Source organism: Haladaptatus sp. SPP-AMP-3, from assembly GCF_049568665.1.
Classification (GTDB): domain Archaea; phylum Halobacteriota; class Halobacteria; order Halobacteriales; family Haladaptataceae; genus Haladaptatus; species Haladaptatus paucihalophilus.
On sequence record NZ_CP145898.1, the window covers coordinates 1 to 56,863 of the forward strand.

Annotated in this window: 51 protein-coding genes and 1 pseudogene; 28 read left to right on the forward strand and 24 right to left on the reverse strand. The window is 62.1% G+C overall.

The window, feature by feature from the left end; genetic code table 11:
• The 4 genes from V5735_RS16635 (at position 1) to V5735_RS16650 (ending at position 2,484) form a co-directional block, all read left to right on the forward strand.
• A complete protein-coding gene (locus V5735_RS16635; protein ID WP_007978104.1) occupies positions 1-837 on the forward strand; it encodes a ParA family protein in 837 nt (278 codons plus the stop codon).
• Entirely contained in the window at positions 834-1,250 is a 417-nt protein-coding gene (locus tag V5735_RS16640; protein WP_423746231.1) for a hypothetical protein, read from the forward strand. The genes V5735_RS16635 and V5735_RS16640 overlap by 4 nt, the downstream gene beginning before the upstream one ends.
• Positions 1,251-1,478: 228 nt before the next feature.
• Positions 1,479-1,877: a thioredoxin gene (gene trxA / locus V5735_RS16645; protein WP_423746232.1), complete on the forward strand. Its 399-nt coding sequence runs from the start codon at positions 1,479-1,481 to the stop codon at positions 1,875-1,877.
• 40 nt (positions 1,878-1,917) lie between these two features.
• Positions 1,918-2,484, forward strand: coding sequence for a class I SAM-dependent methyltransferase (locus V5735_RS16650; protein ID WP_423746233.1), 567 nt, complete (start codon positions 1,918-1,920; stop codon positions 2,482-2,484).
• A gap of 33 nt (positions 2,485-2,517) precedes the next feature.
• Here V5735_RS16650 and V5735_RS16655 read toward each other — a convergent pair whose 3' ends face one another.
• The gene (locus tag V5735_RS16655; RefSeq protein ID WP_423746234.1) at positions 2,518-2,646 is read right to left on the reverse strand and encodes a hypothetical protein; all 129 of its coding nucleotides are present in this window, start codon (positions 2,644-2,646) and stop codon (positions 2,518-2,520) included.
• Between the two features lie 42 nt (positions 2,647-2,688).
• Between V5735_RS16655 and V5735_RS16660 the strand changes: the two genes are divergently transcribed.
• The 4 genes from V5735_RS16660 to V5735_RS16675 all read left to right on the forward strand — a co-directional run bounded on the left by V5735_RS16660 (position 2,689) and on the right by V5735_RS16675 (position 7,182).
• Positions 2,689-3,480, forward strand: coding sequence for a nucleoside phosphorylase (locus V5735_RS16660; RefSeq protein ID WP_423746235.1), 792 nt, complete (start codon positions 2,689-2,691; stop codon positions 3,478-3,480).
• Positions 3,481-3,618: 138 nt separating this feature from the next.
• Entirely contained in the window at positions 3,619-5,754 is a 2,136-nt protein-coding gene (locus V5735_RS16665) for a molybdopterin oxidoreductase family protein (protein WP_423746236.1), read from the forward strand.
• A gap of 167 nt (positions 5,755-5,921) precedes the next feature.
• Positions 5,922-6,995: a S1C family serine protease gene (locus tag V5735_RS16670; RefSeq protein ID WP_423746237.1), complete on the forward strand. Its 1,074-nt coding sequence runs from the start codon at positions 5,922-5,924 to the stop codon at positions 6,993-6,995.
• A 49-nt stretch (positions 6,996-7,044) separates the two neighbouring features.
• Positions 7,045-7,182 (forward strand): hypothetical protein, encoded by a 138-nt coding sequence (locus V5735_RS16675; protein ID WP_423746238.1) that lies wholly within the window; start codon positions 7,045-7,047, stop codon positions 7,180-7,182.
• A gap of 171 nt (positions 7,183-7,353) precedes the next feature.
• On the opposite strand, the gene V5735_RS16680 is transcribed toward V5735_RS16675, so the two are convergent.
• The 4 genes from V5735_RS16680 to V5735_RS16695 all read right to left on the reverse strand — a co-directional run bounded on the left by V5735_RS16680 (position 7,354) and on the right by V5735_RS16695 (position 14,273).
• Positions 7,354-8,595 (reverse strand): orc1/cdc6 family replication initiation protein, encoded by a 1,242-nt coding sequence (locus V5735_RS16680; protein WP_423746239.1) that lies wholly within the window; start codon positions 8,593-8,595, stop codon positions 7,354-7,356.
• A 2,003-nt stretch (positions 8,596-10,598) separates the two neighbouring features.
• Positions 10,599-11,405 (reverse strand): hypothetical protein, encoded by an 807-nt coding sequence (locus V5735_RS16685; protein WP_423746240.1) that lies wholly within the window; start codon positions 11,403-11,405, stop codon positions 10,599-10,601.
• 370 nt (positions 11,406-11,775) lie between these two features.
• On the reverse strand, positions 11,776-13,374 hold the full coding sequence (locus tag V5735_RS16690; RefSeq protein ID WP_423746241.1) for a response regulator: 1,599 nt from the start codon (positions 13,372-13,374) through the stop codon (positions 11,776-11,778).
• Between the two features lie 176 nt (positions 13,375-13,550).
• Entirely contained in the window at positions 13,551-14,273 is a 723-nt protein-coding gene (locus tag V5735_RS16695; protein WP_423746242.1) for a ThuA domain-containing protein, read from the reverse strand.
• 129 nt (positions 14,274-14,402) lie between these two features.
• On the opposite strand from V5735_RS16695, the gene V5735_RS16700 reads away from it, so the two are divergent.
• Positions 14,403-14,810 (forward strand): VOC family protein, encoded by a 408-nt coding sequence (locus V5735_RS16700; RefSeq protein WP_423746243.1) that lies wholly within the window; start codon positions 14,403-14,405, stop codon positions 14,808-14,810.
• Between the two features lie 21 nt (positions 14,811-14,831).
• Here V5735_RS16700 and V5735_RS16705 read toward each other — a convergent pair whose 3' ends face one another.
• The gene (locus V5735_RS16705; RefSeq protein WP_423746244.1) at positions 14,832-15,560 is read right to left on the reverse strand and encodes a ferredoxin--NADP reductase; all 729 of its coding nucleotides are present in this window, start codon (positions 15,558-15,560) and stop codon (positions 14,832-14,834) included.
• A 119-nt stretch (positions 15,561-15,679) separates the two neighbouring features.
• On the opposite strand from V5735_RS16705, the gene V5735_RS16710 reads away from it, so the two are divergent.
• Positions 15,680-16,051 (forward strand): DUF4112 domain-containing protein, encoded by a 372-nt coding sequence (locus V5735_RS16710; protein WP_423746245.1) that lies wholly within the window; start codon positions 15,680-15,682, stop codon positions 16,049-16,051.
• Here the strand turns inward: V5735_RS16710 and V5735_RS16715 are convergent.
• Together V5735_RS16715 and V5735_RS16720 are read right to left on the reverse strand one after the other, a co-directional pair.
• Positions 16,045-17,103, reverse strand: coding sequence for a TrmB family transcriptional regulator (locus V5735_RS16715; RefSeq protein WP_423746397.1), 1,059 nt, complete (start codon positions 17,101-17,103; stop codon positions 16,045-16,047). The two genes, V5735_RS16710 and V5735_RS16715, sit on opposite strands and share 7 nt — an antisense overlap.
• 26 nt (positions 17,104-17,129) lie before the next feature.
• The gene (locus V5735_RS16720; RefSeq protein WP_423746246.1) at positions 17,130-19,241 is read right to left on the reverse strand and encodes an alpha-amylase family glycosyl hydrolase; all 2,112 of its coding nucleotides are present in this window, start codon (positions 19,239-19,241) and stop codon (positions 17,130-17,132) included.
• Positions 19,242-19,346: 105 nt separating this feature from the next.
• On the opposite strand from V5735_RS16720, the gene V5735_RS16725 reads away from it, so the two are divergent.
• Entirely contained in the window at positions 19,347-21,392 is a 2,046-nt protein-coding gene (locus V5735_RS16725; RefSeq protein WP_423746247.1) for a glycoside hydrolase family 15 protein, read from the forward strand.
• A 149-nt stretch (positions 21,393-21,541) separates the two neighbouring features.
• Here V5735_RS16725 and V5735_RS16730 read toward each other — a convergent pair whose 3' ends face one another.
• Positions 21,542-21,856 carry a hypothetical protein gene (locus V5735_RS16730; protein WP_423746248.1) on the reverse strand — a complete coding sequence of 105 codons (315 nt, stop codon included), beginning with the start codon at positions 21,854-21,856 and terminating at the stop codon, positions 21,542-21,544.
• Positions 21,857-22,019: 163 nt separating this feature from the next.
• A complete protein-coding gene (locus V5735_RS16735) occupies positions 22,020-23,147 on the reverse strand; it encodes an ABC transporter ATP-binding protein (RefSeq protein WP_423746249.1) in 1,128 nt (375 codons plus the stop codon).
• A 190-nt stretch (positions 23,148-23,337) separates the two neighbouring features.
• Between V5735_RS16735 and V5735_RS16740 the strand changes: the two genes are divergently transcribed.
• From V5735_RS16740 to V5735_RS16750, 3 genes are read left to right on the forward strand one after another with little or no spacing between them, the layout of a single operon-like run.
• The gene (locus tag V5735_RS16740) at positions 23,338-24,621 is read left to right on the forward strand and encodes an extracellular solute-binding protein (RefSeq protein WP_423746250.1); all 1,284 of its coding nucleotides are present in this window, start codon (positions 23,338-23,340) and stop codon (positions 24,619-24,621) included.
• 9 nt (positions 24,622-24,630) lie between these two features.
• Complete coding sequence (locus V5735_RS16745) at positions 24,631-25,623, forward strand: carbohydrate ABC transporter permease (RefSeq protein ID WP_423746251.1); 993 nt, start codon at positions 24,631-24,633, stop codon at positions 25,621-25,623.
• The gene (locus tag V5735_RS16750) at positions 25,620-26,687 is read left to right on the forward strand and encodes a sugar ABC transporter permease (RefSeq protein ID WP_423746252.1); all 1,068 of its coding nucleotides are present in this window, start codon (positions 25,620-25,622) and stop codon (positions 26,685-26,687) included. The genes V5735_RS16745 and V5735_RS16750 overlap by 4 nt, the downstream gene beginning before the upstream one ends.
• Before the next feature lie 61 nt (positions 26,688-26,748).
• Here the strand turns inward: V5735_RS16750 and V5735_RS16755 are convergent, their stop codons facing one another.
• Positions 26,749-26,970 (reverse strand): hypothetical protein, encoded by a 222-nt coding sequence (locus V5735_RS16755; RefSeq protein WP_423746253.1) that lies wholly within the window; start codon positions 26,968-26,970, stop codon positions 26,749-26,751.
• A 40-nt stretch (positions 26,971-27,010) separates the two neighbouring features.
• Positions 27,011-27,667 (reverse strand): cyclase family protein, encoded by a 657-nt coding sequence (locus V5735_RS16760; RefSeq protein WP_423746254.1) that lies wholly within the window; start codon positions 27,665-27,667, stop codon positions 27,011-27,013.
• A gap of 150 nt (positions 27,668-27,817) precedes the next feature.
• On the opposite strand from V5735_RS16760, the gene V5735_RS16765 reads away from it, so the two are divergent.
• Together V5735_RS16765 and V5735_RS16770 are read left to right on the forward strand one after the other, a co-directional pair.
• Positions 27,818-29,293 carry an ATPase domain-containing protein gene (locus V5735_RS16765; RefSeq protein ID WP_423746255.1) on the forward strand — a complete coding sequence of 492 codons (1,476 nt, stop codon included), beginning with the start codon at positions 27,818-27,820 and terminating at the stop codon, positions 29,291-29,293.
• Complete coding sequence (locus V5735_RS16770) at positions 29,286-29,666, forward strand: response regulator (protein WP_007978150.1); 381 nt, start codon at positions 29,286-29,288, stop codon at positions 29,664-29,666. The genes V5735_RS16765 and V5735_RS16770 overlap by 8 nt, the downstream gene beginning before the upstream one ends.
• Before the next feature lie 478 nt (positions 29,667-30,144).
• Here the strand turns inward: V5735_RS16770 and V5735_RS16775 are convergent, their stop codons facing one another.
• Positions 30,145-30,879 (reverse strand): DUF6293 family protein, encoded by a 735-nt coding sequence (locus tag V5735_RS16775; RefSeq protein ID WP_423746256.1) that lies wholly within the window; start codon positions 30,877-30,879, stop codon positions 30,145-30,147.
• A 152-nt stretch (positions 30,880-31,031) separates the two neighbouring features.
• Between V5735_RS16775 and V5735_RS16780 the strand changes: the two genes are divergently transcribed.
• Positions 31,032-31,166, forward strand: a complete 135-nt coding sequence (locus V5735_RS16780; RefSeq protein WP_007978153.1) for a DUF7503 family protein — start codon at positions 31,032-31,034, stop codon at positions 31,164-31,166.
• A 10-nt stretch (positions 31,167-31,176) separates the two neighbouring features.
• On the opposite strand, the gene V5735_RS16785 is transcribed toward V5735_RS16780, so the two are convergent.
• From V5735_RS16785 to V5735_RS16810, 6 genes are read right to left on the reverse strand one after another with little or no spacing between them, the layout of a single operon-like run.
• Positions 31,177-33,216: a hypothetical protein gene (locus tag V5735_RS16785; RefSeq protein ID WP_423746257.1), complete on the reverse strand. Its 2,040-nt coding sequence runs from the start codon at positions 33,214-33,216 to the stop codon at positions 31,177-31,179.
• A 15-nt stretch (positions 33,217-33,231) separates the two neighbouring features.
• Positions 33,232-33,885, reverse strand: a complete 654-nt coding sequence (locus tag V5735_RS16790; protein WP_423746258.1) for a DUF7504 family protein — start codon at positions 33,883-33,885, stop codon at positions 33,232-33,234.
• Positions 33,886-33,925: 40 nt separating this feature from the next.
• Positions 33,926-35,410 carry a DUF7519 family protein gene (locus V5735_RS16795; RefSeq protein WP_423746259.1) on the reverse strand — a complete coding sequence of 495 codons (1,485 nt, stop codon included), beginning with the start codon at positions 35,408-35,410 and terminating at the stop codon, positions 33,926-33,928.
• Positions 35,407-36,681 carry a DUF58 domain-containing protein gene (locus V5735_RS16800; RefSeq protein WP_423746260.1) on the reverse strand — a complete coding sequence of 425 codons (1,275 nt, stop codon included), beginning with the start codon at positions 36,679-36,681 and terminating at the stop codon, positions 35,407-35,409. The genes V5735_RS16795 and V5735_RS16800 overlap by 4 nt, the downstream gene beginning before the upstream one ends.
• Complete coding sequence (locus tag V5735_RS16805; RefSeq protein WP_423746261.1) at positions 36,678-37,352, reverse strand: DUF7269 family protein; 675 nt, start codon at positions 37,350-37,352, stop codon at positions 36,678-36,680. The genes V5735_RS16800 and V5735_RS16805 overlap by 4 nt, the downstream gene beginning before the upstream one ends.
• A complete protein-coding gene (locus V5735_RS16810) occupies positions 37,349-38,404 on the reverse strand; it encodes a DUF4129 domain-containing protein (protein ID WP_423746262.1) in 1,056 nt (351 codons plus the stop codon). Before V5735_RS16810 ends, V5735_RS16805 begins: the two co-directional genes overlap by 4 nt.
• Before the next feature lie 103 nt (positions 38,405-38,507).
• Here V5735_RS16810 and V5735_RS16815 point away from each other — a divergent pair, with 103 nt between their 5' ends.
• Positions 38,508-39,539, forward strand: coding sequence for a M48 family metalloprotease (locus tag V5735_RS16815; RefSeq protein ID WP_423746263.1), 1,032 nt, complete (start codon positions 38,508-38,510; stop codon positions 39,537-39,539).
• Between the two features lie 137 nt (positions 39,540-39,676).
• On the opposite strand, the gene V5735_RS16820 is transcribed toward V5735_RS16815, so the two are convergent.
• Complete coding sequence (locus V5735_RS16820; protein WP_423746264.1) at positions 39,677-41,122, reverse strand: arylsulfotransferase family protein; 1,446 nt, start codon at positions 41,120-41,122, stop codon at positions 39,677-39,679.
• Positions 41,123-41,339: 217 nt separating this feature from the next.
• Here V5735_RS16820 and V5735_RS16825 point away from each other — a divergent pair, with 217 nt between their 5' ends.
• The 3 genes from V5735_RS16825 (at position 41,340) to V5735_RS16835 (ending at position 45,441) form a co-directional block, all read left to right on the forward strand.
• Positions 41,340-42,080 (forward strand): lysostaphin resistance A-like protein, encoded by a 741-nt coding sequence (locus V5735_RS16825; RefSeq protein ID WP_423746265.1) that lies wholly within the window; start codon positions 41,340-41,342, stop codon positions 42,078-42,080.
• Between the two features lie 102 nt (positions 42,081-42,182).
• Complete coding sequence (locus V5735_RS16830) at positions 42,183-44,873, forward strand: heavy metal translocating P-type ATPase (RefSeq protein ID WP_423746266.1); 2,691 nt, start codon at positions 42,183-42,185, stop codon at positions 44,871-44,873.
• Positions 44,874-45,033: 160 nt separating this feature from the next.
• The gene (locus tag V5735_RS16835) at positions 45,034-45,441 is read left to right on the forward strand and encodes a hypothetical protein (RefSeq protein ID WP_423746267.1); all 408 of its coding nucleotides are present in this window, start codon (positions 45,034-45,036) and stop codon (positions 45,439-45,441) included.
• A 44-nt stretch (positions 45,442-45,485) separates the two neighbouring features.
• On the opposite strand, the gene V5735_RS16840 is transcribed toward V5735_RS16835, so the two are convergent.
• The gene (locus tag V5735_RS16840; RefSeq protein ID WP_423746268.1) at positions 45,486-47,114 is read right to left on the reverse strand and encodes a hypothetical protein; all 1,629 of its coding nucleotides are present in this window, start codon (positions 47,112-47,114) and stop codon (positions 45,486-45,488) included.
• On the opposite strand from V5735_RS16840, the gene V5735_RS16845 reads away from it, so the two are divergent.
• Positions 47,113-48,072, forward strand: coding sequence for a hypothetical protein (locus V5735_RS16845; RefSeq protein ID WP_423746269.1), 960 nt, complete (start codon positions 47,113-47,115; stop codon positions 48,070-48,072). The two genes, V5735_RS16840 and V5735_RS16845, sit on opposite strands and share 2 nt — an antisense overlap.
• 42 nt (positions 48,073-48,114) lie before the next feature.
• Here the strand turns inward: V5735_RS16845 and V5735_RS16850 are convergent, their stop codons facing one another.
• Positions 48,115-49,368 (reverse strand): FG-GAP-like repeat-containing protein, encoded by a 1,254-nt coding sequence (locus V5735_RS16850; protein ID WP_423746270.1) that lies wholly within the window; start codon positions 49,366-49,368, stop codon positions 48,115-48,117.
• Between the two features lie 139 nt (positions 49,369-49,507).
• Positions 49,508-50,086 (reverse strand): annotated as a pseudogene (locus tag V5735_RS16855) (histidine phosphatase family protein).
• A gap of 206 nt (positions 50,087-50,292) precedes the next feature.
• Here V5735_RS16855 and V5735_RS16860 point away from each other — a divergent pair.
• A complete protein-coding gene (locus V5735_RS16860; protein ID WP_423746271.1) occupies positions 50,293-51,072 on the forward strand; it encodes a PHP domain-containing protein in 780 nt (259 codons plus the stop codon).
• Here V5735_RS16860 and V5735_RS16865 read toward each other — a convergent pair.
• Complete coding sequence (locus V5735_RS16865) at positions 51,063-52,259, reverse strand: AI-2E family transporter (protein WP_423746272.1); 1,197 nt, start codon at positions 52,257-52,259, stop codon at positions 51,063-51,065. The two genes, V5735_RS16860 and V5735_RS16865, sit on opposite strands and share 10 nt — an antisense overlap.
• A 259-nt stretch (positions 52,260-52,518) precedes the next feature.
• Here V5735_RS16865 and V5735_RS16870 point away from each other — a divergent pair, with 259 nt between their 5' ends.
• The 5 genes from V5735_RS16870 (at position 52,519) to V5735_RS16890 (ending at position 56,665) form a co-directional block, all read left to right on the forward strand.
• A complete protein-coding gene (locus V5735_RS16870; RefSeq protein WP_423746273.1) occupies positions 52,519-53,136 on the forward strand; it encodes a GAP family protein in 618 nt (205 codons plus the stop codon).
• Between the two features lie 92 nt (positions 53,137-53,228).
• A complete protein-coding gene (locus tag V5735_RS16875; RefSeq protein WP_423746274.1) occupies positions 53,229-53,921 on the forward strand; it encodes a cupin domain-containing protein in 693 nt (230 codons plus the stop codon).
• A gap of 382 nt (positions 53,922-54,303) precedes the next feature.
• Positions 54,304-55,029, forward strand: coding sequence for a helix-turn-helix domain-containing protein (locus tag V5735_RS16880; RefSeq protein ID WP_423746275.1), 726 nt, complete (start codon positions 54,304-54,306; stop codon positions 55,027-55,029).
• 118 nt (positions 55,030-55,147) lie between these two features.
• On the forward strand, positions 55,148-56,287 hold the full coding sequence (locus V5735_RS16885) for an acyl-CoA dehydrogenase family protein (protein WP_423746276.1): 1,140 nt from the start codon (positions 55,148-55,150) through the stop codon (positions 56,285-56,287).
• Positions 56,288-56,293: 6 nt separating this feature from the next.
• Positions 56,294-56,665: a tautomerase family protein gene (locus V5735_RS16890; protein ID WP_423746277.1), complete on the forward strand. Its 372-nt coding sequence runs from the start codon at positions 56,294-56,296 to the stop codon at positions 56,663-56,665.
• Positions 56,666-56,863: the final 198 nt, after the last annotated feature.

Below are 56,863 nucleotides of genomic sequence, written 5' to 3' on the forward strand. Positions count from 1 at the left end.
ATGAAACGGGCCATCACACTGTGGAGCGAGTCCGGCGGGGTCGGCAAGACGACCATGGCGACCAACGTCTCCGCCGCGCTGGGCCGACAGGACGAGCGGGTTCTCGTCATCGACCTGGACCCCCAACTGGGAAGTCTGACCGACCACGTGGGCTATCAAGAGTTGAAAACCGGAGACCGCGACCATCTCGGGCACGTCCTGCTGGACGACGAAAAGGACATCCGCTCGCTCATCGTCGAAACGGAGGATTTCGACCTCGTGCCGTCCCACGAGGGACTCGCGAACATCGAGAGCGAGATGGCCGCGCGGAACACGTCGCTTCGGGAGTTCCAACTGCGGTCCGCGCTCAAATCCGTCGCCGGGGAGTACGATTACTTCATCATCGACCCGCCAGCGACGCTGAACGTCCTCGTGGACAACGCGCTCGTCGCGGCGCGAAACGTCCTCATTCCCATCGAACTCACCCGAAAAGGGAGTATCTCCATCGAAGGACTGGAGGACACCCTCGACAGCATGGAACGCGGGTTCAAGAAGTTCGACGATAGCTTCGAATTGGGAATCCTCGCCGTCGTCCCCAACGAAGTCGGCGATTCGAACATCTACCGCGATACGCGCGAGGAACTCGAAACGGACGGGAAACCGGTGACGCCGTTCGGTGTTCGAAAGCGCGACGTGCTGAAGGAAGCGTGGAAGAACCAGATGAACCTGTTCGAGTTCGCGGAAAGCGACGAAACCCGTGACCTCCGCGAGTACGAAGGCGATCTGCTCGCGAACTTCGAACAGTTGGCGCGAATCGTCCAACAGGGAACGGTCGACGCGGTGGAGGTCGAGGCATGACCAAGGACGACAGGTACGGCGCGACGGACGACGATTACAGCGACGACCTCGACGGCTACGGCACGGAAACCGTTACGACCGCGGATTCGAGCGGGGAGACCGAGACCTCGAAACCGAACGCCGCCGAGGCGGATGGCGCCGATTCGGCCGCGGATTCGACGAGCGCGAGTTCCGACCCGTTACCGTTCATTTTCGCGCGGCGAACCGTGAAAGCCGACCGGGACGCTGTTCCGGTGTACGTACAAGACCAAACGGCGACCGAAATCGACGAACTGGAACGGGACCTGAGTCAAACGTTCGATGGGGACAAGGTGATGGCCCTCGACGTGCGCGAAGCGCTCATCCGCGCGGGATTGGAGAACGTCGACGACGTGCGCCGAGTGATGGAAGAGTGGGGATACGGTCGGCGGTAACGGCGCTTTCTGCTTGCGGATATCTCGATATAAATCTGCTGAGATAGGCAGGAAGAATTCCGGATAGATTTCTGGGAAGATATTCGGGGAGAGCCCCAGACAAATAGCCAATTGGATAGTTGCGATAGCCAGACGGTAGTCGTGACAGAGTACCGAGCAACGATGGCGGATTGAATTGTGCAATTAGTGCAAAACCGTTAAGTCGGAGGGGTCCCTATCGTGGGATAGATGACGGACGAAATCAGCGAAATTAGGAAACAGAAACGTGAAGAGTTGATGAACGGACCGACGGAAGAAGACGAGGAGACCCCGAGAGAGCCGGTTCACGTCGAGAGCGAGTCGCACCTCGATGAGCTTACGAAGGCGAACGACGTCGTGTTGGTGGACTTCTACGCGGACTGGTGTGGTCCGTGCAAGATGCTTGAACCGGTGGTCAAAGCCGTGGCGAAGGAGACCGAAGCCGTCGTCGCCAAGGTGGACATCGACCAACACCAACTGCTCGCACAACAGAACGGCGTGCGCGGCGTTCCGACGCTCCAGTTGTACGCCGACGGTGAGATCGCAAAGCGGATGGTCGGGATGCAGGACCAGGCGACGTTGATGAACCTCGTCAACCAGTTCGCCTAAACGGGGTTCTTTATCCGACCGGTCACAACAGGAGAACGAGATGGGTTTTCACACGTTCGACCCCGAGAAGGCGGCAAAGCTCGAAGACGCAGGGCGGTATCGGTACGTCTCGCGCGAGGAGTTACTGGCGCGGCTCGACCTCGGTGCCGACGAAACCGTCGCCGACCTCGGGAGCGGGACCGGATTTTACACGGACGACGTCGCCGACTTCGGCGAGGCGGCGAACGTCGGCGTGTACGCGGTCGACATGCAGGACGCGATGCACGACTACTATCGAGAGAAGGGCGTCCCGGAGAACGTCGCGCTCGTGACGGCGACCATCGATGACCTTCCGTTCGACGACGACGAACTCGACGCCGCGTTCTCGACGATGACGTTCCACGAGTTCGCGAGCGAGGACGCGCTCGCGGAGGTCGGACGCATTCTTCGACCCGGCGGTCGATTGGTCGTCGCCGACTGGAGCGCCGACGGCCGCGGTGAAAGCGGACCCCCGGTCAACGAGCGCTACGACCTCGAAACGGCGCGCGAACTCCTCACCGCCGCCGGGTTCGAGGTGGAATCGGGACGCTCGCGTCCCGAGACGTTCGTGCTGGTCGCGCGGCGATAGGGCAACGGTAGGACGGCGAGCCGGTCCGATTTTTCACGCCATTAGTTCGATGGAACGCCGAACGGTCGCACCGATTTCGACGAAGTGACACAGCGGATTGCAGGGATGGACTACGGGATTTTCGAGAACGCTGACGAGCAATACAATAAGTCGTGTTACCATGTATCAATACATTATTTGAAAAACCTGCTAAAAATATACCACATGCCGATTCCGAACTACGGCGACAAGTACGATTCCCCGACGCTGTTCTCCGCTGCGGACGCCATCGGGGGACAGGGCGGCGACGCCGAGGTGGAGGTTCCGAAGGCCGTCATCATCACCTACCAACGCGATTTCTTCGAGGAGATACTCGCGGAGCGAACGGGCGACCCGATACCAATCGTTCGGGATTTCGAGGTGCATCCCATCGACGAAACGGTCGGCGTCGTCGGCGGGTTCAGTATCGGTGCGCCAGCGACGGGTACTGTCGCCGAGAACCTCATCGCGGCGGGCGCGGAAGCGCTCTGTATCGTCGGCGGGAGCGGGACGCTCCAGCGCTCGATAGAACCCACGGACGCGATAATCGCCGACGAGGCGATCCGGGACGAGGGCGTCTCGTATCACTATCTCCCGCCGGAATCCGAGGCCGAACCCTCGCCGGAACTCACCGACCGCCTCGAAGCGCGGTTCGAGGAGAGCGAGGTACCGACGCACCGCGGAACCACGTGGACGACGAGCGCGTTCTACCGCGAGACGGTGGCCGAAATCGAGGAGTACGCGGACGCGGGGGTCGTCAGCGTCGAGATGGAAGCGGCGGCCCTGTTCGCGGTCGCGGAGTACCGCGGCGTGGATGCGGCCGCAGTCTTCGACATCGGCGACCTGCTGACCGAGGAGGAGTGGGACCCCGGCACCGAGTACGAGAACGTACAGCCGAAACTCCTCGACCCGGCGATAGCGGCACTTCACGACCACCTCGATGCGGACGGTCGTGACGGCAACGGAGGTTCCCGATGACCGACGGTCACGGCCATGGCGGCCGGTGGTGGTAACGACAGGTCACGACGACGGGGGGCCGTGAGTACTCCGTGACTCGACTCGCTCGGCGTTCGATTCCCCGACAGGCATTAACACCGCCCGGTTGCATGGACGTGCATGGGAGATAACTCGGGAGAGCGAACCGGTGGCGGAGGCGAGCGGACCATCGAACGAGACGCGAAAAGCATCTGTCCCTTCTGCGGCGTCGGGTGCGGCGTTCGACCGGCGAAAACGGGCACGTCCGGGAAATCCGCACGGGGACGAGGGTGGCACGCGCCGGTGAACCGCCGCGGTGAACTCTGTCCGAAGGGGGTAGCCGCCTACGAAGTCGTCGGCCACGACGAGCGGTTGACCGAGCCACAGGTTCGTCGCGACGGGGAATTGGTGAGCGTTTCGTGGGACGAGGCGTTCTCCCGAATCGAAACCGAATTCGCCCGCATCGCGGACGAACACGGACCGGACGCGCTGGGGTTTTTCGCTTCCTCGGGGTGTACGAACGAGGAGGACTACCTGCTGCAAAAAATCGCTCGGACCCTCGGCACGAACAACGTGGACAACTGCGCTCGGCTCTGTCACTCCTCGACTGTCGCGGCGATGGCGAGTCGATTCGGTGCCGGTGCGATGACGAACACGCTTTCGGACCTCGGGGACGCCGACTGCTTTCTCATCTGTGGCTCGAACCCGGCCGAACAGCACCCGATAATCTTCAGTTCGTACCTCGCACCGGCCGCGAAAGGCGGGACGACGGTGGTTCAAATCGACCCGCGAACCAACCGAACGAGCGCCATCGCGGACCACCACTTGCCGGTCAAACCCGGCTACGACATCCCGCTGTTGAACGCGATGTGCGCCGTGATTTTTGAGGAAGGGTTGGAGGACGAGACGTTTCTCCGCGAACGCGTGTCCGAGGTCGCCGCGTTTCGGGAGTTCATCGCCGACGTTGACGTGAGCGCGTGTGCGGAACTCGCGGGCGTCGCGGAGGACGACCTCCGAGAGGCCGCGCGCGTCTACGCCACCGCGGACCGCGCCGCGGCGTTCACCGGCATGGGGATGAGCCAGCATCGCTACGGAACGACGAACGTCCACGCGCTTCTCAACCTCTCGCTGGTCACCGGAAACATCGGAAAGCGCGGTGCTGGCGTCAACCCGCTTCGCGGGAAGAACAACGTCCAAGGCGCGAGCGACGTCGGCTGTTTACCCGACGTGCTCCCGGGCTACCGCTCGGTCACGGACGAGGACGCCCGGACCGATATCGGAGACGTGTGGGGTGTCGAACCGCCGTCGAAACCCGGTCTGACGGAGGTCGAGATGACACACGAGTTCGGCGACGGGATTCGCGGCGCGTTCGTGTTCGGCGAGAACATCGCGGCGACCGAACCGAACGCGAGTCGAACGGCGCGAGAACTCGATTCGCTCGACTGCCTGGTGGTACAGGACATCTTCCCGACGAAGACGGTCGAACACGCGGACGTCGTACTCCCGGCGAGTTCGTGGGCGGAGAAGGAGGGAACCGTTACCAACACCGACCGGCAAGTACAGCGGATGCGCCCCGTCGCGTTCCCGCCGGGGAACGCGCGCGCCGATTTGGACGTCCTCCGGGAACTCGGTCGAAGGCTGATGCGGGCGACGGGAAACGAGGAAGCGACCGAAAACGAGGCGTCGGAAGGGGCCTTCGACTACGGCGGGGCGGCGGCCGTCTTCGAGGAGTTACGGCGGGTGACACCGCAGTACGCCGGGATGGGGTTCGCGGAAATAGGGGAGGGAAGTCAACGCTGGCCGTTACCGGAAGGAGCGAGCGAAGGAATCGGCGTCCTCCACCGGGAGACGTTCGCCAACGGACACCGACGCGTGCCGCTCGTCCCGGTCGAACTCGTGGAACCGGACGACGAGGACGAACTGGTGTTGACGACCGGACGCGTCGTCGAACATTTCAACAGCGGGGTCGTCACCCGACGATCCGACGTGTTGACGCGCCTTCGGAGCGCCGACGCGATGCAGATACACCCCGACGACGCGAGAGAACGGGGAATCGAGGACGGGGAAACGGTCGTCGTCGAGAGCGAGCACGGCCGGGTAGAGGCGAGTGCGGCGGTCACGCCGTCGATTCGTTCCGGCGTGGTGTTCCTGACGTTCCACTTCGCCGAACCGCTCGTCAACCGACTGACCGGCGACGAACTCGACCCCGAATCGAAGATTCCGACGTACAAACACGTTCCCGTGGCGGTCACGAAGGGAGTGTCCGGAGGAGAATGAGTGATGATAACAAGTGACGTTCTTAACCGTGCTCGGCACTAACCTATCGTGAATTCGGCTATCGAGCCGTGGTCCCCGGATGTCGTCGCCTCCGAATCGGAAAGCGGCGACGAGCACCGGGCGAAAGTTGGCGAGCAACGGCCGTGCGTTCGAGAGTCGAACGAAATATGAACAAACACGAATCAGACGACAAACACGAAACGGACGGGCAGTTGGCAGACGGGTACCGGATAAATGAGCAATCGATATACGAACAGCTGTATCGCGAGACGATTCCGTCGGTCGTGTCGGTGTACGTCACGCCGCGGGACGTGAACGGCCCGACGAGGAGCGGCGCGGGGTCGGGATTCATATACGACCACGACGACCAGCGGGAACCGGACGGGTACGTCGTCACGAACGGACACGTCGTCGGCGGTGTCGACGAGGTGGAGATCCGCTTCAGCGAGGGCGACTGGCGAACCGGACGCGTCGTCGGACGTGACGACGGGACTGATCTCGCCGTCGTCGAAGTCACCGACCTTCCGGCGTACGCCGAACCGCTCCCCGTCGCGGCCGATGCGCCGACGCCGGGACAGCGGGTCGCCGCGCTCGGGAACCCGATGGGGCTCGACGGAACGATTACGACGGGAATCGTCAGCGGGACGAATCGCTCGCTCCCCACCGGGAACGGCTTCACCATCCCCGACACCGTACAGACCGACGCCGCCATCAATCCCGGAAACAGCGGCGGACCACTCGTGACGCTGGACGGGGAAGTCGTCGGCGTCAACCGCGCTCGACAGGGGGACGGCATCGGCTTTGCCATCTCGGGAGCAATCGTCTCTCGGGTCGTACCGACGCTGATAGAAATCGGCCACTACCGCCACCCGTACCTCAAAATATCGACGGTGGACGTGTCGCCGCTGGTCGCCGAAGCGAACGAACTGTCGGAGACGCGGGGGGTGCTCGTCGTGGACGTGCGCCTCGGTCCGGCGAGCGGTGCCCTCGTGGGATGCGAATCGGTGCGAACGCTCCGCGGACGCGACGTCCCTGTCGGTGGAGATGTCATCGTCGGTATAAACGGACGAGCGGTGCGTTCGCACGAGGAGTTGATGCGCCACCTCCTCATCGAAACGCGACCGGGAGAGAAAGCCGAGGTCGAACTCGTCCGGGACGGACGACGGCTGTCGGAGACGGTCGTTCTCGGTGAGCGACCCAAAGCGCCCGGACGCGGCGGCATCAGCATCGGCGTGGAGTGACTCGAAAGTGTGACGGTGAGGAGACTCGCGGAAAACGGAGAACGGTAAAGTGGAGAACGGCAAGAAGGAAGGGGCGAAGAACGGGATGCGAAGAACAGCGGAAATGAAGGGGTTGAGCGGTGGTATACGGGAATCAAAACCCGGCATCGGAAAAACAACGGAAATTGTGGAGTTAATTCGACCGTGATGACGTTGCTGTGACAACGGAAACGGTGGTGTCAGGCGTGAGAACGTACGTTATCCTTCGTTCCTCGTACAACTTCGTTCCGCAGTCGACGTTCACTCTCATTCACCTCTCGTTCCTTGTTCACTCTCACTCCTCGCTCATTCTCACTCGCCTCTCGTGTACACCCCTTTCTCAGTCCTCGCGCTCGTCGAGCAGTGACTGATAGTACGGGCGGATACTTTCGTGGACGCCAGCGAGTTCGATGGTTTCTTCGAGGGCGCTCACGACGAGATGGAGGTCCTGTTTGAGCGCGTGCTCGCGGTACTTCCCGCCAGACATTCCCTCGTTTTTCTCGGTCGAAGAGATGACTCCGAGCATCGCGAGGTCGGCGAGGTGGTCGCGCATTCGCCTGCTCGTGAGCGCTTCGGTGCCGATGTGGTTACACAACTGCTCGTATCGAGGGCGGATGTCCCGCGAACGGGCGGGGGAGTCATCCTCCGCTTCGAGGGACGTGAGCGCGTAGAGGATGAGACGCGCGTGTTGGGTGAGGTCCGCGACGCCCTCCATGATTCGGTCGCGTTCGAGTTTCCGCCGTGCCTCTTGAACGTGATGGTCAACGACCTGTTCCGCCGCGTCCTTTCGCGCGAGGTCCCCCGCTTCCAGGAGCAAGTCCAGCGCCTGCCGCGCGTCACCGGCGTCTTGTGCACCGTACGCCGCACAGAGCGGAATCACGTCCTCTGCGAGCGCGCTCTCGTGGAACGCGACCTGTTCGCGCTGGCGAAGCACTTTCTGGAGTTCCGTCGCGTCGTACGGCGGAAACGAGACTTCCTTTTCACAGAGCGAGGAACGAACTTTCGCCGAGAGCGAATCGCGGAACGAGAGGTCGTTACTGATGCCGATGAGGCCGATTTTGGCGTGTTCGAGGTATCCATTACTTCGCGCGCGAGGAATTTGATAGAGAATCGAATTGTCGTTGATGTGGTCTACCTCGTCCAGCACGATGATGATGGTGCCGTTGAGTTCGTCGAGTTCGTCCCAGAGGAAGCTGTAGACCTGTGCTTGCGGATAGCCGGTGTTGCTGATCTGGTCAGCCGGGTCGCGGAGCGTGTTGACGAGCCGGACCGCGACCTGATAGCTCGAATTGAGACCGTCGCAGTTGATCTCGACGACGGAGAGGGTGATATCGTCGTACCGAGCGGCGTCTTCCTGCAGTTGGTTCAAAAGAAATCGCGTCGCGGCGGTCTTCCCGACCCCACTTTTCCCGTACAGAAAGATGTTCGACGGCGCTTCCCCGTTGATTATCGGTTGCAGTGCGGCGTGATACTCTTCGAGTTCGTCGTCCCGACCGACCAGATTGTTCGGCGTGTACTCCTCCAAAAGGGCGTCCCGATTTTTATAAAGGGAGTTATCCCGGTCGAAACTAAACGAGGCCATTACACAACGTATTCACGGACGAGTATATAAAACTGGGCCGTCCTTTGTTTCTTTTGTTCCGAACGTTTTAAGTGATTTCAAGATTTGTCCCGGTGCATCGTTTCCGTTGTCCGCGGGGCGGAGTAGTAACTTACGAGATTCGGTTACTTCGAGACGAAAAGCTGGAAAGGAGGAGTGAAAAGGCGACCACGGATGGGGAACGGAGAATCACGGAGTGCAAACACGTCGGAGAGGGGATGAGAAAGACAGCGGAAACGATGGGGTTGGAGGAAATGACGGGGTGAATATATTCGAGTAGAATCGAGGGAGAGATTGTTTAGCCGTAGAATTCACGTGTTTAGTTGGTGGCGAGGTGTTGAAAAGACGCGAGTTAGTTTATAAACGGACACCCACCCCATTGTTTCCGGAGTCTTTGGGAGAAGAGACGGTGGGGTGGGGGGAAGTGGTCTATAAAAAGCGGTACTTTTATTACCTATATCGTATAACCATATCCGTAGTGAAGAAAAAGAACAACTTGATAATTCTATTAAACTAGACTATAGTTCAAGCAACCATATCTCGCAAACCCGTTCTATCTGTTATTATCAACGGCATTATATTCCCCAACCGGTTTCCGAAGCGTTTCGAGGTGTTTCTTGACATGTTTTTCAGAAGCCGGTCCAGTGATAATCTACGGCTTGGGTACGTGATTTATTCTCCGAATTTTTCGATTTATATCCGCAGCTGAACTGCCTTATCAGCAACGCGGAACACTTTTCCTGCGACTTTCCCCGTCTTTTTAGTCCGTTCTCTGTACGGCAGAAACTCCTCTGTTTCCGCTGTTCACCACAGACGTTCATCCGTTGAGTGGGGCTGAACTTCCTCTCGTGATCGCCTCCCCCCACCCCCTCCCCCACCCTTTCCCACCAAAACAGCGGAAATCATGGGGTGGGTGTCCCCCTACCCATATTCTCATTCCGTTTGGTGGCATCGCACGTTTCATTCGTCCGACAGCGGAAATCGTGGGGTGTGTAGAACCGTGTACTTCGGTCGTAGACATGATTCTGTACTTCGATTCGGGTCGGCATCAGCAAGTGGACGATGGATATCCCAGACTGAACGGTACAGTAGAGATGGGATACAGTGCAGATGGTGATGTTTGCCATTCTGATAACATAACACGGTTCACTACTCACCTACTTCTTATCTGCTACTCATCCGTTACTCGCCTACCGCGAACGATAGTAACACGAGTTCCACAATACAGGTCGTGAGGAGAACAATACGGGTCACGAGGAGACGACGACTGTAGCGAGAATATACCAGTAATGATCGATCCACCAGAGCGACCGGTTCGCCGTAACGACCGGTTCAACAGTAACGTCTTGCCCGACAGTACCGACTGGTTCGTCGACGACGAGAAACCGATTTCACACCAGCGAGAAAACCCGACGACACGGCGGCTACAGCACCGACACAACATACGGCGATTTCATCGAAAACAGCGGAAATCGTGGGGTCGTTGAGTAATTCGACGGAGCGACGGAAACAGCGGAAATCACGGGGTCCTTTATAATCTCCTCGAAATAGTCCCGTCGCTGCTCGGGTGAGAAGACAGCGGAAATAGAGGAGTCGACCAGTCCCCGTGTGAGAAATCACTATCCATGAATTGGACACTCAGACGTCCCAGATATACTTTTCTTATATATTGTGGGGGAAATAATACCTCCCGAGTTTGGTCTATCGAGCGCGGAAACAACGGAAACAGTGGTGTGGTTATCGAAACCCAAACCTCGGCTCGCTCTCTCATCGGTCCGATCTACATCACCGTCTGGTCCCCATCGCCATCGAATCGAGACACCTCTCCAACGACACATTCGATGACTCGTGCTTGTAAGAGGAAGAGGAGGAAGGGGAGGAAGAGGAGGAAGGGGAGGAAGAGGAGGAAGAGTAGGTAGAAGGGGAGGTAGAAGAGGAAGGATTGTTATGGTCGTTCGGTAGAAACAGGCCGAATAACGGGATTCTTATTCGGTTTGTTCGACTTCGAGGATCCGTGCGTCACATCCTTCGCAGGTGGCGGCGACGACTTCCATCGACCGGCAGCAGGATTCGACGGTCTCCTGCTCCGCCGTAATAGTATCACCACATTCCGGGCAGGTGTCGAGGAAGATACGAAGACCGCTAAGGATGCGGCTTTGGTTGTCGACGGAGAGGTCGTCCCAGTGGTCGTATCGGTCGCTCAGTTCGCGGGCGGCCGCGAGGTCGGCGATCAGCGCGGGTCGAGATTCCCATTGGCCGAGTCGGCGGCCCTCGATTCGGGCGATGAAGGCGGAGTCGTGCTCTTCGAACTCCAACTCCGCTTCGTCCGCGCCAAGAATCCGACTCAAGTCCCGCTTTTCTGCACCGTCCGCCATGACGCGCTCCATGTTCTCGTGCCACGCCGAGCGGAACTCCTCGTCGAGACAGAGGTCGTCGATTTCGGCACAGGGTTCGACGACGTTCGCCTCGGAGAGGACGTCCTCCGGCTCGCGGTCCGTCGGTTCCGGTGTCGCGGTCGGCATTTCGTGCTTGTCGAACTTTCGAAGCAACCAGTCGGGGAAGTAGGTTTTCGTAAACCGCGGTGTTCCGGGGACGAGGTACCCGCGGAGATAAATCGCGGCCATGCTGAACGCGAAGAACGCGATTCCGAGCGGCATCGCTGGGAACGTCAGTATCGTACTGACGACGACGGCGATAGCGACGTTCACTATCGTACAGGGTGTACAGCGATTTTCACCCGTGTACTTCGGCTGTCGGAAGCGGTCGATGGTACGTGGGAGTTCAGTGCTCATTTCGTTCCAACCATTTTCCTTCATCACTATATATTTATTGTTGAACTTTCAGCCGGTATTAAAAAAGCGGACAACCAACGAAAGCAGAATGGATTCCCGACCCGAGTGAGTTCATCATTCATCGGAGTGAGGACGGTACAGAAAGTGAGGACGGTACTGGGAGCGAGATTGTAACAGAGGGAGCGAGATTGTAACAGGTTGTTTGCAGTAGGCGCGCGTAACTGCCGGTCGAATTGTCCCGTCCCGGCGGCCGACGGCGAGAATACGGGTTTCCGATTATCTGACGGGTTTCCGATTATCTGACGGGTTTCCGATTATCTGACGGGTTTCCGATTATCTGACGGGTTTCCGATTATCCGTCGAGTCTCGACTACCCGACCGACGGATCGGCGCGTTTGAGTCGAATCGTCACGATGCTCCCCATCGGCCGATTGGTACCGAAGTGTAGATCGCCTCCGAACTTACCGACGATCCAGTTCATCAGCCACAATCCGAGTCCGCTACCGTGTTGGAGGGCGGTTTCCCTCCCTTCGATGAGTACCGCCTGTTCTTCCTCCGGGATTCCCGGTCCGTCGTCCGCAACGACGATCTCTACCCACCGTTTCTCATCCTCCTCGACGGTCGTTACCGAAAGCGTCACGGTCGGCCGTTCGCGGTCGTTGTGTTTGATGGCGTTTTCGACGACCTCGTTGACCACCGTGTCGAGCGTTTTGTCGCCATATACCCACGCTCTCTCGGGAAGATCAGCGGAGAGTTCGACCGCAGGGTACGCTTCTCTGAGGTCCGAGCACGTCCGTTCGATGAGACTCGTGATTTCGATGGCGGCCCGCGTCCCGCTGGGTTCGTCGAGCGTCCGACCGACCTCGCGGGCCTTTTCGCTGACGTCTATCAGGTCCGTCGCCTTTCGTTTGATGATTTCGGCGCTTTCGGTCGCCTCGGGGACCGATTCTATGAGGTTGTCCGCGTGTCCGAGAACGACGTTGAGGTCGTTTCGGAGGTTGTGTCGGAGTATGCGGTTGAACACTTGGAGGCGTTGTTCACGACGGAGCAACTCCTGTCGCGTCCGAACGGAGTTGATGGCGTACGCGATGCTGTTGCCGAACTTCGAGAGGACGTGTCGCTCCGTCTCGTCGAACGCGTGCGGGTGAGAAGAATAGACGTTCAACACTCCGTAAAGTGTGCTTTCGTATCTGAGGGGTATCGTTGCCTTCGACCGATAGCCGCGCTTGCGGGCCTTCTGTTGCCACTCCTCGCCGGAGGAATCCGTGCCGATATTCTGTGTTATCTGCATCTGTCCCGTTTCGACGGCGCGTGCGAGCGGCGTGTAGTGGTATCCTTGCGAATCGGTGTGGAGTACGTTGTCGAGGTATCCCGCCTCGACTCCCGCGGAGACGCGGGGAACGATCCGTCCGTCGTCATCGGCTTTTCCGACCCAGGCGAAACGATACGATTCGGACGCTGCGAGTCGTTCGCAAACGGCCTCCTCTATCTCCCCACGGGTCGATGCTTCGAGCAGCGATTGGCTAATGCTCCAGATGAGTTCGTTGATAGCTATTTGGCGTCGAACCGTCTGTTCCGCACGTCGATGTGCGACCGCGTTTTCGACTCTGTTTGCGAGGGCGACGAACTGTCTCTTTCCGGTCCCTTTCCTGAGATAGTCGGTAATTCCAGCGGAAATCGCTTTACTCGCCGTTTTCTCGCTTCCTCCCCCCGTCATGAGGATGAAGGGCATTTCGGGTGCTCGCTCTCGCACCGCGTCGAGCAGTTCGAGGCCGTCCATCTCCGGCATCTCGTAGTCACTAACGACGCAATCGAACTGCTCCTGTTCGAGGCGGGCCAGAGCGTCCGTTGGGACGGTCTCCGTGCGAACGGTCACGTCTTCTATCTCCTGTTGGAGAATTTCCGACGCTATTGTTCCGAAGAACTCGTTGTCTTCGACGTGGAGCACCCGAATCGGGCGACCTTCCATTCTACACTACACGTCTCGTATGTGACCAATATATAACTTTGTCCTCGTCATCTTGGATACATTACATACTTCACGTATTTCGGTTTTCCCCTCTTTCGTTTCACATCTGTTGTCTGCTCGTTGCATGCCCATTTCGGTCCGGTCTACGTGTTCGGCTCTCCGCTGCGACTATCGAGCTACCGTTCTTCGGGCGGCTCGGGAACCCTCCCGAACTCTGGACGGGCGCCGTTCCCAGCGGCGGCCCATTCGACGGCATTCCCCAATATTCGCTGAATCTCGGGCTGTCGGTAAATCGGGTACGTTTCGTGGCCGGGTCGGAAGTAGAAGATGCGTCCCGACCCGCGGCGGTAGCAACACCCGCTTCGGAACACCTCTCCACCCTCGAACCAACTGACGAAGACGAGTTCGTCGGGGGCCGGAACGTCGAATCGTTCGCCGTACATCTCCGCGTTCGGAACGACGACTTTTTCGTCGATTCCGTCCGCGATGGGGTGCCCGGATTCCACGACCCACAGGCGCTCTCGCTCGCCCGATTCCCGCCACTTCAGGTCGCAACTCGTGCCCATCAACCGCTTGAAAATCTTCGAGAAGTGACCCGAATGGAGGACGATGAGCCCCATCCCGTCGAGGACGCGCCGTTGTACCCGCTCGACTACTTCGTCTTCCACTTTGTCGTGTGCTGTGTGCCCCCACCACGTGAGCACGTCCGTCTCGTCGAGCACCTCCTCCGTCAACCCGTGCTCGGGTTCGTCGAGCGTCGCCGTTTCGACAGCGAAACCTCGCTCCTCTAACGCTTCGGCGAGCACCGCGTGGATGCCGTCGGGATAGCACTCCTCGCTCGCTTCGTCTTCTCGCTCGTGCCGGAATTCGTTCCACACCGTGACGCGCGTGTCGTCCATGTCTCGTCTCTCACCGGCCGCTCGATTGGGTGTTTCGGACGGTCGCTTCCCCGAGACCACACCACACAGCGACGCGTATTCTCATACGACCACAACCACGCTTATCTTCGTCCCTGTCGGATTTGCGTCATGGACCCCAGAATCAGCATCGTCACGCTCGGCGTCGCCGACCTCGACGCGTCGGTTCGGTTCTACCGCGACGGACTCGAACTCCCGATGCAGGAGTCCGAGGACGACGCCGACATCGCTTTTTTCGAACTCGCCGGAACGTGGCTCGCGCTTTACCCGCGGACGGAACTCGCGGACGACGCGACCGTTTCGCCCGACGGAAGCGGTTTCGACGGCATCACGCTCGCCCACAACGTCGAATCGAGGGAGCGGGTCGATTCCGTCCTCGGCGACGCGGTTTCGGCGGGCGGTGACCTCGTAAAACCCGCGACGGAAACCGAGTGGGGCGGCTACTCCGGCTATTTTGCCGACCCGGACGGCCACCTCTGGGAGGTTGCGTGGAACCCCTACTGGGAGTTCGACGGGTAGGGTCGCCGTGCCGCTCCGAATTCACTCTTCGGAAACTTCGTCCTCCTCCCATCCTTCGCTGTATATTCGCTCGTCCGGGACGCCGATGTCGGCCAGTTTCTCCGTGGTTTCGACGACCATTCCCGGGACGCCACAGCAGTAGAAATCGGTCGCTTCGGGGTCCGGAACGACGTCCTCGATGTGCGCTTGGACGTGTCCCGTTCGGCCGCTCCAGTCCTCGTCCGAGAGCGAGTAGACCACGGTCAGGTTCTCGTGCTCCGCTTCGAGTTGGTCCAGCGTCTCGCGGTACATCACGTCCTCTTGCGTCTTTTCGCCGTAGAGGAAGGTAGCGTTGCCGCTTCCGTCTCGAAGGTACTGTTTCACCATCGCCATCATCGGCGTGATTCCGGTTCCAGTCGAGACGAAGGCAACGTCGGAATCGAGGTCTCGGAGAGAGAGGTTGCCGTCCAACTCCTCGATTTCGATGGTGTCTCCGGGTTCGCGGTCGTGCATGTACACCGAGGCGGTCCCGTCGTCGTAGCGCTTTATCGCCAACGTGATGCGGTTCGTCCCCGGCAACCCGGTCGCGGTGTACGGCCGGACGACCTCCTCGTCTTCCGTTTCTCCATCTCCACCCCCATCGCCGTCCCGTTCGAAGTGGAGGTGGGTGTGTTGGCCGGGTTCGTACTCGAACGCCTCGTCCGCGACGAGTTCGAACTGCTTGACTCGCGGCGTCATCCGATGTATCGACGTGATTTCGACCTCGCGCATGGCCGACGCTGACGGTATTCCTCTCCGTAAACGAACCGGCCGAATTACCGGACTGCCGGACTGCCGAACTACCGGACTGCCGGAACGCATAACCCGACGGAGTGCCTGGATATACCTCCATGAACACCGCCGACATCCCCGAAACGCTCCCTCATCATAAGCGAAAATCCATCGAGCGAGTACGAACGGTGAGCCGCCTCCTCGACGAGGCGTTTCGAATCCCCGGGACCCAGTTTCGCGTCGGTCTGGACCCCATTCTCGGCTTGCTTCCCGTCGGCGGCGACCTCGCGTCCGCACTCATCTCGCTCTACGTAGCGTTCGAAGGCTATCGAATGGACGTTCCGCGTCACGTGCTCGCGCGAATGCTCGCAAACGTCGCCATCGACACGTTCGCCGGGTCGGTTCCCGTTCTCGGCTCGATTTTCGACGCGGCGTGGAAGGCGAATCGGAAGAACCGGTCCCTCCTCGAACGACACGTCGAGCGTTACTGAGCGAATTCGAGCGTCACGGCCTCGGCTTCGAAGTCCTCGACGAACGACCCCGAACCGCCGACCGTCACTTCGCCGTCCTCGGTTTCGAGGACGAGCGCCGCTTCGACCGGGAACGCGTTCGACGCCGGTTCGAGCAGCGATTGGCGGACGTCGACGACGCCCCCTTCGACCGTCGTGGGGTCCGCCTCCTCGCCGACCGGCCGTCCCGTGACGCGCGCGGTGATGCTGTTTCCTTTCCTGAGGTGGAGCGTCGCCTGCAACACGGCGGAGCGGAAGTCGTCGAAAGTCTTCGGTAGCGCCACCGGTTCCGTCGCGTACACCTCGTTCGCCATGGGCCAGTAGTTGCCGAAGAACGACCCGACGAGGACCGGCACGAGCTGTTCCTGTGCGAACGTGATGGCCTGCTTGTCGCTGTTCGAGCGGACTATCATCTCCGTCGGAGCGACGAGGCCGAACTGCTTGTCCACCGTGAGCGTCGTCGGCATCGGTTCGCGCCACACGCGGACCGTGCTGGCCAGTCCCTCGAACTCCGTCTCGTCCACGTCGTCCCGGTGAACGCCGCTGAGGACGAGCAACACGAGCACCCCGCGCTCGAGCGCGCTTTCGAGTTCGCCCGCGACCTCGGGGAGGTGTTCGTAGGGAATCGAGAGCGTGACCTCTTCGTTCGCCGCCGCGAGCCGGTTTTGAATCCGCTTGATGACGGTGACGCGAGACTTGATGACCTCGAACTGGTCGGGTTCGCTGGTCGTCGCCGAGTATCGCTCGTCGAGGGCGGGCCGCATCGTCTCCACCCGGTCGGCGAGCGTGCCGATGACCCGCTCGGGCGGGTTGGCGCGAATCATGGTCGGGACGACGTGGTCGTTCACCTCCACGAACCCGCGTTCCGCCAACTTCTCGCTGGTGCTGTAGACGTACCGCTTCGACACCCCGGCATCGTCGGCGATGGTGCTGGCTTTGGCTTCACCCTGCTCGAGAATCGCGAGATACGTATCGACTTCCTTCTCCGAGAGACCGAACTGGCGGAGGAGTCCTGAGAGCGTACGGTCGTCCATTTCTTGACTCATGGTTTCTCGGGTATCTATTTACTTTCCCCGGTGGCTCGAACGACGACGACATCCGAAACGAGGAGTTCGGTCCCGGCGAGCGTTCCGCCGTCGTCTCGTCTCGCCGTTGGAATCCGCGTTCCCGTCACCAGGTCCTCGGCTTCGATTCGTTCGTCGATTCGAACCGGTTGCGGCCGTTCCGAGAAATTCAGCGCCACGACGACGCGTTCGGCGTCCGTCTCGCGGGCGAACGCGACGACCGCTTCCGAATCGCTCTCCCATTCGACCCGCTCGACCGTTCCGTCCCGAAGGACGGACAACTCGTCGCGGGTTTCGCACAGCGAGCGGTGGAAGGCCGTCAACTCGTCGTCGCCGTCGTCCCAGCGCATCCTGCCCCGGTATTCGGTCATGCCGCGCTCTTGCCCGTAGTACACCATCGGCGCGCCGGGGAGCGTAAACGTCGCCGCCGCCGCGGCTTTCAGCGCGTCGCGTCCGCACTCGTCGCGGTAGCGCGATTCGTCGTGGTTCTCGACGTACCTCAGATGGACCGCGCTGTCGGGGAACCCGACGCGTTTCGAATCCTCTAGCGCGTCGAAAACGGCGGATCCGGATTTTTCCCCCGTCCCGATTTCGCGCAGCGTACCGTACAGCGTCGTGTCGTAGTGCATCGTGAACTCGCCCTCGTGGTAGGCTGGGTCGCGGGGAATCGTCTCGTCAAGGAGCAGGAAATCGTCAGGCACGCGGTCTGCGACCTCCTTCCAGAACTCGTGGGGGACGCCCCACGCCACGTCGCATCGAAACCCGTCCACGAGTCCCGCCCACTCGTCCACCACGTCGAGCAGGAAGCGCCGGACCGCGAGCGAATCGAAGTTGAAGTTCGGAATCCGCTCCCAGTTGAAGTAGCGCTGGGCGTTCGCTTCTCCCGTTTCCCCTTCCCCCCAGACGTACCAATCTCGGTACTCGGGTACGCCCGCCGCGCTCATCTGGAACGCGGGGTGGTCGCGCGAGGAGTGGTTGATAACGAGGTCGAAGATGACGCGAATCCCGGCGTCGTGGCAGGCCGCGACGAAGGACTCGAACTCGGCGCGCGTGCCGAGGTCGTCCGCCGTCTCGAAGTAGTTCGTCGTGTGATAGCCGTGCGTCGTCGGACTCCCCAGAATCGGGGTCAACCACACGCAGTCCGTTCCGAGCCATTCGAGGTAGGGAACCCGGCGCTCCAGTTCCGAGAAGGTGGTATCGACCGTCTCACCCGCGAACGACCGGACGAAAATCTCGTACACCGTCGGCGACGCCGCCCACTCCGGCGGGTCGTTCGGTCGGTGGATTCGCGCCCGTGCGGTCCGATTTCGACCCGCTCCGTCGCCGCCGCGAATCTCCACGCGGTCGGCGACGCTGTGGCGCTCGCCGACCGCGACGGCGTGAACCCGTCGCCCGTCCCCTATCTCGTCGCGCGGGATTCGGACGGTTCGTCCGTCGCCTTCGACTCGACGAACGCGTTTCTCCCCGCTTGCGAGCGCGCTCCCGGCGCGCTCGCCGATGTAGAACTCCACGGCGAGTTCGTCGTCCGCGTAGTCGCTGTCGGGTGCGGCTTTCGCGTCGGCCGTGACGAGGACGTCTCCCGCCTCCCGCTCCGCGTCGAGACGAATTCGCGGCCGTCCCGGTCCCGGAACCGAGAGCGTCCCCCGAACCTGGTCGGTGAGGTCGTCGTTCAGCAGGAATCCGTAGGGGTGCTCCCCGGGCGGCAGTTTCGTCTCGTACACGTACGCCCCGTCCTCGTATGTCGGGCGGTCCCGTCCCACGAGTTGCTCGTTGAACGGTCCCATGATGCAGATGGACTCCAGTTCCTCGTGGGGTATCGGGAGGTCGGACAGCGGTAACTCGAACCGCGCGGTGCGGCGCACGTCGGGAAACGCGCGAACGAACCGTTCGCGCTCGCCGTCGGGCGCGGTGAGGCGAAGTCGATAGACGCCGGGAACGTCGGGCGCGAAGTGGACGACCGCATCGTCGCTGACGACCGCCGAACTTCCGTTCGGACGCGCTTCGACGGTCCAACTGTACTCCGAATCCACGTCCGGGTCCGGGTCGCGCGGTGCCAGTTCCACCGACTCGCCGACCGTGGTAAACCGCGGCGGGGCTACACTGTGCATGTGTTCCACGGCGCAGAGGAGGATTAACTATCTTGCGCTCCGACGATAATCTGTGAAGGATTATTTCACCAAGCCTTTTACCCTCGCTTCTCGTGGTGGTACCTGATGACGCTCCGTGACGCACTTTCCGATTTCAAACGTCACCGCGGGAACGCGACCCGTTTCCCCGGTGAACGCCGGACGACCGCGGGCCGGTTCTCCGGTCTCGACGGTCGTCTCGTCCACGTCGGCCCGCACGGGTCGCTCCGCGACTACTCCTACCCGCTCTCCGGCCGCTACGGTATCGACCGCTCTCGGTTCGGCGTTCGGCGGAACGGCGAACTCGTCTGGTTCGACTCGCTCGCCTCGACGCAGTGTTACGACGACGGCACCGCCCTCGTCGTCACCGAACACGAGGCAGAAGACTGGTCGCTCACCCAGTACGACCTGACGCTCGACGACGCTCACCTCACGCGTTTCGTCGGGAGTGGAGAGACGCCCGACGACGCCGAACTCGTCGCCTACCTCGGGTTCGCACCCGACGGCCGCGACGACAGAATCGGCCAACTCCGCCACGGCGACGCGGTCGAGGTGTTTCACACCAGGGAACACGACTACCTCGCCGCGGCACCCCGGCCGAGCGCAATCGACGGTCTCGTTCCCGCGAACTTCGAAACCCTCCTCTCGGACCGCCCGCAGGAGGTCCCCCCGGTGGGCGACGCCGGTCGATACGAGGAGAGCAGACTCAGCGGCGAACTCGTCGTCTCGCTCGCGCTCGACGGGGGTGCCACGCTCGTCTCGTTGCTCGCCGACCACGGCGAAACGCCGCGCGACGACGCACTCGACCGGACTCGGCAACTCGCGTCGAAGTACGACTCGACCGAAGCGCTTCGCGCCGCCGCCGAGAAACGGTCCCCGGAACGGTCCCCCGACGCTACGCTCGACACGCCGACGGCGACCGCCGTCACCGACGATTTGCGCGTTCTCTCGTTCCTCTCGGCCGATACCGGCGCGCGCATCGCCGGGCCGGATTTCGACCCGTTCTACCGTTACTCCGGCGGCTACGGCTACACGTGGTTCCGCGACGACGCGGAAATCTCGCGGTTCCTGCTCGCCGCTGACGGCCACTTCGACCTCTCCCTGTCGGACTGGCACGCCCGAAGCGCGCGCCTCTACTGCGAAACGCAACGCGACGACGGGACGTGGCCCCACCGCGTCTGGCCCCGCGACGGAACCATCGCACCCGGGTGGGCGAACGCCCGCGTCGAGGCGGGTGACGGGGCGGATTATCAGGCCGACCAGACGGGGAGCGTCATCGCGTTCCTCGCTACCTACCTCCGAACGCGGACCCTCGATGCGGACCTCGAATCGACGGTTCAGGAGACGCTCCGAGCGGCGCTCGACGGTCTCGACGACACGCTCGAAGCCGACGGCTTGCCGGTCCACTGCCAGAACGCGTGGGAGAACATGACCGGACGGTTCGCCCACACCGCCGCGACGTACCTCGAAGCGTACGCCGCGCTCGCCCGCGCACCGGTGGCCGACGACCTACGGGACCGCGCGTTGGACGGCGCGAACGCGGTCCTCGACGGACTGGACGAACTGTGGACGGGCGAGTTCTACGCGCTTCGACTCGTCGACGGCGAACGCGACGAACGACTGGATTCCAGCGCGCTGGCACTCGCGGCCGCACACCACGCTGCCGCGGCGGTCGTCTCCCTCGACGCGGAACAGGTGGACCGCATCGTCTCCCACACCGAAACCGTCCTCGACGGCCTCTGGCGCGACCCGGACGAGAGCGATATCCGCGGCCTCGCCCGGTTCGAGGGCGACGACTGGCGGGTCCGCGAACAGGACGAACCCAAAATATGGACGGTTTCGACGGCGTGGGGCGCCAACGCCGCGAGCGAACTGGCCGACCTGCTTTCGGCGCGCGACGACCGACGCGCCGAGGCGTTCTCGCGTCGGTCGCGCGACCTGCTCGCGCTTCTCCTGCCGGACGGACCGCTCTGTGCGAACAGCGGTTACCTCCCGGAACAGTTCTTCGACGCGGGCGCGGCCGACAGCGCCACGCCGCTCGGATGGCCCCACGCGATTCGACTGGCGACGGTCGCGGCGCTGGACGAACGGGACGCGTTAGAATCCCAAGAAGTGAAATCGTCGCTGGACTGAAATCGGTGTCTGTAGGGCGATTTTGGCGTTTGTGGCAGTCTAAACGCTGGATAGAGCCACTACTGACGTGGGTTTGCTGCTCGCTCCATCCACAATCCCATCACAAGAACAGTGTACGGTTTTCGCTGTCGACGGCGGCGTCGCACTCGTTACGACAGGTACACGTCGTACACTTTGATTGCGGTTGCAACCGTTAATGCGGCGACAACACCGATGACCAATGATTTTATCATCATCATCGTGATCATAGCAACGATGACCAATATTGTGATTGGGAATGCAGCCACAGGGTGATCTCCAGGAATATTATATGTTTTATATATCAGAACACCCGCTCCAATACCGGCAGCAAGTACTAGCCAGTTCAGGTATAGGTCATTCATATACCAAAAATACATTGCCACTATCGCCATCAGGAGAAACCCAGCAGCGTCTTGCCATCCTTCAGTGCGCAGAGAATTCATATTCGTGATAGATTGCAGTATATTTTTGATAGTATAATACGCTTCTTGTTACGCGATTCTACCGTGGCAGACCAGATGGAAATCAACCGTCTCGACCGCGCTAATACCTACGAACGGCTAGTTGACCCCCTCCGAAAATCGCGGATGCTCCCGGATTCGAACCTCAGACCGACGCTTTTGCTGTTTCTTTCTCGCTTCGGATGACCCCACCACTCTCGCCGTCGAAGACGTGCACGTCGTCCTCCGCGAACGTGACCCGAATCGTCTCGCCGGGTGCCGGTTCGACGTCGGAATCGACCCGCGCGATGAAGTCCTCGGCCGCGTCGAGGTAGAGGTAGTTGTCGCTTCCGATGGGTTCGACGACCTCCACGGTAGTCGTGAGGACGTTTTCGTCCCGCTCGCTCGCGGGGAAGATGTCCTCCGGGCGGATGCCGACGGTGAACGCCCCGTCCACGTCCCGGATTCGGTCGGCGAACGACGACGGAAGTTTGCAGGAGAACGAGCCGTCGCGGTCCGTGAGGACGACGTTCCCGCCCTCGCGCGTCGCGTCGACGTCGATGAAGTTCATGCTCGGCGAGCCGATGAAGCCGCCGACGAAGCGGTTCGTCGGCCGGTCGTACACGTCGGTCGGCGCGCCCATCTGCTGGAGTTCGCCGTCGCGGAGGATGACGATTCGGTCGCCCATCGTCATCGCCTCCTCTTGGTCGTGCGTGACGTACACCGACGTAATGCCGAGTTCCTGCTGGATGCGCTGGATTTCGGTGCGCATCGTGGTCCTGAGTTTGGCGTCGAGGTTCGACAGCGGCTCGTCGAAGAGAAAGATGTCGGGCTCGCGGACGATGGCGCGGCCGAGCGCGACGCGCTGTTTCTGCCCGCCGGATAACTCGTCGGGTTTGTCCGAGAGCAGGTCCTCGATTCCCATCATCTCGGCGGCCTCGTACACCCGTTCGTGCCGTTCCTCCTTCGAAAGGTCGGTGCTCATCCGGAGGCCGAAGCCCATGTTCTCCTCGACGGTCTTGTGCGGGTAGAGCGCGTAGTTCTGGAACACCATCGCAACGTCGCGGTTTTTCGCGTGGACGTCCGTCACGTCCTCGTCGCCGATGTAGATGTGACCGCTGGTGGCGCTTTCCAGTCCGGCTATCATGCGGAGCGTCGTCGTCTTCCCGCACCCGGACGGGCCGACCAGCGTGACGAACTCCCCGTCCTCGATGTCGAGGCTGAGGTCGTCCACCGCGACGATCTGCCCGCGGTCGAACTCCTTTCTGAGGGTCTCCAGTCGAAGCTTTGCCATTACCTCGTGTGGTGTCGTACCACGGTAAAGTTCTTTCCCATCGCGCCAAATCTGTGATGGGATATTTCACACCACTTTTAGGCGGCAAAATCAACCGCCTAACCGTCCCTCTCTAATATGTCGATTCAAAAACGACACGAAAATCCCTAACGGTTAAATACGTGAAGTCATATTTCATAACGGATAACTCATGTCGTACCCACGGCGGAAATTCCTACAGACAGGCGGTGCACTGGCCGGTATCACCCTCGCGGGTTGTATCAGCGTGAACGACGACGACAAGGACGCGAGCGGCGAGAAAACGTCGAACGGCGACGGAGATGGTGGCGACGATAACGGCGGGAACGACCAGACGAACGGCGGGACCGCACGGCTCTGGCACTCGCGCCCGAAGGGACCGAAAAAGAGTCTCGAAGCGAACGTCAAGGCCTTCCACGAGAAGACCGGCGACTCGATACAACTCTCCGAAATCTCGGACCTGCAGAAGACCATCGAGAACAAACTCCCCGCCGGCAAGGGTCCCCACATGTTCCAGTGGGCCCACGATTGGGTCGGCGAGTACCAACTCGCCGGGTTCCTCTCGGACCAGAGTGACGAGCTTTCGGTCGACCCAGAATCGACGTACACCAGCGCGGCGGCACGGGCGGTCCAGTTCAACGGCGAGACGCTCGGCCTGCCGTACGCCGCGGAGACGGTCGCGCTGCTCTACAACAAGGACATGGTGGACGAACCGCCCGAGACGGTGAGCGAGATGCAGTCCATCATGGACGAGCACCACGACCCGGCGAACGGGAAGTACGGCCTCTCGTTCCCCATCGACCCCTACTTCATCAGCGGCTACGCGCAAGCGTTCGGCGGCTTCTACTACGACGAGAAGAAGGACGAACTCGGTCTCACGAAATCGGAGACGCTCAAAGGCTTCCGGCTCGTGCGCGACGAGCTGGCGAAATACTCGCCGAAAGACCAGAAGTACGACCCGCAGGCCGCCGTGTTCAACGAGGGCAACGCCCCGTTCGCCATCAACGGCCCGTGGTACCTCGGCACCGTCCGGGACGCCGGTCTGGACGTCGGCGTCGCCCCGCTGCCCAAACCCAAGGGCGGCGAGCCCAAACCGTACACCGGCGTCAAGATGTGGTACTTCGCTAAGAAGATGAACGGGGACGGCAAGAACGCCGCGGCCGGTCGGAAGTTCGCCGAGTGGCACACCACGAATACCGACCTCCTCCTCGGTCTCGCCGAGGACCACGGCTTCATCCCGGTTCACAAGGACCTCGCGGGAAGCGACGACCTCCCGGCGGCGGTCAAAGGCTTCTCCGAGTCCGTCGGCATGGGTTCACCCATGCCGACCGCCCCGCACATGAACAAGGTGTGGGACCCGGTGAAAAACGCCTTCCTCAAGGTGCTCAAGGGCAAGCAGGACGCTAAACCGGCCTTCGAAGAGGCGGAAACGACCATCAAGCAGAACTGGGAATAAGGCCTCGAAATGAGTATTCGCTCGACGTTCACACGCGGCGCGCAAGCGCTGGAAAACCCCGTGTTCGACCGGGACGACTTGCCCCTGCTACTGGTACTACCGGGGCTGTTCCTGTTCTCGGCGTTCATGTTCTATCCCATCCTCTACTCGGTGTACCTGTCGTTCACGGACGCGACGAACCTGACGCTGTTCACGAACAACTTCTCGTTCGTCGGCTTCGAGAACTACGCGAACGTGCTGTTCGGCGCGCCGCACTTCAAGCTGGTCCTCTTCGGGTTCAGCACAACCCTCCCGCTCAACGAGGGCTTTTGGAACTCGATGGGTATCTCGTGGCTCTTCGTCGCCACCAGCGTCTCGCTCAAGGTCGCGCTGAGCATCGGCATCGCGCTCGTGCTGACCAACCCCTACGTCATCGGTCGGCGCTACATGCGCTCGCTCATCATCATCCCGATGGGCCTGCCGACCATCTTCACCATCACCGTCTGGCGCGGTATCTTCAGCAACGCCCGGTACGGGTTGGCGAATCAGGTGTTGAATGGACTCCATCTCCAGCCGATACTGTGGCTCGACCAGCGCTGGACGGCGTTTCTGGCCTACAACATCACCGAGGCGTGGTTGGCCTACCCGTTCATGGTCATCATCATCGTCAGCGCGCTCCAGGACGTTCCCGAGGAACTCCACGACGCGGCGATGGTGGACGGCGCGGGCTTCTTCAACCGATTCCTGCACGTCACGCTCCCGTCCATCAAACGCCCCGTCCTCTTCGCGTCGATTCTGACGGCGGCGGCGTCGTTCCAGCAGTTCCTCATCCCGTACGTGATGAACAAGGGCGGTCCGCTCCGCCAGAACGAACTGCTCATCGTGTACGGCTACCGCGAGGCGTTCCGCTTCGACAAGTACGGCAAGGGGGCCGCCATCATGACCGCGACACTCGTCGTCATCAGCGGCTTCATGTTCCTAAACGTCAAACGCGGCCGCCTCGCTGAGGGGGTGGACGAATGAGCGACGGCATCCTCGCCGGGTTCGCGGACGACGTTCGACACGTCCTCGGCGCGCCGGGTCGCACCCTCGAATCGGTTCGGTACACCGTCGTCGGTCTTCGAACCGGCGAGGTGTCGTCGCGTCTCGTCGCGGCGAAACTCCTCGCCACCGCGTTCGCGCTGCTGATGGTCGGAGCGTTGCTGTTTCCCATCTACTGGATTTTCCTCGCTTCGCTCTCGGGAAGCGGCGGGTCGCTCTACAGTTCGAGCGGCATCCATCTCCTCCCCAAGAAACCCTCGTTCGACGCGTACCTCTGGGTGCTCGGCGGGATGGAGATTCCGAGCTACACCGTCGCTATCCACATGTTCGGGACGGAAATCGCGCTGCACACGCCCGGCGTCTCGACCACGGTGAACTGCGCCCGATTCGACGGCTGTTCGGAGTTCCCGCTATTCCTCTGGAACAGCTTCACCGTCGCGGTGCCGACCGTCATCCTGACGATGGCCATCGTGATTCCGGCGGCCTACGCGCTCTCGCGCCGGAAATTCCTCTTCCGGTCGAAGGTGCTCTACCTGTACGTCCTGTTCACCCAAATCGGCGGCGGGCTCGGCGTGGCGGCGCTCATCGCGCTCTACGCCACGTTCGTCCAATTCGGCCTCGACAACAGCAAACTGGCGCTGGCGGCTTACTACGCGGCGACGGCCGTCCCGTTCAACACGTGGCTGTTGAAGACCTACATGGACAACATCCCGACCTCGTACGAGGAGGCGGCGATGATGGACGGCGCTCCCTCGTGGCGCATCGTCTGGGAGATAATCATCCCGCTGTCGAAGGCGGGGCTGGCGACGGTGCTCGTCTTCAGCTTTCTCACCGGCTGGACGGAGTTCATCGTCGCGCAACTCCTGCTCAGCACGAGCAAGTACACCCTTCCCGTTGGCCTGTACAGCCTCGTCGGGCAGTACTCGACGCCGTGGGCGCGGTTCTCGGCCTTCGCGCTGACGTTCGCCACGCCCATCGTGCTCGTGTACCTGTTCGCCCAGCGCTACATCGAGAGCGGGCTCTCGTTCGGCGGCATGGAAGGCTGACCGGACGGGAGCAGTCGCCAACGATTTGTGAAGGAATTCGAAGGAGACGAATTCCTTCCGATTACTCGGGTTTCGCATCTTCGGTATTCGTGTCGTCTTCGCCGCGGATTTCTCTCCATTGTACGAGAAAGAACGTGAACACGCCCCACACGCCGAAAAAGAACATCGACGTGCCGAGTGCTTTCGGACCTGTCACTCCAACCGCAATGGTTCCGAGGAACGAGGCGCACACGAACAACAGAAAGACGAGAAGGTCCAATCGTGTTCGAAGCTCGCTATCCATGAGTTCAGATATCTTTTTTCAAAATTCAATCTTTCGTTACCTATTTTAATGTCTCGCTGCCGAACTCCCCGACCGCTCGAACCGGCGCGCCGTCCGCGTCTTCCACCGACAGCGGGAACGCCGAAAGTCGAAACCGTCGGGGAAGGTCGTCGAGGTTCGTCAGATTCTCCACGATGAGGTGGTCCGTGCCGAGGAGTTCGTGGTGGGCGGGCACGCCGTCGGGTTCGTCGTCTCTCGCGTTCTCGGTTGGCGTGGGGTCCACGTTGAGGGCGTCGATGGCGACGTGGTAGTCGCGGTCGGCGCACCACGCCGCCGCGTCGGCCGTGAGATACGGGTGGTCGAAGTAGGCGTCCGTTCCCCAGTGGTCGTCCCATCCGGTGTGGAAGACGAGCAACTCGTCGTCCGTCGGGTCGGGCAGGTCGGCCCGTTCGATGGGTTCGCGTGGCGCTTTGTCGCGGACGTCGATGCGGAGGGCGTCGAAGGCGAACGTCTCGACGGGAAACGAATCGAGGGTTCGACCGTCGGGTTCGGTGTGACTCGGCGCATCGACGTGCGTCCCGCTGTGGGTTCCGAGCTCGAGTTTGGTGACGCGGTAGCCGTCCGCGTCGTGCGTCGCGTGCGGGGTTCGTCCGACCGTCGGGTCGCCGGGGTACACCGTTGTCGCGGGGGTCAAGGGATGGGTACAATCGCGGAACATCCTCACCCGGTTTTCGCGTCGTCGCGGTAAAGTCCCGCCGCTCGAGTTTTCACTCAAATCCCCGTATAACTACCACTCACTCCTTCGATTACGGATTCCGTGTTTCGATAGAAATATACCGCGAGGATAGACAGTTATAGCAACGCGCACATGAGTGATTCAAATCTGACAAGAATTCCGACCGGAACGTCGGGTCTCGACGAGATTCTACGCGGGGGGGTTATCGCGGAACGAAGCTATCTCCTTCGTGGCGACCCGGGGACGGGGAAGACGATTCTCGGGATGAAGTATCTCACCGCCGGTGTCGAGTCGGACGAGACGGTGCTGTTCGTCAATCTTGAGGAGTCAGAAGACGACATCCGCGACAACGCTTCGACGCTGGATATCGACCTTTCGGACGTTCACTTTCTCGATTTGAGCCCGGATTCGGACGTGTTCGTGGACGAGCAATCCTACGACATCTTCACGCCCAGCGAGGTCGAACAGGAACCGCTCACGCAGGCGATAACCGAGCGCGTCGAATCCATCGACCCCGACCGGGTGTTCATCGACCCGCTCACTCGCCTTCGCCATCTCACGTCCGACGAGTACCAGTTCCGAAAGCAGGTCATCGCATTCATGCACTACCTGAAAGAACAGGGTGCGACGGTCCTGTTCACGTCCCAACACAGCGACGAGTCGTCCGACGACGACCTGCAGTACATGACCGACGGCACTATCGAACTCGAACACTCCGCGTACGGTCGCACCATCCGCGTGCCGAAGTTCCGCGGGTCGTCGGTCAACGAGGGCGACCACGCCATGCGCATTACGGACGGAGGTATCGCGGTGTTCCCGGAACTGAACCCCGCAAATCACTCCGGGAAGTTCGAACTGGAATCCATCTCCTCCGGCGTCCCGGAAGTGGACCAACTCCTCCACGGCGGCTTCGAGCGCGGCACCATCACCATCCTCAGCGGACCGACCGGCGTCGGGAAGACGACCGTCGGAACGCAGTTCATGAAGGAGGCCGCCGGGCGAGGAGAACGCTCCGTCATGTACATGTTCGAGGAGATGCTGGAGACGTTCCGCGAACGGAGCGAGAACATCAACATCCCGGTTCGGCAGATGGAAGAACAGGGATCGCTCTCCGTCGAGGAGATGAAACCCCTCGACTGCTCGGCGACCGAGTTCGCTCACCGTGTTCGAACGGACGTCGAGGAGAACGACACCAGCATCGTCATGATAGACGGTATCGACGGCTACAAACTGTCGCTCCGGGACGACGACGAGCACGTGCTGGTCCGCAAACTCCACACCCTCTCTCGCTATCTGAAGAACATGGGGATCACCGTCATTCTGGTGGACGAAATCGACACCGTAACCGGCGAATTTCAGGCGACGGAGGCGGGAATCAGCTATCTCGCCGACAATATCGTTTTCCTCCGACATCTCGAAGTCTCCGGCGAGATGCGCAAGGCCATCGGCGTGCTGAAAAAACGGACCAGCGACTTCGAACGGATGCTCCGCGAGTTCCAGATCACGGAACACGGTCTCAAAGTCGGCGAACCGCTGACCGAACTCAGCGGCGTTCTCTCCGGCTCTCCCGAGTTGGCACGGGAACGTTCGGAGTCGGCCGATGAGTGAGGCGGCCCTCATCCTCGCGCTGGGAAAACGGGAGCGAAACCTCGAACTCCTCGCCGACCTCCTCAAAAACGGCGGCTACGACGTCGAAATCGCGACCAGCATGGACGAGTTCGACGCCCTGCTCGAACAGCGTGACGACGTTGCTCTCGCCGTTCTCGACGTGGACGGCTTCACGGAGGACATCTGGAAGCGCTGTGAACAACTCAACGACCGCGATATTCCCATGCTCGTCCTCGCGGCACAGATTCCGCCCGCGATGCGCCAAAAGGCGGTCAGCCGGGGTGCACAGACCATCCTCGAAAAGCCGGTCGATAAGGCGGACTTGCAGGCGACGATACGCGGTTTGATGGAATACATCCGCATGAACCGCTAACCTGAACGGGGCTTTCGAGATACCGCCGAGTTTCGAAGATTTCTGTTTTGCCTTCTCTTGCGTCGAGCCTACTTTGCTCCCGTCTCCCGGAGCTGGGTTTTGGCGGCCGTCGAAGGAGAGTAGATGACGATGCGTACGCGTCCCACCGGGAACCATGGGGCAGCATGGGACCACTGGGCGGCGAGGGCCGAAGCGGGTCGTCGGGGGAGACGACCGTGGGGGATGGCTGCCGGGGGAACCGAACAGCCGGGGCGGCGAGGGCCGAAGCGGGTCGTCAGGGGAGACGACCGTGGAGGGTGGGTGTGGTGGGGCGCTACGTCGTCATCGATTAGTTCTTCTGGGGATAGATAATTCAGTTCTACCATGTGACTGTCGATAGTATTGCAACTCACCATACTATCGATACTCACGACTCTGTTTCAACTCACTATCCGATTCTAACTCATAACACTACCTCGCAGTCGTTCGGTTTCCGTCGTTACAGTTTATGTCGGAACGCACGCAGCACGTCGTGGCCGGTTTCGGTCAGCGTCACCTGCTTTTGTCGTCCGACCTTTCTAACTTCGATGTAGCTGTCGCGTTCCAGCGGGTCGACGATGTTCGCGTTCAGCAGGGCGAACTTCGCCTTGTCGTTCGCCGGGTTGCTGTCTGCGATGAACGACAGCTCCTCGTCCTCGGCGTAGCTGATGAGGTCCTTCTTCTTCGGGGTGTACACGTCCGTGTTCGCCTCTTCGAGGTAGTGCATGACGGACACTTGGTCGTGCGTCGGCGATTCGATGGGATAGGTCGGCAGTACCTCCTCGCCGACGTACCCGTAACTCTGGCGTTCGTTTCGGTCCGCGTACGCGTAGCCTTCGGGGTGGACGTAGTACGCCGTCGCATCGGTCGCCATGCAGGCGATGGCCGCGCCGACTGCCGAGAGCTTCGACCCGCTCGCGACGTTCACCCGAACGATGTCGTCCTCGTGTTCGGAGACGAGCGTCGTGACGATTCCCAGAACGTCGTAGATGTCCATCAGGTCGACCGTCCGCGACCGAACCTCGATACCTTCCGCGTCGAGTTCCTCCTTCAACGCGCCGTGATACTCGGGATTTCCCGGACTATCGTGTTCGAGGAGATAGAGGATGTCTACCCCGTGTTGCTTCACGGGACCCAAGATTCGGTCGTACTCGAATCCGAGCGGAGCGATATGTACCTCGTCGATGGACTGCATAGCGGATTCGTTCGCGCGTTACCCGTTAAAACCGCTAGATTTTCCCGCTGTCGTACGGGTCAACGGTCGGTGGTGGTTCCCCGGACACGCCCCCTCTTCTGTCTATTAACTTCAATAACTATTAAGTGCTTTATTCTCGAATATAATATCGCATGAAAATAAATTCGCTATCGGAGCGCGTCAAATCGAACCCCCGATTGCTCGGTGTCCTGTTCGCTGCGACCCTCATCTTGCTCCAAGTACAGTGTGTCGCCGCGAACTTCGCGGATATCAGCCCCGGTCCCTGAGCGACGTCGCTTACAGGTCCGACGTCGATAGCTCGTCGCTCCAGTGGAGCCTGCCGTTCGCTTCGACCGGCATCACTTCCGCGTCGAGCGCGGCATCGAGTTCGTCAGCCGATAACTCGAACGCCCGAACCGTTCCCGACCCGATGTATCTCTGTTCGTCGAACATCGGCGAGAGAACCGTTCCGAGACCGTATGTTTGCGTCGGATACGCGACGGGCGTGACGACGTAGCCGTCCTCGTTCGGTTCCACGTCCAAGCGAATCGGCTGTCCGCTTTCGCTCTGACACAGAGTCAACGCCCCGTCGCCGACGACGAGATAGCGATGCTTGTCTACCAGTTGTGTTCGTGCGATTTCGAGCGCCACCCGAAGCGGGAATCCCGCATTGAGCAACCGGGCGAGCGCCTTCCCGACCCGCGTCGCGGCGGAGTTGAGCACGGGGGACATCGTGACGACGCCGCCCTGACTTCCCTTTTCTATCAGCGCGGCCCCCTGTTCGTACGAGCGACAGGCGTTTAGCAGGAACGCGTTCGCCTCGACGCTCGACAGCGATTCGGCATCGAGATGCCCGTCCGGACACCGAAAGCCGTCCGAATCCACGTGGCCGATGAAGTGGACGAAATCCGACGGCAGGGAGAGCAGTTCGGCCAACTCGTCGCCGGTTAGCTGGTGGTGTACCGATACGTTCGATTCGACGAAATCTCGGACGCCGTATCGCTCCGCTACGTCCTTTTCGTCCTCCATCGTCTCGTCGTTACAGACGACGTGAACGGTTAGCGTCGAGTCGTCCGGGTCGGGTCTGTCGAGGCGTCGGTACAGCGATTCGAGCGTGAGTTTGTTCACTCCCAAGGGATAGCCGTTCCCTATCCACGCGTGTTCCGCCGTCGGTACGGACGCCACCTGAAAGAAGTCGTCGTCGTCCCACCGCCAGTCGCTCGCGCTTCTTGCAAAGTCGTCGAACGCCTTCGGGGGTTCGGTGACGCTCCTCTCCGTCGGATTCGACGGGGTTCGACAGAACGAAAGGTCGTACGCAACGAACGGAAGCGCTTCGACGTTCGCCTTCGTCGGCACGATATCCGTCGTCAGGTTCCAGTCCATCGCTACCGATTCGACCCGTTCGAACGGCAGCGAAAGCGCCTTCTCCACCCGTTCGGCGAGCGGTGCGTCGTACAACGACTCGAAATCGACGTCCATCCTCGACTCAACCCGTTTTCGCTCGTACAGTTCGACGTCGTAGAACCCCTCCGTCCTGGCGAGACAGTCGAAGAAAAACGTCCGTCGGAGTATCGAATTGACCGTCGCCTCGTAGCCGTCCGCTCCGTCGAGCGACTGCTCGAAATCCCCAGCGACGAGCCGCGGTTCGTCCCCCGCGACGATTTCGGCACCGAGATAGTACGCCAACGACGACGCGGCGTACACCCGCGTTCGCTCCGGCGGCAGGACGAGCGTCACGTCCGTTTCCGGCGGCTCGATTTCGGCCGGAACCGAGAACGTCTCCCCGCGTTCGATGAGCGGCGGATGTCCGCGCAAGGTGGGAAACGACCGCTCGGGCGAGAGCGTCTTCAGTGCGGACCCGAACAGCGAGACGGCCCGCATCACGTCGCGTACGTCGTCCGTGACGGTTATCGTCCCCGCCGGGTGCTCGTGAAGCGAGCGTGCGCCGACGCGGACGCGCGTCGTTCCCTCACAGTGAACCGTTACCGCGGTTTCCCCCCGTTCGAGTCGAAATCCGCCTTCGAACGCGAGGTAGAGCTTCATCGACGTGCTGTTGAGTTCGAGGAGGTAGTCGCCCGTCGGGAACTCGTTGCCGTCTATCCTCGTGCTATCGGCGACGAGCTCGCCGGATTGCGTCCAGACGAGCGGCGAGACGAGCTTCGGAATCTCGACGCTCGCGGTTTCGAATCCGACGGCGGCGTCGACGGGAAAATAAAATCGGCCCGTCCTCGTCTGTACCGGGGTTATCGGCTCGGGAACGTACAGCTCGAACCGGGTGTTCTCGATCGGGTCGCTGATTTCGAGCCCGGTCCGTCGGGTGAGCGTTTCGAACTCCATTCGAACGGTGACGGGTTACAAGCGCACCCATATAGTCGTTTTATCGAACGCCGGGACGTGCCACCGTTGCTCGGGCGGTTGTCCGGGCACCTGCCTGAGTTCGATACGGGCGTCGAACAACGGCGAAAGCTCGTCGACGAGCGGGTCATCGTCCGGCTTGGGTAGGTGGTAATGGGCCATCCCGTGATGGTCGGCGACGATTTCGGCCGTCCCTTCGGCGAACTCTTGTATCGAATCCCGGTCGTCTCGAACGCCCAAATCGACGCCGATGCGGAGTTCGGCCGGGTCGAGTCCGTCGAACTCGTCGTCGTAGAAGTCGGCCGCGGCACCGATTTCCCGTCGAATCCCGTCCAAACCGTCGGTTTCTCTCATCGACACGTCGCTCAACGCGCTCGGCCTGGCCGAGCGCTTTTCCCCCGCTCGCTCGACGATCCAGAGACGGTCGTCGGCCACCGAGAGCGAGTCGGGAATCCGACTGGTCGTATCGAGGAGCGCGAGAACGCGGTAACGCCGGTCGCCCTCCCCGAACAGGGTTTGGGTCGCCCGTGCGGTGACGGTATCGGGCACGTCCCCGGTGATAAGCAGGTTGCTTCCCCGTCTTTTTAGCTCGCGGAGATAGCGCACGAACTGGCGCGGGGAGTCGGCAAATCGTGGCCAGCCGGAATTCATGTTATATCAAACTCATACAACTAACGAAATAAATGTTTCGTCACTCCGTGTCGGTCGCGAGCAGTAGGGTGAACGAAACGACCGCGACCAACAGCAGCGCGAGCGCGATGTAGCCCCGCCACGAACTCGTCGGGAGCGACACCGGACCGACGAACGAAAGGGTTCCGACCGCGAGGCCGACGCCGAGGCCTGCAACGAGCAGTCCGCCGGTTGCGTGGGCGATTTCGCCGCGCCTGGTTTCCGCGGTTCGGCCGATTTGCAAGCCGACTTCCGCCGCGTGGTCGCCGACGTCCCTGACGACGAGGGCGGCACCGACCGCACAGAAGACCACGACCGGCGACGCGCCCAATCCCGCGGCGACGAGCGCCCCGAGGAAGAGTGTCGCGCCGCCGAACGCGAATCCGCTCGCCGAATCGAGCGCGACCCACGGGCGGACGGTCAGGACCGCCATCACCTGCGCCATCACGAGCGACAACAGCACGCCGGTGACGCTACCCGTGATGACCGTCGCCGGGCCGAGTTGCTCGACCAACTGCCACGGTTCCGCGGCCGCGAACCGCGACCCTATCGCGGGGACCAGCATCGACACCACGGCGACGACGCCAGCCAACGCGACCGCGGCGATTCCGCCGGTCGCGAACGCGAGCGTTTGCGGCGGTTCGTCACCCATCCACGCGATGATGACATGTTGTGCACCTCTCGCGGCGAGGACCACCAGTTCGAACAGGATGACCACGCCCACGACGCTCTGGAGGATTCCCGAACCGACGGTGAACCGAACGACGTCGCCTAACACCGACAGCGCCGTGAGCAGGCTCTCGAACCACCGCGGTCCCCAACCGGAGAACGCGACGACGACCTGCAGCGCGAGGAATATCCAGTACGGCGTCGGCACGGTTTCGAGTCGGAAGCCGAACGGTTCGAGAATCCGGTGGCGGAGGGTCGCCGTCGTCGGAAGCCAGTCGTCCAGTATCGGGACGACCCAGTGGAGCAACTCGACGGCCACCAGACACCCCATCTGGAGGGCGATGAGCATGGCGAGCGCACTCGACGTGGCGCTTCCGACGAGTATCGCGCTCCCGACCCGCCCGAGCGTTCGGAAGACCGTTGCGTGGATGCTCGCCGCGAGGAGCGTTCCGACGACGAGCACCGCGAGGGACCGACGGAGCATGAGATACACCGGATAGCTGACCCCCGACGAGAGGGAGACGGTCGCGTTGAGCGCGACGGCAGTCACGCCGAGTCCGAGCAGGAGCGAGAACAGCGGCGGCGTCCCGAGTCCGAGGGACACGGTGAGCGCTATCGCTCCGCCGACGATGCCGAGGCTCCCGGCCGCTCGCCGTTCGTTCGCTGCCGACTGCATTCCCATCGCACCGAGCGCGATGCTGACCGCGCCGACGACGCCCGCCGCGACGCTGCCGAGGGTGCCGGTCCCCCATCCGAGCAGGAGCGCGGTACAGGCCGCGATGACGCTCGCCAACGCGCCGCCGAAGCGCGTCGAACTGTGGTCGACGTCCGCGTTCACGCCGACCACCTCGCGCTCTTTTCGACCGCCGTCGCAAGCGGTTCGTCCGGCGACCAGTCGATGGCCCTGATGTTCCCTCGTCGAATCTCGTTCAGTCGCTCCGTCCGGGCGATTTCGGACACCGCACCGCCCGGCGTTTCGGTCCCCGTCATGTCCGGGGTGACGACCGTCACCGCGTGTCCGTACGCGTCGAAGCGCTTCGCCACGTCCACGGCAGTATCGTCGGCCAGCGGAGAGAGGAATATCACCTGCGTCTCCGAGGACAGCCGTTTTCGAAGCCGTTTGAACCGCCGCTCCATCGTTCGCTCGTTGCGCGACGACCCGAACAGTCCGCTGGCACTCGACAGCTCTTTCGGCGTCTCGACCTCTTCAAGTGTCGCACGGACGCGGGCGACCTGTTCCCGCCCACCGCCCGGCGGGAGGAACAGTTGCTGTGGCCCGTACAGCGCGACGCCGACGCGGTCGTTCTGCCGGACGAGCGCGTTCGCGATTCGCTCCGCGGCGTACACCGAGAGGTCGATGGCGTCGGGTTCGCCGGACCGCCGAGCGATGCTGGCGGCCGAGCGGGCGTCCACGAGGAGTAACACCGCCGCCGCTCGACTCTCGCGGAAGTTCACCGTCGTCAGTTCCTTCGTCCGGGCGAACCGCTTCCAGTCGATTCGGCTCATCGGGTCCGACGGCCGGTACTCCCGCGTCGAGTGGAACTCGATGCCCTCGCCGCTCGCGTCCGTCTCGATGTGCCCCGGCGTCGGGGTGGTCAACTGCGACAGCGGCACGTCCTCGACGAATGTATCACAGGTTATGGTGGCCGGAAGGGTTCGCTTCTCGCGGACTTCCCGCGTCCCGCTCATGGATTTCGCGACGAGCGTCGTCGGGCCGAACTCGTGGGTCCCGCGCTGGCTTCGAACCGCGTAGGAAAACGACACGGTTTCGCCCGGTCCCAAACTCGCCCCGTGGCGCGGCGACCCGTCCACCACGGCGAGTCGTTCCGGCACGCCGTCCACGATACGAAGGTCCGCAATCGCGTCGTCGCCGTCGTTTTCCACCGTGAGCGTGACCGTCACGTCCTCGCTCGGCCGCGGCGACCGCTCTTCTACCTCGCGGTCGAGTTCGACCGACAGCTCCGGCGCCCCCGACGTGAACTGATAGGCCGCGTAGACGAACCCGACGACGGACGAGAGAAACATCACGGTGTTCCCGGTGACGACGCCCGCCGCACCGGCGAGCAGGGCCACCGTCATCCCGGCGTTCAGTTCGGGACCGCTGCTCATTTCGATTCACCGCCGTTCCGTTCTCGCAGTTCGGACACCGCCCGTTCCGCGCGGCGGTCGAACGTCTGCCCGCGCGCCCAGTCGGTGATACGCGTTCGAAGCGGGATGTCGGCGCTCGATGCGCCGAAGAAGGCCGCCGCCCGCGGGTCGTCTGTCCACGACCCGTCTTCGAGTCGGTCCCTGGCGTCGGTTTTCGTGTATCCGTCGCCAGCGAGCGTCTCGACCGCGGCGCGTCTGACGTGTCGCCGCGTCGTCGCCCGCCGACTGCGCCGCTCTCTGGACTCCAGACCGAGGTTGCCGGACAGGCCGAGGCCGTCGTCCACGTCCGACCCGCTCGTCCGGTGTTCGTCGTGGTGCGCCCGTTCGGGGTCGGTTCGCGGCTGCCAGACTTCGTCCCGTTCGTCCGTCACGCCGTCGCCGAGCGACCAGATGGCGAGCAGTCCGCCCGCACCCGCGAGGAGGAGCACCGTCGTCGGGTCCGCGAGCCACCCGACCAACGGTTTGACGGTCGATTCCGGAACGGCCCACGGCGCGAAGACGACGACGAAAGCGAGCAGCAGCGAGGTGACGCCGACCGTCAGCAGGAGGCGTTCGCGGCTCCGGCGGTTCCTGAACGTCCCTCCGACGTACCCGGCGACGCGTCCGACGGCGCGCCCGACGAGACGCATCATTCGCCACCCTCCCTGAATCGGTCGATTTTGTCGAGCGCCGCACGGGCGAGTTTCGTGCGGTTCGCCGTCGGCGGCAAGCTCCCGTATCGAACCTCGCGGAAGGTGTCGGTCAACTGACGCACCGCGTCGGCGGGGTAGCCCCGCTGAATCGCTTCGCGTGCGTACTCTCCCGGCGTCGTCGTTCGCCGACGCCTGACCGGGAGGTGCTCGGTCATGGATTCCCACGCCTCTTCGATGCTCGGCGGGCCGCGTTCTTCGGGTTCCGCCGGTGCGGTCCCCCCGTTCGTCGCGGTTCGACCCGTCGATTCCCCGTCGGAACGGCCGGATAGGGTGGGTCGGGAGACCGCCTCGGGAATCGAGAACAGGCCGCTACCGACGCTGCCGATGGCGAAGAGCGTCCCGCTGAAGCCGCGTCCCATGACGGCTATCGTCCTCCCGAGCGCCGAACCGAGTCCGACGGTGCTCGCGGCGAGGCCGCGTCCGACTTCGCCGAGCAGGTCGATGGCGTCGTCCGCGAGTCGCGGAATCGACGCGGAAAATCCGACGACGAGGCCCATCGTTCTGGCGGGTATCTTCCCGACGAGTTCGCCGACGGAAATCCCGCGAACCGTGAGCGGTATCGCGCCGTCGCCGTCCAGCGCGAGGGTTCCCCTCCGGAACCCGACGGCGAGGAATGCGCCCCCGACGAGGACGAGGATTCCGACCGTCTTCCCGAGTATCTGCAGGAGCGGGGTCCCGTTATTCGCCGATTGCGACGCGCTCGCCGCCGTCGTTGTCGTGGCCGTTTCCGAGTCGGCCGACCCGTCGCTCGACTCGCTGTTCGTCGTCGTTTGCGCCGTCGTCGTTGCGACCGTTCCCGGGTCGGACGGGTTTCCGGCGCTGACGGTCGAGCGACTGCCAGTGCTCGGCGCACCCGGAGTATCGGCGCGGTTGCCGCCTCCCGGACCGGCGGGGTACGACCCGAATCCGGTAGCGGGGAACAGCGACGCACCGAAGACGACCGCGAGGACACAGAGGGCGATGAGGGCGGCGCGGAGGCGATTGCGTTCCACAGGTGTTGGGTTTCTTTCCCATCAGGCAAATATCTTGCTTCCCAACTGGACACGTCTTTGAACCAACATTCATGTGGTGCGACCACGACGAGTTACGTACGACATGTCACGAGACCCCGCCCTGACTCGGCGAATCATCGCCACCCTCGCGTGCGTGCTGTTCGCAGACTTCCTCCTCGTGGGTTGTGTCGCGTTCCTCCTCCGCCCGTGGCTCGCGCCCGTCGCAACCGCCCTCCCATCCGGGCTGGGATGGCTGGCGCTCGTCGTCCCAGCGACCGCGGCCGTCGCGTGGGCGCAACTGCGATACACCCGTCGCGAAGCCCTCTCGTCGGTCGATGCCACCGTCGTCACCGACGAGGAGTACCCCGACCTGCTCGCCCGCGTTCGACGGCTTGCGACCGGCGCGGACGTCGCGGTTCCGACCGTCGCCGTCGCCGAGACGGACGTGCCCAACGCCTTCACCGTCGGGACGCCCCGACGCGCGACGCTCGTCGTTTCGACCGGCTTGCTCTCCGCGCTCTCCGCCGACGAACTCGACGCGGTGCTCGCCCACGAACTCGCACACGTCAAGAACCGCGACGCGATGGTGATGACCTTGGCGACTTTCCTCCCCGCACTGGCGGGCGACTACTCCCTGCTGGAGGACCTCGGTCTGTCTCGGTCGGCCCGGCGGACCGTTTGGCTCGCCGCCATCGGCCTCCTCTACGTTCCCAGCGCGGCCGTCATCGACGCGCCGCTATTCGGTCTCCGCTACACCGTCACCTACGTCCTGCTCGTCGCGTTCGTCCTGCTGTTCGGCGGGGCCGCCCTCGGTCTGCTGGCGATGCCGGTCGTCTCGCTCGCCGGTCGCCTTTCCCACGACCGGGAGTTCATCGCCGACCGGGCGGGCGCGACGCTTTCTGGCAGTCCGTCGTCGATGGCCGGTGCGCTCAGGACGCTCGGCGAGGACGCACCGGCCGCGCCCGACCGGGACGCCCGCGCCGTGGACGGCGTGAAACAGCTCTGTTTCCTCCCCGGCGGGTTCGGCGACGAGGGCGGCGCGCTCGAATCGCTCCCGATTTCGGTCCAAACCCATCCGCCCGTGGACGACCGCCTCGATGCGCTTCGTTCGCTCACGGCCGACTCCGACCGCTGACCGATTTGGCCACTGACCGCTCTGGCGGTTATCGTCCCGAAAAAGACGACGCGACCGGTCGCCACGTCGTTTCGTCCGCCGATTCGTTCCGTGCTTCTACTTCTCCTCGGCCGTTTCGATATGTTCGATGGCCGAATTCATCGCGTTTCGTTCAGCGATTCGATTCGTTGCCGGACCGACGTGAAGACGCCCGCCCACTTCAGTTCGAACAGCCCCCACGTCAGGAGCGACAGGGTGCCGACGAGGACGGCGAACAGTTCGGGAACACCGATCCAGACCGGCGTGATGTACATCAGGCCGTTGAGGTACTTGCCGGGAATGGCGTCCTTGACGCCGATCCAGAACTGATTGACGACCCCGTTCGACCTCGATTTGAGCGCCGCTTTCTGCGCGCTCGGGCCGCTCGCGCTCTCGTCGCCCGTTCCGAGCCGTTCGGCTTCGTACGGGAACGCTATCTGAACGTCCCAGACGATTTTCCCCTTCTCGTTCACCTCGAAGACGCGGTTGCCGTTCGAGTCGGTGATGAGGGTGTGACCGTTCGGCAGGCGGTCGGCGTCGCGGGGCCACTGCATCTTCGAATCCTGCCACGTCCACGTCCGCTCCCACGAGCCGTTCTCGCGCTGATACTCGACCACGCGGTTGTTCTCGGAGTCGGCGACGAGTTCCGCCGGGCCGCCGTTCGACTCGTTGATGAAGTCGGGGTTGTGCTGCTCGTAGAGGACGTCGTAGTCGTCTTCCTTCCCGAGCGTCCAGTTCTTCTCCAACCCGCTTCCACGGTCGAGGAACAGCACCCGGTCGTTGTTCCGGGCGCTGACCGCGATTCGACCGTCGTCGAGGGCTTGGACGTTGTTGATGTGCGTCCAGTCGTCAGGATACGGACCGCCGGTTTTGCTGGTCGATAACGCGTCGCTCGCGTTCCACGTCCACCCGACCGTCCCGCTCGTCGCGTTGACGATGAACACGCGGTCGAGGAAGATGTCCGCGACGACGAAGTGCGTCTCGTTCAGGCGGTCGACGTCGTGATACCGGGTGGCTTCCTTCCCCGGCGTGACCTCCGACCAGATGGGGGTGACGTCGCCGGTCGTCAGGTTGACGCGCTCGATACCGTTCCGCGTACAGGCACCGACCTCGCCGTGGACGTCCATGTACGTGTTCCACGTCTCCTGATCCACGTTACGCCGCGAGAGGTTCCAGTCCGTCGGACACTCCGCTTTCTTCAGGTGCTCCGCGTAGGAGTACTCGACCGTCGTCTTCGTTCCCTTCACTGGGTCGACGTCCCAGTATCGCGTGTGGGAGTCGTTGTAGTACAGAATCGACCCGTTCGGGTTGAACGCGACGAGTTCCGCCCGCGCTCGCGGGCCGCTCGCCTCGCGGCCGAGCCACGAGTTGGAGTCGGTTGCGATCACCGTTATGTTCTGACGGGGGGGGACCATTTGACCCGTTTCGGCCCTGATTTCGGACTGTGTTTTGCCGCGGAAATCCGCGGAACTTCCGGGGTTCGTGGCGTACGCGTTCACGACCGCGAGCCCGGATAGTATCACCAGTCCGGCAAAGAAGAGCCGAAGCATCCGCTTTGATACCATTACCCCCTTCTATTGCGTCCGAAAATATACCGGTTTTGACCGAGCGTGACAAACAACTTTTAATTTATCGTATGAAATGAATGGCGGCGGAACGTGAAAGAGACGTGTACGTACCGTTTTCACCCCGGATAACGACGCACGGCGGGTTTCGAGTTCCGTTTCGGCTCTCGTTCCGCAACCGAAAGACGCAGAAGGGGTGCGTTCGTATTCCTTACGGATGAGTAATTCAGGAACACAGCTCCGGTCGTTCGGCGTGGGTCTCCTCCTCTCGGTCGGGGCGTACGGCGTCGGCCAAGTCGTCGCCGCGGTCGCGGTCCTCGCCTTCATGGCCGTCGGTATCGATATTCTGAACCGACCAGCGCTCCTCCTCGCCGTCAGCGCCGTTATGCTCCAAGGCGTCACGTTCGGCGGTATCGCGCTCGGCTACCTCTCCTATCGAAATCTCGGACTCGACTTCATCCACATTCGCGTTCCGTCGCTTCGTGACGTCGGTACCGCAGTCGCCGGATTCGTCGCCCTTTTCGGACTCCTCCAGTTGATATCCCAAGTGACGCAGGCCCTCGGGGTTCAGTCCGCGCAGAACTCCATCGTCGATATGGCGAGCGGCAATCCCGACATCTACCTCCTGTTGATTCCCCTCTCGTTCCTGCTCATCGGCCCCGGCGAGGAACTCCTGTACCGCGGACTCATTCAGGGGATGCTCCGCAAGGTGTTCCATCCCGCCCGAGCCATCGTCCTGGCGAGCGCGATATTCGCGTCCATTCACTTCTTCTCGTTGTTGGGCGGGAACGTCGGTAAACTCGTCTACATCGCCACCGTGTTCACGCTGGCACTCGTTCTCGGTAGCCTGTACGAGTACACCGACAACCTCGCGGTTCCGATGCTCGTCCACGGCGCGTACAACGCGACGCTGTTCGGACTGCAGTACCTCATGGCGACGGGGCAACTCCCCTCCTAGCTCTGAATAATAACTGAGGTCTGGTTCTTTAATAATCTCTTCCTAACTGAACGCCGTTTTATAGCAGCTGGATTAATAACTCAGTAGTAACTACGTTCGACCATGAACGATACGGGTTCGGATTCGACGATTCCCCCCGACGCGGATTCGTGTGGCTGTGGCGACGCCGCCGACGACGGCTGTGACGTCGACTACGGTCATCACGACGACGGCCACGAATCGGCCGACGGGGATGTCGTCACCGACGGTGCTGGCGACTCCGATGTCGTCCGGTTGTCCGTCCCGGACATGGACTGTCCCTCCTGCGCCGGGAAGGTCGAAAGCAGCGTTCGAACACTGGACGGCATCGACGCCATCGACCCGCAAGTCACGACCGGGACGCTCACCGTCGAGTACGACGCGACGGCGACGGACGTCGCGGCCGTCGAAACCCGCGTCGAAAAGGCGGGCTACGCGGTCGAACGCGACGCCTCGGAGACGACGTTCTCCGTCCCCGACATGGACTGTGCCTCCTGTGCGGGCAAAATCGAGAACGCCCTCGACGGCGTTTCCGGCGTTCGAGCGTACGATACGCGACCCACGACGGGGAACGTCACCGTTTCCACGGACGAGTCCGCGTCCGTGGCGGACGTGACGGCGGCCATCGAAAACGCCGGGTACGACGTCGCCGGGACGAGCGCGGATTCGGACGACGCGTCGCTCGATACGGAGAGCGTCTGGACGAGCACGCGGGCCGTCAAGACGTGGACCAGCGGCGTTTTCGTCGCGCTCGGGTTGCTGTTCGAGTTCCTCCTCGCCGGGGCGAACGCCACCCTCGTCGGCGCTGGCGGTGCCGTCGCGCTCGGCGGCGTCGAAATCACGGTCGCGGACGCGGCGTTCCTGCTGGCCGTCCTCGTCGGCGGGCAGGCCATCGTCACGAACGGCTACTACTCCCTTCGAAATCGGAACCTCGATATCGACCTGCTGATGAGCACCGCCATCCTCGGCGCGCTCGCGGTGAGCATCGGGTTCGGCAAATCGCTCTACTTGGAGGCGGCGACGCTCGCCTTCCTGTTCAGCGTCGCGGAACTCCTCGAACGCTACTCGATGGACAAGGCCCGAAACTCCCTGCAGGAGTTGATGGACCTCTCGCCCGACGAGGCGACGGTCAAGCGGAACGGCGAGGAGGAGACGATACCCGTCGATGACGTGTCCGTCGGCGACGTGGTGCTCGTGCGCCCCGGCGAGAAAATCCCGATGGACGGGACGGTCGCCGACGGCGAGAGCGCGGTCAACCAAGCCCCCATCACGGGCGAGAGCGTCCCCGTGGACAAAACGGCGGGCGACGAGGTGTTCGCGGGGACCATCAACGAGGGCGGCTATCTCGAAATCGAAGTCACCTCCGAGGCGAGCGACAACACCCTCTCGCGCATCGTCGAGATGGTCGAGGACGCGCAGGGGAACAAGACCGAGCGCGAGCAGTTCGTGGAACGCTTCGCGGACTACTACACCCCGCTCGTGCTCGCCTTCGCGGTGCTCGTCGCGGCCGTCCCGCCCCTCGTCTTCGGCGCGCCGTGGGTGACGTGGTTCGTCTACGGCCTGACGCTCGTCGTCCTCTCGTGCCCCTGCGCGTTCGTCATCAGCACGCCCGTCACCGTCGTCTCGGGCATCACCAGCGCCGCGAAAAACGGCGTCCTCATCAAGGGCGGCAACCACCTCGAAGCGATGGGCGAGGTCGAAGCCGTCGCCTTCGACAAGACGGGGACGCTGACGAAGGGTGAGTTGACCGTCACCGACGTGGTTCCGCTCAACGGAAACTCCGAGGAGGACGTCCTCCGCTGTGCGCGCGGCCTCGAAGCGCGGAGCGAACACCCCATCGGCGAGGCCATCGTCGCGGAGGCCGACGGCGCGGGCGTCGCCGACCACGATATCGACGACTTCGAGAGCCTCACCGGCAAGGGCGTCCGCGCCGACCTCGGCGGCACGACCCACTACGCGGGCAAACCCGACCTGTTCGAGGACCTCGGATTCGACCTGAACCACGTTCACGCGACGGACGGGGGCGTCGAAGCGACGGCGACCCGCGACCTCTGCGAGCGAAACGACTGCCTCGACCTGCTCGAAGACGCGGTTCCGGCCCTCCAGCGCGAGGGGAAGACGGTCGTTCTGGTCGGGACGGAGGACGAACTCGAAGGCGCAATCGCCGTCGCGGACGAGGTACGAGCGGATGCGAAAGCCGCCGTCCAACGCCTCCGTGACCTCGGCATCGACCACCTCGTGATGCTCACGGGCGACAACGAGCGGACGGCGAAGGCCATCGCCGAACAGGTCGGCGTGGACGAGTTCCGCGCCGGGTTGCTTCCCGAGCAGAAGGTCGAAGCCATCGAAGAACTCCGCGACCGGTACGACGGACCGCGCGAGCAACGGCCCCGGTCGGGCCGAACTTCGTTCGGCGGCGTTGCGATGGTCGGCGACGGCATCAACGATGCCCCGGCGCTCGCCACCGCGACGGTCGGCGTCGCCATGGGTGCCGCCGGAACGGACACCGCGCTGGAGACGGCGGACATCGCGCTGATGGCCGACGACCTCTCGAAACTACCGTACCTCTACAATCTCGCACACGACGCCAACGGCGTCATCCGCCAGAACGTCTGGACAAGCCTCGCCGCGAAGGCCGCGCTCGCAATCGCGGTGCCGTTCGGTCTGGTCCCCATCTGGGCCGCCGTCCTCGTCGGCGACGCGGGCATGACGACGGCCATCACGGGTAACGCGATGCGACTGTCGCGGATTACGCCGCGGTCCCTTCGGGAGTAGTATTCCAGTTCGTCCCTTCCGGTTCGTTCCCATCCCTGTCACTTTTTTCCGTTAGATTCGATGCGTGTACCATAGTTGCTATCTTCGCCCCCGTCCTATCGGAAATCAACGGGGCGGACCGATTCGCCCGACGCCCGTCCCCGTTTCAAACTGACCAACTATGGACACTTCCACACCACGTGCCGAGACGACGGCCACCGACTCGAATCGCCAGTCGAGACGACACCTGTTCGTGATCGCCGGTGCCGGACTCATCCTCCTCACGGGGGTTATCCACCTCGCGTTGGTACCCGAACATCTGGAGGAAACGACCTACCTCGGCGTACTCTTCGCCGTGAACTTCGTCGCCGCGGCGGTCGCCGCCGTCGGAATCTATCGGAACCGCCGGTGGGGATGGTTGCTCGGCGTCGCCGTCGCGACCATCGCCATCGTACTGTACGTCGCCCGCGGCACCGTCGGCCTGCCCGCGACCGAAGCCGAGGAACTCCTCGAACCGATGGGCGTGCTGGCGAAAGCCGTCGAACTCCTGTTCTTGGGCGTCGCCACGGCGTGGCTCACTACCGACTGATTCCCCCTCACCCTCTCCTGCCTGACCTCGGTTTCGCTTCCCGGTTACGAGACCACCGGCTGCGATATTATCCACAGCGAGAGCACGGTGTAGCCGACCATCAGGACGACCAGCGGGAGGTGCCCCCGTCGCGCGGCGGACGCGGTTTCGAACCGCTCGACCGCGACGTAGTGGGCGGCGACCACCGCGATGACGTGTCCCAGCACGATGAGGAGGACTTGCGACCCCCAGAACGCCGGGAGAGAGAGCCATCCGAGCGGGTTCACGGCTTGAACGCCCGGCGCGACGGGTTGGAGCGCCACGGCGACGAGTTGCCCGAGGTTGCGGAACACGTAGGTGTAGTTGTGGGCCACCTCGTAGGCCGCCGCGATGGGGAGCACCGTCGGCGCGAAGGCCCGTGCGGCACCGCGCCACCCCGGCAGGCGCGGCGCGCCATCGTCGGCGGACACCCGCCCGCCGTCCGTTTCCGCGTCGGTGGTCCGCGCCGTACGCGTCCCCTGCTCGCCCTCGCCGAGGCGTTCGACGAGCCAACTGGCGAGCGCGAACGAGACGACGAACACGACGAGACCGACGGCGTACAGCAGGACGCTCGTCTCGGGTCCCGTCCCGAGCAGGTCGCGCGCGTCGAACAGCACGTCTTGGTACGTCCGCGTGTTGGTGAACCCGTCGAAGCTCACGGTGTAGACGGCGGTGACGACGAATGCGACCAGCGAAAAGTCCCGGACCGGCGCGACGCTTCCCCGCCACGGCGCTCGGAGCGAGATTTCGGTCCCGCCCTCGTCCGTCCGCTCGATAGTTATCGACGCGACCCGTCCAAAGAGGCGGTAGAGGACGGCGAGCGGGTCGGCGCGGCGGAACCACTCGACCCCGTACAGAACGCTTCCGAGCACCATCAGGATGGCGTACACAGCGAGGACGCCCGTCGTCAACCGCGGGCTGTTCGGAATGTAGGTCAGGTTCTCGAAGATTCCCAGGAGGAGGACGAACCCCACGAACGCGGGCCAACTGGCGAGCCATTTCGGATAGGATTCGGCGACGGCCACCCGATCGCCTTCGAGCCACGTGAGTCCGTCGTAGAAGGTTCGCCACGGCGAGAGGACGGCCCACACCGTCCCGAGGAGAATCGAGAGGAGGGCGACCCCGCGGAACCAGACCGGCCACGTGAACACGATCGCGAAGTTCTCTACCGGCACCTGTCGTCCGACGACGCCGAGACCCAGCGCGGCGACGAATCCGGCGAAGAAGACGAGTCGAACCCCGACCCGAATCGGGGTCGAAATCGACGCCGGGACGGTGAGAACGCGGGTCCGACGCGTTCCCTCCGCGGGCGTCCGCTCGGTGAACGCGAGCCACCCCGCCGTCAGCGCGACGGTCGCACCCGCACCGAGAAACAGCAACGAAAGCGGAAGCGGCGAGGCGAACTTCTCGCTCGGGACTTGGTGTGCGCTCGCCACCCCCGACACCAGTCCCACCGCGAGAAGGGCTGTGAGTGTGATTCGGAACCGTCGCCCGATTCCGCGACACCCCCCGAGTCCACCGTTCATTGTGCGCCCGTAGTAGCCGAACGGGAAAAGCAACTGCGGTTCTTCGCCGCGCGGTTCTCGCCGAACCGCGCTCGGCGCGGCTTTGCGACCCAGAATGTATTTGCGGCCGTGCCGGTTACCCACAGTCATGTCTTCGTCATCGTTCGACGCGACGGCGCTCTCGTCGCTTCCCGCCTTCGCCGCGCTCGAAACCGCGCCCGTCCTCGTGGGACGCAAGGACGGTGCGAGCATCCAGATGAGCGACCTCTACTTCGAAAACCAGCTCTCCGTGCTCCGAAACCTCGACAGCGCGTCCTTCACGGACCGAATCGCGGCGCTCGAAGAATCCTACGAAATCGTTCAGAACGCCTCGATACACCTGAACTCGCTGTCCGTCGGGACGCTCGAACACGCGGCGAACAACGTCCACGAAACGTACCGGTCGATGCCAGAAACGAAGCGGCTTCGGTCGTCGTTTCCCGGCGACTGCCTCACCGTGCCCGAGTTCGTCCGAACCGGCGGGGACGGCATCGACTTCGGCCTCCGGGCGTACTTCTTCCGCCAGGGCGACGCGCCGGACGCCGAGGAGATAATCCGCCGAAACGTCGTCGGCGTCGTGGAGGACACCGAACGCGAGTTCGAACGCTATCAGGGCGGCCTCCACGGCTACCCCGAGTGCTGTATCGACGCGTTCATGGACCGTTCCCCGGAGGCACCAGCGCCGGAAGTGCGGTCCGTCGAGGCGCTTTCGTGCATCCGTGAGGACCGAATCGGTGCCCGAGGTGCCTCGATTACGGACATCCTCCCCGACTTCTTCGAGGACCCGCACGCCTACGCCTTCTTCTCACGCAAGTTCTTCCCCGAACCCGGCTGTGCGACGGCCGAAGACCGCGGCAGAGACGTCTTCGACGGATTGACGACGGCGTTCCCGGAGACGATGGTTCGGGATAGCTTCCGGTTGAACTACGCGCTCTGTTACACGCTGGCTCACAGCCTCACTCCAGAGGGCGGCAAACTCCCCCGCGTCGGTTCGTTGGGCACCGAACACGTCTACGCCTATCTCCCGCTGAAAAACGCGCTGTCGGTGCCGCGATACCGGTCGGCGTAGCGTCTCCCGGTCGATTCGCTACTTCTCTCACTACTTCGTTCGTTACTTCTCGCTGTAATCCATCGCGACGACTCGTCCGTCGCCGTAGACGGCCAGTATCTCTTGGCTCCCGTCACCGTCGATGTCGGCCAACTTGACGTGGGTCCAGATGGGCACGTTGCGCTCGTAGCTCGCGAGGACGGCTCCGTTGTCCGGGTCGATAACCGACACGCTACCGGTTTCGGTGACCGCGACCAGTTCTTTATCTCCGTCTCCGTTCAGGTCCCCGAGCATCGACGGCGGCATCGTCTGCACGTCCTCGGTGCTCAGCGTCGTCGTCCACTCGACGCTCCCGTCGCTCGCGTCGAGCGCCCTGAGCTTTCCGATGTCGGTGTCCCCTTTCTCCTGTAGCGTGGACGCGTACACCTCCACCTGTCCGTCGCCGTCACCGTCGCCGACGGCTTTCACGGCGGCCATCCGCCCGAACGACTTCGACCACTGTTTATCGCCCGTCTTCCCGTCGATGACCGTGACGTGACCGTCGAACGTTCCCGCGACGATTTCGACCGCGGGGTCGCCGTCGGTTTGGGCGGTCGTCATCCAGTTGACGCTCCCGGCGGTTCCCGTCTGCCACTTCACGCTCCCGTCCCGTTCGAACACGGTGACCTTTTTCTCCCCGACGGCGAGTTCCGGCGCACCGTCCCCGTCGAAATCCGCGACGGCCGGTGCGGCCACGACGGTGGCCGAGTTCTCGATGTGTTCCCGCCAGACGAGGCTTCCGTCCGCCGAGTAGACGAAGACGGTTCCGTTCAGGTCCGCGACGACGATTTCCTTGCCGGGGTCCGTCGTGAAGTCGGTCACGATGGGTTTGGTGTAGCCCCACCACGAGAGGTTCCCCGCGAACTCCTGTTTCCCCGCCGAGGTGAACCCGAGCACTTTGTCCTCGGTCGTCGCGACCAGTACGTCTTGGGTGCCGTCGCCGTCGTAGTCCGCGAAGATGGGGTCGCCGTAGCCGTGGATGTTACAGGTCTCCGTCGGCATCTCCTCCTGCCACCCTTTCGTCCCGTTCGCGTCCATCTCCACGAGCGAGCACGTGCCGTCGTTCTGCTCGACGTTGACCGAGACGACGATCCGCTTCGACCCGTTAATCTCGGCGACCGCCGGAACGTGATGATTCCCGACCGTGTTCCGCGAAGTGTCGGAGACCCACTTTTCCGTCAGTTGCCCCCGCTGATTCGGCTGCATGACGGCGTACGCCCCGGCACCGACGAGGGAGAAGAGGAGGACCGCGACGACCGCCACCGTTCGGGTACGCATTGGATGGACCTACCGACGGAGAACGGAAAAACTGTCCGCATCGTTCGCCTCGCGTACTAGTTGGCGGGTTGATGAATCCCTCCGGGGATCAGTTTTCACCCGCGGTCACTCATCACCCGCGCTCACTCGGGGTCGCCGCTCACTCGTACCGTCGGGTGATATTCGTCGGGTCGCTCCGGTTTTCGTCCGCGAACTCGACCTCGTACACGTCGGGAGTCGTCAACTCGTCCCGCCAGAAATCGACGTCGAACCGCTCGTCGTACGCGTTCAGGACGAGCGTGAGGATATTTCCGTGCGTGCCGACGACCACAGACTCGTCTGCATGGCGGTTCACGGTCCGTTCGACCGCCGCGAGGCCGCGGGTCTGCGCCTCGTCGTTCGACTTGCCGTCGGGAAACGAGAACGTCCAGTCCGACTAGACCCGCTCGATGGCGCTCTCGAACGTCTCGCCGATCGTTTCGACGGGACCGCCGGTCAACCGCCGTTCGCGGAACCCCGCCTCCTCGGCGATTGCGAGCCCCCGTTGGTCGGCTATCGGGCGGACCGTCTGCCGGGCGCGGGCGAACGGACTCGAAACCACGGCGTCGATGTCCTCCTCACCGAGCAGCGCCGCGACGCGCTCCGCATCTCGACGTCCACGCTCGGAAAGCGGGCGTTCCGCCTCGCGATTCGGGACCCACGGCGAGTGAGCGTGACGGACGAAGTAGATCGTCGTCATGCGCTCACCTCGTCCGGTTCCGGGATGATGCTCCCGACTTCGACCCACTGACTTCCACTGCTACCACTGACACCCGGTTTCATACACTGATATTCACTAAAATCTACTAATAATAACTGAAATTAACTGATACCTATCGACCCAGCGACACTTCCACCGACGTCGCCAGCGGATTTTATATCCGTCCTCGTCCACGTTTTCATCGAATGCGAGATTTTCACACTCACTCGAATTACTCCGACGGGACGTTTCTCTCCCGGATGGTCCGCGCCGCCGAGGAGGCGGGCCTCGACGGAATCGGGGTCACCGACCACTGCACCGTCTCCTCGCGCGAATACACGAAGGACATCCGCGCGGCGAGGGGATTCAATCTGGACGTCACCTACGAACGCCGTCGGCGCGCCATCGAATCGTTGCGCGAGGACGCCGACGTCGAGATTTACGATGCCGTCGAGATGGACTACGACCCCCGCGACGAGGCCGCGATACGCGACTTCTTCGAGCGCGCCGACTTCGATTACACCATCGGCAGCGTCCACGACATCGCCGAGATGAACGTGCAGGTCCCCTCGAACTTCGAGGACACGTCCGACGACGAGTTGGACGGTATCGTGGACCGCTATTTCGAAACCCTCTCCGCCCTCGTCGAGTCCGAGTTGTTCGACATCGCCGCCCATCCCGACCTGATAGAGCGAACCCCCGGACTCCGCGGCCGCGCGACGGACGACCACTATCGACGGCTCGCCCGGACGTTCGCGTCGTCTCGAACCGTCCCCGAAATCAACGCCGGTCGCGCCCTGACCGACGCGGGTATCGTCCATCCCGACGAGCAATTTTTCTCGATTCTTCGGGAGTGCGACGTTCCGTTCACGGTCGGCTCCGACTCACACTCCCCCGACCAGCTTCGTCGCCGCCGGGATTTCTTCGACGACCACCTCGAAACGCTCGACATCGAGCCGATATCGCCGCCGGGCTTTCAGGACTGACCCCCTGTGTCCTCGCCGCCGTCGGTCGCTTCGCCGCCGCGCCTCGCGTCGTCGCTCCCTTCGTCCGTCTCCCGCACCGTCGTCGGTCCGATGTCGAGGGGGGTGGTCGGCTCCTCGCCGCGAAGCTGCGGAACGGCGACTTGGAAGAACTGGACGACGATGACCATCAGGAGCGGTCCCAGGAAGACGCCGTACCAGCCGAACAGTATCGGCCCGAGCAGGTACGCGAACATGACGAGCGAGAGGTGAAACAGCTTCCCCGAGAGGTACGGTCGGATGTACGTCCGAACCACGTTGTCGAACGCGAGCGTCATGAACAGGAAGAACACGAACGGGTACCAGAGGGCGTTCGGGTCGCGTTGAATCGCCCCCAGCGCGAGGAACGCCGCGATGGCGAGGTAGACGACGGACCGGCCCACTAGCGGAACGAGCGTGAAGATGCCCGTGATGACCGCGAGGAGTATCGTCGCCGGGATGAGCAGGTTTTCGGGCGCGAACAGGTTGAAGAGGTTGTAGATGACCGCGGTCAGAATCATGATGACGAAGATGGTCAGCGTGTAGCCGAAGTAGATGGAGTTCAGACCCGCATCGACCGCTTCGAGGTAGTCCGTGAACACCCGGTCGTCCCCGAGCAGTTGCTCTTTCCCCCACCGAGCGAGGCGTTCGTCCTCCACGAGGAGGAAAAAGCCCAGCAACAGCGAGAGAAACAGCATGAAGATACTCGACGCGATGCCCCCGACGAAGGCTTGCGCGGCGGCGAGCGCCGACTGCACCGACGGCTTCTGGAGCGTCGCGGTCGCCGTGTCGAGCAACTGGTTCGGGTCGTTGGGTATCGTGGTCGTTGGCAACCCGCCGAGGAGTCGCGCCGCCACGTCCGTATTTGCGAAGGCGGCCAACTGCCCGATGGCGATGGAGAAGAAGACGCCCAAGAAGAGCACCACGGGGACGACGATGAGCACCAACGACAACGCCGCCGAGAGGTTCCCCCCTTTGATTCGCCGACCGAGATACCGGTTTATCGGCCGCGCGACGTAGTAGACGAACAGACCGAACACGACCCACGGGAGGAACGCGTACGCCACGGCGGCGACGATGCCGAACACTATCAGGCCGAGGACCCACCACTTCATCCCCGGCCGTACGATACGAACTCGCATCGCTTCCGAATCCCCCACACTCCCTGCCATACTGTAACATACATCTCGGACGATGTTAGCTCTGCCGTCGGTGCGGTCGCGGCCTCTTCTCGTGGAATGCGCCACCACAACTGCTATCATGTTAGGTGACCTACGTATCCTGAAGCACACGACTCGGATATCACACGCGGTCGTGGTTCAGAAGGAGCGACATGACTGGATCGAAGATACACGGTGAGCGGGGGAACGGATGTCGACGTAAGCGCCCGGTATCGATACGGTATCTCTATTTTAACGGGGAGGTTGGGCCGTGAGCCTCCTCCAAGTGCTCCCGCTGGCGTTCGTCATGATCGCTGGCCCCCAATTTCTCAGTGCGATTTTCCTCGCCACGAGCGAGAACTGGCGGCGGAACTCCGCCGCGTTCGTCTTCGGTGCGTCGCTCTCTATCACTCTCCTCGTCTCGCTCACGTACTTCCTCGGCATCGGAGCGAACCGCCAACGGGGTTCGAATACCGCGCTCTCGGCCATCGTTCTCGTCCTCCTGCTCGCCGCAATGGTGCACACCTACCTGACGCGGGAGGAGTCGGAACCTCCGAAATGGATGGGGAAGTTGACGTCCGCGAGCCCGCGATTTTCGTTCCGACTCGGTTTCCTGTTGCTCGGCTTCTTTCCGACCGACATCTTCACCTCGGTCGCCGTCGGGTCCTATCTCGCCTCGAACGGCCTCCCGCTGACGGACTCGTTCGGGTTCATCGCCGTCACCCTGGTTATTTTGGCGCTTCCCTCGCTCGTCCTGCTCGCATTCGGCGAACGGGCCGAAGCCTTCCTACCGAAGGCTCGGGAGTGGATGAACGATAACTCGTGGGTCGTCAGCGAGGTCGTCATCCTGCTCTTCGTCGGTATGAGTCTCAACAACCTCCTCGGGTAGCCGGTTTTGTGGACCGAGCTCGAAAACGGACGTTGCTCCGTTCTTCCGATAGAAACAGCTATGCCGACTGTCGACAATCGGACGTGTTGACTATGGGGACTATCACCACCGGGAGAACGCTCGACGGGAACGGTCGGCCCGTTCCCGGAACCGGTATCGAAATCGAGGCCGACGGGCCGATAGCCGAGAAACTCCGCGAACGAACGTCGCCGCTCGTTTCGAATCCGGTGACGGGCGAATGGGTCACGAGTCTGGTCGAAGCCGAGGAAACCGGCGGCGAGTACGCCGTCGGGTTGGGAATCTTTTCGCCCGGAAACGACGGTCCGCCGAGACACTTCCACGTCGACTACGAGGAGGCGTTCGAAGTCCTCCACGGAGAGTTCGTCATCGAACAAGATGGTGAGGAACACCGCCTCTCGACGGGCGAAGAACACGTCGTTCCGGCCGACGCCGTCCACACATTCCGTAACGTCGGGGATGCCGTCGGTGCGACCATCACCACCGCACGGCCCGCATCCCAGACGTACGATGTCATCACGACGCTGTTCGGTCTCGCCCACGAGGGGAGGCTGAACGACGCCGGACGACCCGGATTCCTGCAGGGGATGGCGTTGACCGCCGGACTCTCGGACGACACCGTGTTTACGTCGCCACCCCCGACGATTACGCAACCGCTGGCGACACTCCTCGCGCCACTGGCGAACGCACGCGGGTACCGGGCCAGTTATCCGGAATATCTGGACGAATCGTTCTGGGCCCGACACGTCGAACAGCCCGATTTCTAATCCAGCCGTGCGAGCGGTTCGCTTCTCTCTCGGTGATATTCCCTTTCAGACGGGGAGGACCCTTCGTCTCCGCGGCGACTTTCTCGTATAGGACTTGCGTCGTCAGTAGGGTTGTTCGGTCTCTCTCCTATTCTATATCGCACTATGGGATTTATAAATTCGAATTCGGTAGTGTCACCTCGTTTTCTCCGCCGAATTTCCGGCTTTCTATTGTCCACCTTTAACTTCTCATTAGGGCCATAAGCGGAAGTGTACACACCCCGGGACCCCCACATCGATCTGTGCGCAGTTGGTGATGCAAATCTCTCGGTGACGAAGTTCCAATTCGAAAGGCCACTGCTTGATGACAATCTCTACTAGCCATCGTGAATAACCTCCTACCATGACTGGTTCCGAGAACGGTGAGGAAACACTCCATGTGTCGATTGATCTCTGGTATCCCGACTGCTGGGAGATTGAGGTTACGAAGCAAGTTCCGGTTGGGTTTCTTGGATACGGAATATATTCGACTGGGGATGATGTTGCGACACTCTTTACGATCTACGCAGATGATCAGGAGACAATTGCAGAGGGCATCGAAGCTACGAACGCATCAGAACATGTCCACTCAGTATCCGAGATGGCCCCTGGCTTCCAGCGAACAACCGTGCCGAAACCAGGGAACGTAGTGCGGGAACTCCTCGTTAATCACGACGGACGCAAGCAGATCAGCCAACCCCTGACGTCTCGAGGGTTCGTCTGTACTGGTCCGATCGATATCCGGGACGGACGAGAATATTGGTCACTTGCGACAAACCGTGACCGGGAGACGGTTCAGACGAGATTTGAACAAGTCCGTGAAGAGATGAATGCGGAGATCAACATTCGTAGCATGGAACAAAGAAGTCGTCAGCCCGCGACAAATGCGCTTCCTCTGGATCACCTCACGAAACGCCAGCTCGAAGTACTGCAACTCGCCCGCAAAAAGGGATACTACGAACACCCGAAAGAAACATCGGCCCGCGAGCTAGCGGAGGAACTGAACATTTCTACGTCTACCCTGCACGAACATCTCCATAAAGTTGAAGCGAAGTTGTTGGGACAAAACGGACTCACACGGCTCTCGTAGGGGCTATTCTTCGAGGTTCGGATTAACTTCAGATGGAAGTATGGCTCTCGGTCGCAATCGCAGAAGACCTGCTATGTCCGGCTCCCGGTTTAATGGTTCGCCAGTACCGTACCCATCTATGGAATTCGAACTAACAGAGACCCAACGGTCGCTTCGAGACGATGTTCGGGAGTTTGCAGAAACCGAAATTCGACCCGAAGTGAAACGGTTAGATCAACAAGGCGAGTATCCCAGCCAAATCCTCGACAAACTCGGTAATCGTCGGCTCGCGGGATTGACGCTATCTGAGGAATACAACGGACGCGGAGAAGGTCTCGTCGAACTTGCGCTGATGATCGAAGAACTTTCAGCTGCATGTATGTCTGTAGCCAGTGCTCTCGGACTGCACATCGGCGTCGCAGCAGTCATCGAGCGCTTCGGCTCCGAGGAGCAACGTGACGCATTCCTCCCTGAGATGGCGACGTTTGAGACCGTCGGTGTGCTCGGGCAGAGTGAACCCAACGCTGGCAGCAATAAATTAGAGATGGAAACAACGGCCGAACAGCAGGGGAACGAATGGGTACTCAATGGCCACAAACAATGGGTGACGAATTTCTATGACGCGGATTACGTCCTCACATACGCAAAGACCGGCCCCGATGAGGCCGCACCATACAACATTAGCGCATTTCTCGTGCCAACCGAAGAGTTCGACCGAGAGAAGGATTGGGACACATTAGGCGCAAACAGCGTTAAATCGCCGCGCGTTTCACTTTCAGATGTCCATGTTCCTGCTGATCGCCTCGTTGGCGAGCAAGGAGAGGGATACACCGAACGTGGTGAAATTCACACTGGTGTGAACGTCCCTGCACGTGGTGTTGGTATCGCCCGTGCTGCGCTCGAAGACACAGTTTCGTACACGAGTTCAAGAGAGCAATACAGCCAGCATATCAGCGACTTCCAGGGCGTGCGATGGGAGATCGGCGAGATGGCAGAGCGTGTCGACACAGCTCGATTGCTCACACTTCGAGCAGCTGACCGCGCTGATCGGGGCCACGATGTAACCCGCGAGTTTGCTATGGCGAAGATCAACGCAACGCAGGCCGCAGTCGACAATGCGAACAGAGCGGTTCAACTCCACGGGGGTCTCGGATACACAACCGAATATCACGTTGAGCGCTACCTTCGTGATGCGAAACTCCTGACGATAGCTGGCGGTCCAAATGAGGGTCACAAAGACACGCTTGCAAAAGCAGTGATCGAGCGGGACGGAGAGTGATTCCGTATGCCGTTAGTTACAATTTCAGTGCTGGCAGGCAAGTCCGACGAGTATCGAAATACAGTTGCTGACGCGGTCAACACGGCTGTGCTCGATACGCTTGACTTCCCACCAGGTGACCGCTATCAACTCATTCGAGAACTCCCTTCACAGGACCTCGAGTTACAAGATCGAGACGGGGATCGAGCCGTGCTTGAGTTGACAATGCGTGCTGGCCAAGCTCGCGAAGATAAACAGGCGTTTTACGCTCGTGTGACGGAATTATTAGAACAGGATCTGGGGATCGCCCCAGAAAATGTGATGATCGTCATCACTGAGAATAGTGAAGAGGACTGGTCGTTCCGGGATGGTGTGGCCCAGTTTATAGCTGATAGCTAATCCGATTGAGAGCAAAATGTACGCTCTCTAATCAGCATATAGCCGAATTTTCCGGTTAATTTGATAAGCGGAAGTGGAGTAACTCCGGTACCCCCACATCAAACTAAGCGCAGTCCGTGGTGCAGATCTCACGATGAAAAATCACCAACGGGATGTTTTATAAACGGATATTGACTGCCAATGCTGACCGCCAAATTA

Excerpts from the sequence above, each read along its gene's own strand:
- V5735_RS16635 (WP_007978104.1), top strand. The coding sequence starts at position 1 with ATGAAACGGGCCATCACACTGTGGAGCGAGTCCGGCGGGGTCGGCAAG.
- V5735_RS16640 (WP_423746231.1), top strand. The coding sequence starts at position 834 with ATGACCAAGGACGACAGGTACGGCGCGACGGACGACGATTACAGCGAC.
- trxA (WP_423746232.1), top strand. The coding sequence starts at position 1,479 with ATGACGGACGAAATCAGCGAAATTAGGAAACAGAAACGTGAAGAGTTG.
- V5735_RS16650 (WP_423746233.1), top strand. The coding sequence starts at position 1,918 with ATGGGTTTTCACACGTTCGACCCCGAGAAGGCGGCAAAGCTCGAAGAC.
- V5735_RS16655 (WP_423746234.1), bottom strand. The coding sequence starts at position 2,646 with ATGGTAACACGACTTATTGTATTGCTCGTCAGCGTTCTCGAAAATCCC.
- V5735_RS16660 (WP_423746235.1), top strand. The coding sequence starts at position 2,689 with ATGCCGATTCCGAACTACGGCGACAAGTACGATTCCCCGACGCTGTTC.
- V5735_RS16665 (WP_423746236.1), top strand. The coding sequence starts at position 3,619 with ATGGGAGATAACTCGGGAGAGCGAACCGGTGGCGGAGGCGAGCGGACC.
- V5735_RS16670 (WP_423746237.1), top strand. The coding sequence starts at position 5,922 with ATGAACAAACACGAATCAGACGACAAACACGAAACGGACGGGCAGTTG.
- V5735_RS16680 (WP_423746239.1), bottom strand. The coding sequence starts at position 8,595 with ATGGCCTCGTTTAGTTTCGACCGGGATAACTCCCTTTATAAAAATCGG.
- V5735_RS16685 (WP_423746240.1), bottom strand. The coding sequence starts at position 11,405 with ATGAGCACTGAACTCCCACGTACCATCGACCGCTTCCGACAGCCGAAG.
- V5735_RS16690 (WP_423746241.1), bottom strand. The coding sequence starts at position 13,374 with ATGGAAGGTCGCCCGATTCGGGTGCTCCACGTCGAAGACAACGAGTTC.
- V5735_RS16695 (WP_423746242.1), bottom strand. The coding sequence starts at position 14,273 with ATGGACGACACGCGCGTCACGGTGTGGAACGAATTCCGGCACGAGCGA.
- V5735_RS16700 (WP_423746243.1), top strand. The coding sequence starts at position 14,403 with ATGGACCCCAGAATCAGCATCGTCACGCTCGGCGTCGCCGACCTCGAC.
- V5735_RS16705 (WP_423746244.1), bottom strand. The coding sequence starts at position 15,560 with ATGCGCGAGGTCGAAATCACGTCGATACATCGGATGACGCCGCGAGTC.
- V5735_RS16710 (WP_423746245.1), top strand. The coding sequence starts at position 15,680 with ATGAACACCGCCGACATCCCCGAAACGCTCCCTCATCATAAGCGAAAA.
- V5735_RS16715 (WP_423746397.1), bottom strand. The coding sequence starts at position 17,103 with ATGGACGACCGTACGCTCTCAGGACTCCTCCGCCAGTTCGGTCTCTCG.
- V5735_RS16720 (WP_423746246.1), bottom strand. The coding sequence starts at position 19,241 with ATGCACAGTGTAGCCCCGCCGCGGTTTACCACGGTCGGCGAGTCGGTG.
- V5735_RS16725 (WP_423746247.1), top strand. The coding sequence starts at position 19,347 with ATGACGCTCCGTGACGCACTTTCCGATTTCAAACGTCACCGCGGGAAC.
- V5735_RS16730 (WP_423746248.1), bottom strand. The coding sequence starts at position 21,856 with ATGAATTCTCTGCGCACTGAAGGATGGCAAGACGCTGCTGGGTTTCTC.
- V5735_RS16735 (WP_423746249.1), bottom strand. The coding sequence starts at position 23,147 with ATGGCAAAGCTTCGACTGGAGACCCTCAGAAAGGAGTTCGACCGCGGG.
- V5735_RS16740 (WP_423746250.1), top strand. The coding sequence starts at position 23,338 with ATGTCGTACCCACGGCGGAAATTCCTACAGACAGGCGGTGCACTGGCC.
- V5735_RS16745 (WP_423746251.1), top strand. The coding sequence starts at position 24,631 with ATGAGTATTCGCTCGACGTTCACACGCGGCGCGCAAGCGCTGGAAAAC.
- V5735_RS16750 (WP_423746252.1), top strand. The coding sequence starts at position 25,620 with ATGAGCGACGGCATCCTCGCCGGGTTCGCGGACGACGTTCGACACGTC.
- V5735_RS16755 (WP_423746253.1), bottom strand. The coding sequence starts at position 26,970 with ATGGATAGCGAGCTTCGAACACGATTGGACCTTCTCGTCTTTCTGTTG.
- V5735_RS16760 (WP_423746254.1), bottom strand. The coding sequence starts at position 27,667 with ATGTTCCGCGATTGTACCCATCCCTTGACCCCCGCGACAACGGTGTAC.
- V5735_RS16765 (WP_423746255.1), top strand. The coding sequence starts at position 27,818 with ATGAGTGATTCAAATCTGACAAGAATTCCGACCGGAACGTCGGGTCTC.
- V5735_RS16770 (WP_007978150.1), top strand. The coding sequence starts at position 29,286 with ATGAGTGAGGCGGCCCTCATCCTCGCGCTGGGAAAACGGGAGCGAAAC.
- V5735_RS16775 (WP_423746256.1), bottom strand. The coding sequence starts at position 30,879 with ATGCAGTCCATCGACGAGGTACATATCGCTCCGCTCGGATTCGAGTAC.
- V5735_RS16780 (WP_007978153.1), top strand. The coding sequence starts at position 31,032 with ATGAAAATAAATTCGCTATCGGAGCGCGTCAAATCGAACCCCCGATTG.
- V5735_RS16785 (WP_423746257.1), bottom strand. The coding sequence starts at position 33,216 with ATGGAGTTCGAAACGCTCACCCGACGGACCGGGCTCGAAATCAGCGAC.
- V5735_RS16790 (WP_423746258.1), bottom strand. The coding sequence starts at position 33,885 with ATGAATTCCGGCTGGCCACGATTTGCCGACTCCCCGCGCCAGTTCGTG.
- V5735_RS16800 (WP_423746260.1), bottom strand. The coding sequence starts at position 36,681 with ATGAGCAGCGGTCCCGAACTGAACGCCGGGATGACGGTGGCCCTGCTC.
- V5735_RS16805 (WP_423746261.1), bottom strand. The coding sequence starts at position 37,352 with ATGATGCGTCTCGTCGGGCGCGCCGTCGGACGCGTCGCCGGGTACGTC.
- V5735_RS16815 (WP_423746263.1), top strand. The coding sequence starts at position 38,508 with ATGTCACGAGACCCCGCCCTGACTCGGCGAATCATCGCCACCCTCGCG.
- V5735_RS16820 (WP_423746264.1), bottom strand. The coding sequence starts at position 41,122 with ATGGTATCAAAGCGGATGCTTCGGCTCTTCTTTGCCGGACTGGTGATA.
- V5735_RS16825 (WP_423746265.1), top strand. The coding sequence starts at position 41,340 with ATGAGTAATTCAGGAACACAGCTCCGGTCGTTCGGCGTGGGTCTCCTC.
- V5735_RS16830 (WP_423746266.1), top strand. The coding sequence starts at position 42,183 with ATGAACGATACGGGTTCGGATTCGACGATTCCCCCCGACGCGGATTCG.
- V5735_RS16835 (WP_423746267.1), top strand. The coding sequence starts at position 45,034 with ATGGACACTTCCACACCACGTGCCGAGACGACGGCCACCGACTCGAAT.
- V5735_RS16845 (WP_423746269.1), top strand. The coding sequence starts at position 47,113 with ATGTCTTCGTCATCGTTCGACGCGACGGCGCTCTCGTCGCTTCCCGCC.
- V5735_RS16840 (WP_423746268.1), bottom strand. The coding sequence starts at position 47,114 with ATGACTGTGGGTAACCGGCACGGCCGCAAATACATTCTGGGTCGCAAA.
- V5735_RS16850 (WP_423746270.1), bottom strand. The coding sequence starts at position 49,368 with ATGCGTACCCGAACGGTGGCGGTCGTCGCGGTCCTCCTCTTCTCCCTC.
- V5735_RS16860 (WP_423746271.1), top strand. The coding sequence starts at position 50,293 with ATGCGAGATTTTCACACTCACTCGAATTACTCCGACGGGACGTTTCTC.
- V5735_RS16865 (WP_423746272.1), bottom strand. The coding sequence starts at position 52,259 with ATGGCAGGGAGTGTGGGGGATTCGGAAGCGATGCGAGTTCGTATCGTA.
- V5735_RS16875 (WP_423746274.1), top strand. The coding sequence starts at position 53,229 with ATGGGGACTATCACCACCGGGAGAACGCTCGACGGGAACGGTCGGCCC.
- V5735_RS16880 (WP_423746275.1), top strand. The coding sequence starts at position 54,304 with ATGACTGGTTCCGAGAACGGTGAGGAAACACTCCATGTGTCGATTGAT.
- V5735_RS16885 (WP_423746276.1), top strand. The coding sequence starts at position 55,148 with ATGGAATTCGAACTAACAGAGACCCAACGGTCGCTTCGAGACGATGTT.
- V5735_RS16890 (WP_423746277.1), top strand. The coding sequence starts at position 56,294 with ATGCCGTTAGTTACAATTTCAGTGCTGGCAGGCAAGTCCGACGAGTAT.